Below are 57050 nucleotides of genomic sequence, written 5' to 3' on the forward strand. Positions count from 1 at the left end.
TGTAGATCACCAGCGTCGCGACGATCCCGATCAGCCCGCCGATCGCCATCCACCAGATGTGCCACACCAGCGCGAAACCGAGTACCAGGCTGAAGATCGCGATCACCAGGCCCGCGCAGGTATTCGACGGCATGTGGATGTCGCGGATCGCTGCCGGGTTCGGCCGGGCGTCGCCGCGCGCCTTCATGTCGGCATACGCGTCGAGCGTGCGCACCTGCGGAAGCACCGCGAAGTTGTAGTCGGCCGGCGGCGACGAGGTCGCCCATTCCAGCGTACGGCCGCCCCACGGGTCGCCCGTCGTGTCGCGATAGGCCGGCAGGTTGCGGTTGCGGATACTGACGACGAGCTGCAGCAGCTGGCACGCGATGCCGATCGCGATCAGCACGGCGCCGAACGCGGCGACCAGCAGCCACGGATGCCATGCCGGGTTGTCGTAGTGGTTCAGACGACGCGTCATGCCCATGAAGCCGAGCACGTACAGCGGCACGAACGCGACGTAGAAGCCGATCTGCCAGAACCAGAACGCCGCCTTGCCGAGCTTCTCGTTCAGCTTGAAGCCGAACGCCTTCGGGAACCAGTAGTTGAAGCCAGCGAGATAGCCGAACACCACGCCGCCGATGATCACGTTATGGAAGTGCGCGATCAGGAACAGGCTGTTGTGCAGCACGAAGTCGGCGCCCGGGATCGCCATCATCACACCGGTCATCCCGCCGAGCGTGAACGTCACCATGAAGCCGATCGTCCACAGCACCGGCGTCGTGAATTCGATCCGGCCGCGATACATCGTGAACAGCCAGTTGAACACCTTCACGCCGGTCGGGATCGCGATGATCATCGTCATGATCCCGAAGAACGCGTTCACGTTCGCACCGGAACCCATCGTGAAGAAGTGATGCAGCCACACGAGGAACGACAGCACCATGATCGCGCACGACGCGTAGACCATCGTCTTGTAGCCGAACAGCGGCTTCTTCGAGAACGTCGCGATGACTTCCGAGAAGATGCCGAACGCGGGCAGGATCAGGATGTACACCTCCGGATGGCCCCACGCCCAGATCAGGTTCAGGTACAGCATCGCGTTGCCGCCGGCTTCGTTCGTGAAGAAGTGCATGCCGAGGTAACGGTCGAGGCCGAGCAGCGCGAGCGTCGCGGTCAGGATCGGGAACGACGCCATGATCAGCACGTTGGTGCAGAGCGCCGTCCACGTGAACACCGGCATCTTCATCAGCGACATGCCCGGTGCGCGCATCTTCAGGATCGTCACGAAGAAGTTCACGCCGGTCAGCAGCGTGCCGACGCCCGAGATCTGCAGCGCCCACAGGTAGTAGTCGACCCCTACCCCCGGACTGAACTGCAGCTCCGACAACGGCGGATACGCGAGCCAGCCCGTCTGCGCGAATTCGCCGATCACGAGCGACACGTTGATCAGGATCGCGCTGACCGCCGTCATCCAGAACGACAGCGAGTTGATGAACGGGAACGCGACGTCGCGCGCGCCGATCTGCAGCGGCACGATCAGGTTCATCAGACCGACCATGAACACCATCGCCATGAAGAAGATCATGATCACGCCGTGGGCGGTGAAGACCTGGTCATAGTGATGCGGCGGCAGGTAGCCGGGCGAGTTGTACGCGAGCGCGAGCTGCAGGCGCATCATGATCGCGTCGGCGAAGCCGCGCAGCAGCATGATCAGCGCGACGATGATGTACATCACGCCGAGTCGCTTGTGGTCGACCGTCGTCAACCATTCCGTCCACAGCCACTTCCAGCGGCCGGTGATCGTGAGGCCGGCGAGAATGCCCAGCACGACGAGCCCCATGAAGCCGCCGGCTCCCATGATGATGGGCTGATCGAACGGGATCGCCGATAGTGTGAGTTTGCCGAACATGCGTTACCCCTTCGTGCCGCAGGCGGCGTCCTTCAGGTCGAGGACGTGGCCATCGTTGTATTTCGCGATGATGTTGTGGAACAGCTTCGGATCGACCGACGAGAAGTAGCGCACCGGCGCCTTCTCGCTCGGCTGCGCGACCGTGCCGTACACGGTGGCGTCGAGCCGGTCGGGCGAAGCCTTCACCTTCTGCACCCACGCGTCGAACTGCTCGCGCGGCTCGGCGAGCGTGCGGAACTTCATGTCGGAGAAGCCGCGGCCGCTGAAGTTGGCCGACGTGCCCGCGTAGTCGCCGGCTTCGTCGGCGATCAGATGCAGGCGCGTCTGCATGCCGGCCATCGCGTACACCTGGCCGCCGAGCTGCGGGATGAAGAACGAATTCATCACCGAGTCCGACGTGATGCGGAAGTTCACCGGCGTGCCGACCGGAATCGCCAGCTGGTTCACCGACGCGATGCCGAGCTCCGGATAGATGAACAGCCACTTCCAGTCGAGCGCGACGACTTCGACGTCGATCGGCTTGACCGCCGATTCGAGCGGCTTGTACGGATCGAGCTCGTGCGTGGTCTTCCACGTGAGCACGCCGAGGAACAGGATGATCAGCGTCGGGACCGTCCAGATCACGACTTCGATCGCGGTCGAGTGCGACCAGTGCGGCGCATAGGTCGCGTTGCGGTTCGACGCGCGATAACGCCACGCGAAGTACAGCGTGAGCAGGATCACCGGCACGACGACGATCAGCATCGCCCATGTCGACGTCGCGATCAGCGCCTTTTCGGCAGCGCCGACGCTTCCTTTCGGATTAAGTACGTCAAAATTACAGCCTGACAGGCTCAGTGCCGCGCCGATTGACATCAGCGCCGCCCAGCCTCTTGAAGCTCTTCTTTTCATCACACAGCCCGAGAGTCATTGAAACCGTTTGCGTATGCCCGATGCGCATTCGATCCACGAAAGTGGCCGCATCATACGTCGCCCGGACGCAAGCAAAAACCTTGATGTACGACAAATCATCATTGCAAAATCCGATGTGAGACACATTGTCGCGGGGCAATTTCACGCAGCCGGCCGCGTGCCGGAAGCCGGCGCGACAAGCGCCGCGCCACTGGATGTGCGCGCAACCATCGCATTCGTCTGACGAGGCGGCCGCTGCGCGCGGCGTCCACCGGTCAGCCGTGCGCGGCGGCCATGTAGGCGGGTCGTGCCGGCGCGGCGTCGTCGCCGGCAGGCAGCTTCGAATGGCTCGCGTCTTCGATCAGCCGCCCGACCGTCGGGTCGATCGCGTCGGTAAACGGCTTCGGATCGACGCCGACCATCAGCACGATCAGCGCGAGCGACGCGAACAGCACGACCTCGCGCCGGCCGAGGTCGGCGAGCTTCGCGATGCGCGGGCTCGCGACCTTGCCGAAGATCACGCGCTTGACCATCCACAGCGTGTACGACGCGCTGAGGATCAGCGTCAGCGCCGCGATCGCGCCGATCCAGAAGTTCATGCGGATCGCGCCCATGATGACCATGAACTCGCCGACGAAGCCCGAGGTGCCCGGCAGGCCGATGTTCGCCATCGCGAACAGCATCGAGAAGGTCGCGAAGCGCGGCATCACGCCGGCCACGCCGCCGTACGCGGCGATCTCGCGCTGCTTCGTGCGATCGACCAGCACGCTCACGCACAGCAGCATCGCGCCCGCGACGAAGCCGTACGACACCAGCTGCACGATCGCGCCTTCGACGCCGATGCGGTTGAACAGGAACAGCCCGAGCGTGACGATGCCCATGTGCGCGACCGTCGAATACGCGAGCAGCTTGCCGAGATCGGTCTGCGCCAGCGCGATCAGGCTTGCGTAGACGATCGCGAACAGCGACAGCGCGATCACGGCCGGCGCGAAGAAGTGGCTCGCGTCCGGCGTGATCGGCAGCGCGAAGCGCAGGAAGCCGTAGCCGCCGAGCTTGAGCATCGCGAGCATCAGCGCGGCGCCGGTCGGGCCGTCCTTGTAGACGTCGCTCAGCCACGTGTGAACCGGCCACATCGGCACCTTGACCGCGAACGCGGCGAAGAAGCCGAGGAACACGAGCAGCTGCGGCGTGAAGCCGAGCTGCAGCGTGCGCCATGCGTTCATGTCGAACGTATGCGACTTCGCCGACAGGTACAGCATCGCCATCAGCAGCAACAGCGAACCGGCGAACGACATGAAGAAGAACTTCACCGCGGCGTAGACGCGACGCTCGCTGCCCCACGTGCCGATCAGCAGATACAGCGGGATCAGCGTCGCTTCGAAGAAGATGAAGAACAGCAGCCCGTCCTGCGCGACGAACACGCCGACCATCAGCCCGGAGAGGATCAGGAACGACGCGTAATACTGCGCGACGCGCACCGTGACGGACTCCCACGAGGCGATCACGACGACGGGCGTCGTGAACGCCGTCAACACGACGAGCCACAGCGACGCACCGTCGATGCCCACGCGCCAGCCGGCGTGGAAAGCGGCCAGCCAGTCGCGCGATTCGGTGAACTGCATCGCGGCCGAATGCGCGTCGAAACCGGCGACGAGCGGCACGACCGCGGCCAGGCCGGCAAGCGCGCCGACGAGCGCGATCACTCTGATGCGATGTACGCGATCGTCGGAACCGGCGCGCAGCAAACACGCGCCGAACAGGATCGGAGCCCAGATCGCCAGGCTCAGAAAGGGGAACTCATGCATGTCAACAGGCCCTGGGTGGGTCGCGCGCTGCATCGGGAACAGACGCGACGAAGGAACGAAATCAAATCGACAGATAGATTTCGTGGATCGACAATGTTGGCAAAATGTAAAGCGGAATCAGAACAAAGATTGATGCCGCTCAAGCGCTATCGGGTTAACCAGCATAAGGCGATTAATTATTTTTTGCAGCGCAACAGAACATGAAATTCCGTTCGCCCGATAGGCCGCTGATTTTTATGCGTAATTTTTCGTATTGAACGGGCACCTGGCGTGCCGGATGGCGCGCGTCGTCGCATTTTTTTCCGGAAGCATGCTGCTGTGCATGCAACGACGAGCCGCAGCGTGCGAGGTCTGCGCGTCGCTCGATCCTTACAGGCACCCTTTCGTTTTGGCTTCAACGCGCGGCATCGGCGGCCGCGCGTCGTGTCAGCGCTCGCGGCTCAGCCGGTCCCACACTTGCATCGACACCGCGCGATAGTGATTGTGCTGCGCGGGGAAATGGACGAAGCAGCTGTCGCGCGTCGCATAGACCGGCGACGATGCGAGCGACGTCGCATCGACGATGTAGCACGCATCGATCATGCCGGCCGCCAGCAGTTCGACGTAGATCGCCTGCTGGTCGCCGCCGCTCGCGTATACCGACGAGCGGTCGTCGAAGCTCTCGATGCGGGCGCATATGCGGCCGACCAGTTCATGCATCGGCGCGACGTTGCGCACGCCGATCATGCAGGAGTTGATCGCCCAGGCCGTGTGATCGGTGCCGATCACGAAATCGCGGCCGTCGATCACGCCGTCGACCGGCTGACGCTGGTCGATCGCGAGGATGTCGGCATCGACCCAGAACACGAAGTCGTGCTGCGGCAGGTGTTCGCGAATCAGATGCAGCTTGGCCCAGTTCGCGTCGACGCCGGGCGGCAGGAACGACGGCGGCTCGCGATAGGCGTGGTACGCGTAGCCGTGTCGCGTGCAATAGCGAACGAAGTTCTCTTCGTGCAGATCGCCGTAGCCGGCGATGTGCGACGTATGCAGGCTCACGAATGCAATGCGCGCCTGCGGATTCAGATGCCGCACCGGCTCGCGCGTGCGCTGTTGCGCGGCGCGCCAGTCGGCCATCGCGTGCGGCTGTTCGCCATGCAGCACGCGCGCCGCATCGTCGACGAGCGCGAGCACGTAGCGGAAGTCGTAGTCGGGCGTCGGCGCCCATACGCCGTCGATCTGCCGCCATTCGGGCGCCTGATGCGCGACGAGCGGACGCGCGCTCACGACCACGTCGATTGCATGGCCGTCGCGCCACACGGTCTGGGCCGATGCGTAATGGCGGTTCGACAGCGGCTGATCGAACGGCAACGGCGGGAAGTGTTCGGCGAGCAGCGTCGCTTCGCATTCGTTCTGCCGCTCGGGCAGATGCATCGCCCACTTGCCGAGTTCGACCGTAAGACGCCGCAAGCGCTCGCGAACGTCGGGGACGTTGCGGAAGATCATGCCGCTGGGCGCGGGTAATGGCGACGTCGGCGTCTGGGTGGTGACGATCGCGTCGTAGCCGTCGGCGATCTCCGGCAGTGCGTGCCGGGCCAGTACGACGGAGAATGGGTCGAGCACGAGAAGCAATGCCTGCGGCTCCATCGCCGCGAGCTGCGCGATGATCGCGTGGTACTTGTGAAGCACTTGTTGACGCTCGCCGTAGATGTGCGCGCTGTCGACGATCGCGTGGCGGTAGCCGTGGCTGTGCGCGTAATCGGCGTGGTTGGCGACGAGCCCGTCGACGGGGCGATGCGAAAGAAGCGTGAGGACGGAATGCATGCGGGGCGGGACTCCGGCTGAGGGGCGCGAGGCTATATCGCTATTTAGCGCGGGAGCTTGGGGGAAGTCGAGGGGGATTGGGGGGCGACGTGACAACCAAAAGAAAAAGCCCCGTAAGTCCTTGAACTTACGGGGCTTTGTCACCGCTTTTGGCGGAGACGGAGGGATTCGAACCCTCGATCCAGGTTTTGGCCCAGATGCTCCCTTAGCAGGGGAGTGCCTTCGACCTCTCGGCCACGTCTCCCAAACTTTCGCTCGCACCAGGGAGGCAGTGCGACGAGAACGAAATAATATAGGGTTTCGAACCGCCCGTCAATTTCCGCGATGCATTTTCTTCAATGCATCACGAAAAATTCACGGTGCCTGGTCGAGTTCGAATGCCTTGTGCAGCGCGCGGACCGCCAGTTCCATGTACTTCTCGTCGATCAGCACCGAAATCTTGATTTCGGACGTCGAGATCATCTGGATGTTGATGCCCTCTTCCGACAACGTACGGAACATCTTGCTCGCGACACCGACGTGCGAACGCATGCCGACGCCGACCACCGACACCTTCGACACCTTCGGGTCGCCCTGCACGCGCTCCGCGTTCACATGGCCCTTCACCTGATTGGTCAGGATGTCCATCGCCTTCTGGTAGTCGCCGCGACCGACCGTGAACGTGAAGTCGGTCTTGCCCTCGACGCTCTGGTTCTGGATGATCATGTCGACGTCGACGTTCGCATCGGCGACCGGGCCGAGGATCTGATACGCGATGCCCGGCTTGTCGGGCACGCCCATCACCGCAATGCGTGCTTCGTCGCGCTGGAACGCGATGCCGGAAATGACTGCCTTTTCCATGGTCTCGTCTTCTTCAAAAGTAATCAGGGTGCCCGAGCGCATTTCTTCGTCGAGCGCAATCAGCGGGTCGGTCAGGCTCGACAACACACGCGTCTTCACCTGGTATTTGCCGGCGAATTCGACCGAGCGGATCTGCAGAACCTTCGAGCCGAGGCTCGCCATTTCCAGCATTTCCTCGAACGTCACGCGGTCGAGGCGGCGCGCCTCTTCGACCACACGCGGGTCGGTCGTGTAGACGCCGTCGACGTCCGTATAGATCAGGCACTCTTCGGCACCGAGCGCAGCCGCAACCGCCACCGCCGACGTGTCCGAGCCGCCACGGCCGAGCGTCGTGATGTGGCCGTCCGGATCGACACCCTGGAAGCCCGTGATGATCACGACCTTGCCGGCGTTCAGATCCGCCTTCACGCGTTCGTCGTCGATCGAGTGGATACGCGCCTTCGTGAACGCGCTGTCCGTCTTGATCGGCACTTGCCAGCCGGCATAGCTCACGGCTTCGACGCCGATTTCCTGCAGCGCGATCGACAGCAGACCGACGCTGACCTGCTCGCCGGTCGACGCAATCATGTCGAGCTCACGCGGGCTCGGCTGGCTCGAAATCTCTTTCGCGAGACCGAGCAGGCGGTTGGTTTCGCCGGACATCGCGGACGGCACGACCACCATCTGGTGCCCGGCCTGATGCCATTTTGCGACGCGTTTCGCGACGTTCTTGATGCGCTCGACCGAGCCCATCGAAGTGCCGCCGTATTTGTGTACGATGAGTGCCATTGTCGTTCTGAACTGAAGGAGAAGCCGCACGGGCGCGCTGGGCAGGCCGCGTTGCCGTTCGGTCACGCGGCTTGTGGCTGTGGACGGACGACGAGGGGGACGGCTGGGACGCAACACGCAAGCGTGACGGAGTTTGCCCGGAAGGCCGATCAGGCCGCGCAAACCGGGTACGTCACGCGGAAAACCTGCACAAAACGCTCAAAAATCGAGCCGAGCAAACGTCCGAGCGTACCCGATAGAGGCCCGCTTGACAAGCCGCCCCGCCCGTTTGGCAAGCGTTCCGGCGCTGTTTACCAAATGGTGAAAACCGGCGCGCGATCACCGCCGCCAGCGAGCCGCCGCTAAGCGATCAGCAGGTCGGGCCGCCATTCGATGCGGCGCCAGCGGCCGTCGGCCGCCAACCCGTCGCCATGATTGATGCCGAGCCGCGGCACGTACACGAGCCGCTCGCCGGCATACAGCAGCGGCACGTCGCGCTGCCACGCCGGCACGCCGCGCTCCTGGAACAGGTTCTTCAGCGTCCGACCGGGGCCGCCCGGCGACGTACGCAGCCGCTCGCCGCCGCTGCGTGCGCGCGCGACGAGCGCCCCGCTGCGCAGCAGCGCCTCCGGCACCGCCCCGTCGCTGCCCGCCTCCGCCGCGGCGAACACGAACGTGCCGCGCCATGCCGGCAGATGCCACACCTCGTCGCCGTTCCACACGAGCGACGAGTCGGGATGCGGCGTGCCGGTGCCGTCGTCCGGTGGCTCCGCGCTGTCGGCCAGCTCCCAATACACCGCATCGCGGTAGAGCCGCAGGCACTGGCCCGCGTGATCGACCCGCAGCGCATGCGCGTCGTGCGCATCGCGAAGCTGCCGCATCATGTTTGCCAGCCTGCCCGCCGACGCGCCGGGCAACCCGAGCTTGCGCATCCAGTAACGCAGCAGGTTCGCGCCGCGCGTGTCGTCGAACGCGATCAGCGCGTCGCGCGACAAGGCGCGGCCGTCGTCGCGCGCCGCGCCCGCGAAATCGAGCTCGGCGAGGTCGTCGAGCAGGCGCTGCGCGGCGGCCGCATGCTGGGCCGCGCGGCCGAGCGCGTCGCGAAAACCGGGGAAATGCACGGCGAGCGCCGGCAGCACGTCGAGCCGCAACGCATTGCGCGCATAGCGCGTGTCGGCATTCGATTCGTCGTCGATCCACGCGAGCTCGCGCTGCGCCGCATAGCGCTCCAGTTGCGCGCGCAACAGTCGCAGCAGCGGCCGCACGCGCTCGACGCTCGCGCCGTCAGGACGGTAGCGCGGCGCCATCGCGGCCAGGCCGGCGATTCCCGCACCGCGCAACAATTGCAGCAACACCGTCTCGGCCTGATCGTCGGCGTGCTGCGCAATCCAGAGCGCGGCGACGCCGTGACGCTCGCACATCGCGTCGAGCGCCGCATAGCGGCGCTCGCGCGCCGTCGCCTCGATGCCGAGGCCGCTGTCGCGCGGGACGTCGACCCGCTCCGATTCGAACGTGACCCCGAGCCGCTCCGCGGTCGCCTGCGCGTATGCGACCCAGGCGTCGGCGTTCGCGCTCAGCCCGTGATGCACGTGCAGCGCGACGCAGCGAGCGGCACCGGCGACGCGCACAGCCGCGTCGAGCAGCACCGTCGAGTCGAGGCCGCCGCTGTATGCGATGGCGATGCGCGCATCGGCCGGCAGCCCGGAAAGCGCCGCGCCGACCGCATCGAGGACGACGCGGTCGGCGCGGAATTCGGTTGGAGGAATCACGTGAGGGACGCGCGCCGGACGGCGCGCGATGTGAACACGCCGGTCATGCGCCGGGTGTGGTTTCCTTGAACTTGCCGTAGGCCATCAGGCGCTCGAAGCGGCGCTCGCGCAGCGCGTCGATGCTCATGCCCTGGAACTGGCGCAGCGAATCGGCGAGCGCACGGCGCAGCAACGCGGCCATGCCCTTAGGATCGCGGTGCGCGCCGCCGAGCGGCTCGTTGATGATCTTGTCGATCAGGCCGAGCGCCTTCAGTCGATGTGCGGTCAAGCCCAGCGCTTCCGCCGCCTCGGGCGCCTTCGCCGCGCTCTTCCACAGGATCGACGCGCAGCCTTCCGGCGAGATCACCGAATAGGTCGAGAACTGCAACATCATCACGGTATCGCCCACGGCGATCGCGAGCGCGCCGCCCGAACCGCCCTCGCCGATCACCGTCGTGATGATCGGCGTCTTCAGCTCGGCCATCACGTACAGGTTGCGGCCGATCGCCTCGGACTGGCCGCGCTCTTCCGCGCCGATGCCCGGGTACGCGCCCGGCGTGTCGACGAACGTGAAGATCGGCAAGCCGAACTTCTCTGCGAGCCGCATCAGCCGTTCGGCCTTGCGATAGCCTTCCGGACGCGGCATCCCGAAGTTGCGCGCCGCACGTTCCTTCGTGTCGCGCCCCTTCTGGTGGCCGATCACCATGCACGGATGACCGCCGAAGCGGGCGAGACCGCCGACGATCGAAACGTCGTCCGCGTATGCGCGGTCGCCGTGCAATTCGTGGAAATCGGTGAACAGTTCGGCAACGTAGTCGAGCGTGTACGGACGCTGCGGATGTCGCGCGATCTGCGAGACCTGCCACGGCGACAGGTTCGCGTACAGATCCTTCGTCAGTTGCTGGCTCTTCTTCGACAACCGCTCGATTTCTTCCGAAATATCGACAGCCGAGTCGTCCTGCACGAACCGCAGTTCTTCGATCTTGGCCTCGAGTTCGGCGATCGGCTGTTCGAAATCCAGAAACGTGGTCTTCATGTGTTCGAATCCTTGGGTCTTGCGGCAGCGCGTATTCTACCCGCGCGGGCGATGCGCAAAACCGGTTCTCAACTATTGATGTTTAAAACCTGATAGACGTCAATCGACGTCGCCATCGGGCACGTCGAGGCTGCGCCACATGTACCAGGTCGCGACGGTACGCCACGGCTCCCAGTTGGCGGCCACTTCGCGCGCTTCGCTGCGCGTGACGGGCTCTCCGCTGAAGTAGTTGACGCTAATCGCACGGATCAGGCCAGGATCGTCGAGCGGCAGGACATCCGGACGCGACAGGTTGAAGATCAGGAACATCTCGGCCGTCCAGCGGCTGATGCCGCGGATCTGCGTGAGTTCCGCGATCACGTCCTCGTCGTCCATCGACGTCCATTTGTCGACGTGCAGCGCGCCCGACACGAAGTGCTGCGCGAGATCGAGAATGTATTCGGTCTTGCGCTTCGACAGGCCGCACGCGATCAGCTTGTCCGCGCCGAGCCGGATCACCGGTTGCGGCGCGAGCTTCGGACACGCATCCTCGATGCGCGCCCACAGCGCCTGCGCCGACGGCACCGAAATCTGCTGGCCGACGACCGAGCGCGCGAGCGTGACGAACGGCTCGCCGCGCTTCACGAGATGCGCCGGGCCGAACTTCGGGATCAGCTTCTTCAGAATGCGGTCGCGCTTGACGAGATCGGCGCATGCCTTGTCCCAGTATGCGGGACGCACGACGTCGGCGCTGCCCGCATCGTCGGATGCGCGCACCTTGCGAGCCGTGTCGGTAGCCGCCGACGTGGTTTCCGGCTGAGCCGGGTCGACGCCTTTCGCGCGCACCGGCTTCGCATGACCGTTGAGCGCGCCGTTCAGCACGGCGCGCGTCGCGTCCGACTTCGCCGCCGAGCCGCGCTTGGCTGCCGGACGCGCGGCGAGCGGAGTCGCACGCCTGACCGGCGCTTTTCTGGCCGTTGCCATCTTGCCTCCTACCCGACGGATCGATCAGTGGAACGCGCCGCGCTCATACGCGACGCCATTCGGTCGATCCGCCCGGTTTGTCTTCAAGTGCGATGCCGGCCTCGAGCAATTCCGCCCGAATCCGGTCCGCTTCGGCATAGTCCTTCGCTTGTTTCGCCGCGACGCGCGCGGCGATCCTCGCTTCGATTTCGTCGGCTGCGAGCGCGCCCGCCTGCGCGGAGCCGGCGCCCTGCTGCAGGAACGCGCGCGGCTCGCGGCCGAGCAGGCCCAGCAGGCCCGCCAGTTGTTTCAGTTGCCGCGCGAGCGATGCATCGCGCGTGCGGTTGACCTCGCCCGCGAGCTCGAACAACGTCGCCACCGCCACCGGCGTATTAATGTCGTCGTTCATCGCGGCCGCGAACCGCTGCGCGTAAGGCTCGTTCCAGTCGAGCGCGAGCGCATCGGGCTCGACGTCCTTCAGCGCCGTATACAGACGCGTGAGCGACGCGCGCGCATCGTCGAGGTGCACGTCGCTGTAGTTCAGCGGCGACCGGTAGTGCGTGCGCACGATGAAGAAGCGCATGACCTCGGCGTCGTACCGCTCGAGCACTTCGCGGATCGTGAAGAAGTTGCCGAGCGATTTCGACATCTTCTCGTTGTCGACCTGCACGAAGCCGTTGTGCATCCAGTAATTGACGAACGTCTGACCGGTCGCGCCTTCGCTCTGCGCAATCTCGTTCTCGTGGTGCGGGAATTGCAGATCCTGCCCGCCGCCGTGGATGTCGAAATGCTCGCCGAGCAACGTGCAGCCCATCGCGGAGCACTCGATGTGCCAGCCCGGCCGGCCCATCCCGTATTTCGATGCCCACGATGCGCCTTCGGGGTCCTCAGCTTTCGCGCGCTTCCACAACACGAAATCGAGCGGATCTTCCTTCGCGTCGTTGGCCGCCACGCGTTCGCCCGCGCGCAGATCGTCGAGCGACTTGCCGGACAGCTTCCCGTAGTTCGCGAACTTGCGGACCGAATAATTGACGTCGCCGTCGCTCGCCTGATACGCGTAGCCGTTCGCCTCGAGCTGCTCGATCATCCCGAGCATCTGCGGAATGAACTGCGTCGCGCGCGGCTCGATGTCGGGCCGCTGGATGCCGAGCGCCGCTTCATCGTCGTGCATCGCGCCGATGAAGCGGTCGGTCAGCGACTTGATCGACTCGCCGTTCTCGACCGCGCGGCGGATGATCTTGTCGTCGACGTCGGTGATGTTGCGCACGTACGTGACCCGGTAGCCGATCGCACGCAGCCAGCGCTGGACGAGGTCGAACACGACCAGCATGCGCGCGTGGCCCACGTGACAATAGTCGTAGACGGTGATCCCGCATACGTACATTCGCACTTCGCCGGGCTGGCGCGGCACGAAAACTTGCTTGTCACGCGCGAGCGTGTTGTAGATGCGCAGTGATTCCATAGAGATGAACCGTGAGCCGAAGGAAACCGCCCTGGCGAAGCTCGCCCTGCATGCGAAACGGACGGACCACCTGCCGCGGCATGACGCCGGACGTCCTCGATATCACATGGGGCGGTCAGGCTGCAAGCACAGCGGTGACGGCCACGAGAGGCAAAGAAAGACTGTCTGCCGCTCGCCGGAACGCGCAGACGTTTTGTTAGAATGGCTCGGAGTATAACATTCCGATTTACGCCTATGAAACCTCATCGCGGCCGCGCGCCGAGCGCTGCGACCCTCGTTGCAACCGCCATCATGGGCGTCGCGCTGACGCTTTTCGCAGCCCCGGCAGCCCATGCGCAAAGAGCGCCCGCCATCGCCGACGGCACGCCCGAAATCGACGCGTCGATCTCCGGCAAGCAGTGGCAACAGGCGCTCGCGCAGCTCGATGCGCGCATTGCGGCGAATCCGCACGACGTGCAGGCGCAGTTCAAGCGCGGCACGGTGCTCGCACGCCTGAACCGCGACGACGACGCGATCCAGCAGTTCGTCGCGATCACGCAGGCGTACCCCGAACTGCCCGAACCGTACAACAACCTCGCGGCGCTGTACGCGAAGCACGGCCGCTACGACGAAGCGCGCAGCGCGCTCGTCACCGCGACGCAATCGAACCCGAGCTACTCGCTCGCGTACGAGAACCTCGGCGACCTGTACCTGCGTCTCGCCGCCGAATCGTACAAGCGCGCGCAATCACTCGGCCGCACGAGCGGCGCAACCGCGCAGCGCCTTGCCGATCTGCAGAAGATCGTCACGCCGCCGAAAACGGCGGGCAACGCACGCGCGGTCACGCCGTCCACGCGCGCGTACACCGAGCGCGCCGCCGCGAACGTGAGCACCACCACGCTGCCGCTGTCGCCGACGTTCCAGTTCAACGGTCCGTCCGGCGCGCTGGCCGCGCCGTACGTCGCGCCGTCGCAGTAAGCGGCGCGGCCTCCCTTCCCTCCCCATCTGAGGATCGCAATGAAACGTCTGTTGCTGGCGCTTGGCGGCGCCGCCCTTGTCGCGACCGCGCCTGCTTTTGCGCAATCGGCTACCGCGCACCCCGTCGTGCAGCTGAAGACCTCGCAGGGCGACATTCGCGTCGAGCTCTACCCGGAGAAGGCGCCGAAAACGGTCGCCAACTTCCTCGATTACGTGAAGGCCGGCCAATACAACGGCACGATCTTCCATCGCGTGATCAAGGGCTTCATGATCCAGGGCGGCGGCTACAAGACCAACTTCGAGGAAAAGCCGACGCGTGCGCCGATCCCGCTGGAAAGCCGCAATGGTCTGAAGAACCTGACGGGCACGATCGCGATGGCGCGCACCAGCGATCCGAATTCGGCCACCGCGCAGTTCTTCATCAATACCGTCGACAACAGCGGCCTCGACTACCCGAACCCGGACGGCAACGGCTATGCCGTGTTCGGCAAGGTCGTGTCCGGCCTCGACGTCGTGAAGAAGATCGAAGGCGTGGCCACGACCTCGCGCGGCCCGATGCAGGACGTGCCGGCCCAGCCGGTCGTGATCGAATCGGCCAGCGTCGTCTCGAAATAAGCACCTGCCGGCACGTCCGGCGCCACACGCGGCCGCGTCGCACGACCGGCCGCGTGCCATTTAAACCGCCATACCGAAGGAATTCATCATGGTTGAACTGCATACGAACCACGGCGTGATCAAGCTCGAGCTGGACGCCGCGAAGGCACCGAAGACGGTCGAGAACTTCCTGAACTACGTGAAGAAGGGCCACTATGACGGCACGGTGTTCCACCGCGTGATCAACGGCTTCATGATCCAGGGCGGCGGCTTCGAGCCGGGCCTGAAGCAAAAGCCGACCGACGCGCCGATCGACAACGAAGCGAACAACGGCCTGAAGAACGACACGTACACGATCGCGATGGCGCGCACCAACGATCCGCATTCGGCCACCGCGCAGTTCTTCATCAACGTGAACGACAACGACTTCCTGAACCACTCGTCGCCGACGCCGCAGGGCTGGGGCTACGCGGTGTTCGGCAAGGTCGTCGAAGGCCAGGACGTGGTCGACAAGATCAAGGCCGTAAAGACGGGCAACGCTGGCTTCCACCAGGACGTGCCGGCCGACGACGTCGTGATCGAAAAGGCCGTGGTGGTCTGACGCACGGTTGCTACGGAGGCACTTCGATGCTGCAGGAGAGTCCGCCGCGAAGCGTCTCCGCGGGCGTGCCGGGTGAGCGCGAATACGCGCACGCCGCACGCCCGTTCCTGTTCCTGTCCGATCTGCACCTGAGCGACGCGATCCCGAAGACGGTCGCCGCGTTCGAGCATTTCGTGAAATACACCGCCGACAGCGCCGACTCGGTGTTCATCCTCGGCGACCTGTTCGAATACTGGATCGGCGACGACGTGCTCGACGACGATCCGTTCGCGGCGCGCATGGCCGCACTGATGCACACGTTCTCCGAGCGCGGCATCGCGCTCTACGTGATGCACGGCAACCGCGATTTCCTGCTCGGCCGGCGCTTCATGAAGGCGGCCGGCGCGATGCTGCTGCCCGACCCGGCGCTGATCACGGCGTTCGGTCAACGCATCGTGCTGGCCCACGGCGACGCGCAATGCACGGCCGACCGTCGTTATCAGATCTTCAGGCGCTTCGCGCGCAATCGCGTCGCGCAGGCGCTGTTCCTCGCGTGGCCGTTTCGCTGGCGCCGCGCGCTCGCGCAACGCATGCGCTCGAACAGCGAAGCGGGCCGGATGCGCCCGGTTTCAGCGGCCTACGACGTCACGCGTGACGGCGTGGCCACGCTGTTCCGCAAAGGCAGCGCGAGCGTGATCATTCACGGCCACACGCATCGCCCCGCGCGTCACACCGAGCCCGGCGGCATTCGCTGGGTGCTGCCCGACTGGGATCTCGATCACGGCATGCCGCGCGGCGGCTATCTGCGCGTCGATGCCGAAGGCATCCACGCGATGCCGCTCGACTGACCTCCGCTGACCTCGACCGACCGATCGACCGGCCAAGCGATACGGCTATCGCGGGCTCGCCGCCCGCGCGGGTCGCGTCACGTTTGACGCTCGACCGACTTCCCCTCCAGCACGGCCGACAGGCGGCGCAGATCGAGACGCGCTGCGTCCGCGCCCTGTAGCGTTTCCAGATGGGTGCCGAGCTGCTCGAGCGCGGCGACGATCTCGTCGACGCGCCGGCTTTCCTTCGCCGCATGATCGATCAGGCCGTGTATCGCGAGCGACATCGGGTCGTCCGCGTTCGGCGTGATCCCGTACGCGCAGAACGCCGCGCGTTCGGGCTGCGGCTTCGGTTGCGCCGGCATCACGATGCGCGCCGGGTTGCCGACCGCGGTGCCGCCCGCCGGCACCGGCTTCACGACGACCGCGTTCGAACCGATCTTCGCGCCCGCACCGACCGTGAACCCGCCGAGCACCTTCGCCCCCGCGCCGACGATCACGCCGGCCTCGAGCGTCGGATGGCGCTTCGCGCCGCGCGTGAGCGACGTGCCGCCGAGCGTCACGCCCTGGTAGATCGTGCAGTCGTCGCCGACGATCGCGGTCTCGCCGATCACGACGCCCATCCCGTGATCGATGAAGACGCGCCGGCCGAGCGTCGCGCCCGGATGGATTTCGATCCCCGTCAAGAAGCGACCGAGCTGCGACGCGAACCGCGCGAGCCAGTAGCGTTTCGCGCGCCAGCAGGCATGCGCGAACCGATGCAGCACGAGCGCGTGCAGCCCCGGATAACAGGTGAGCACTTCCCAGGCACTGCGAGCGGCGGGGTCCCGCTCGCGAATCGTCGCAACGTCTTCGCGCAGTCTAGTGAACATGATCTGGTGTGGGCTGGAAAGGCCGGCGCGCCCGCCGGCCATGCCCGGCCGTTATCGCGCCGGGTTCTTTGCTTATGACGTTCGGCGATTGTAGGGCCACTCGCATACGGTCGCACGCGGGCGCGCGTTCACCCCGCCGCCGGCACGGGTATTCGTGCGCGGCGCGTGCGACGGCGGCTCACGCATCGCCGTCCGGGGCGCCCGTCTTCAGCAGGATATGCTTCGCGACGCCGCGCAGAATGTTGACCTCCTCGCGCTCGAGACCGGTGCGCGCGAACAGGCGCCGCAGCCGCGGCATCAGCTTCTTCGGATTGCGCGGATCGAGAAAATCGAGCGCGATCAGCGCGCGCTCGAGGTGGCCATACATTCGTTCGATCTCGTCGCTCTGCGCGAGCGTGCCGACCTCGGCCTGCACCGGCTGCGACTGCGCGCCGCCGTGCTCCAGGAACGCGACGCGCAGTTCATAGGCGAGCACCTGGATCGCCTGCGCGAGATTCAGCGAGCTGTAGGCCGGATTCGCCGGGATGTGCGCGAGCGCGCTGCACTGCTCGACGTGCTCGTTGGCGAGGCCGGTGCGCTCGTTGCCGAATACGAGCGCGATGTCGCCGGCGCCGACCTGCGCGCGCGCTTGCGCGGCCGCCGCGCGCGGCGCGAGCCGCGGCGGGCCGTACTCGCGCGTGCGGGCGGTCAGCGCGATCGACCAGTGCACGCCCGACAACGCGTCGCCGAGCGTAGGCACCACGTGCGCGCCGGCGAGGACGTCGTCCGCGCCGCTCGCCATCGCGATCGCTTCGGGGTCGCTCTGGACGTGCGGCACGCGCGGCGCGACCAGCACGAGCCGCGAGAAACCCATCGTCTTCAGCGCGCGGGCGGCCGCCCCGACGTTGCCGGGATGGCTCGGCTCGACGAGCACGAAGCGGGTGGAGGTGAAACCGCCGGACGGCGGCAGGGACGAGGCTGCGTCCGGTTCGGACGGCATGGCGGGGTTCTGCGGAGTTTCCACTCGATACGACTCGGTTCATCGGAATGGCCGTATGGTATCGCCATCGCCCCGGCAAACCCACTCGTCCGGATGGCTAGTGGGGGTTTCCCCGCATCGCGGCGCACCGAAATGCGCGAAAATCGGCTAAAATCATGTGCTTACGCGTCGCATCCCGTGCGCCGCGGTCGTACCCCGCTCTTTGTCAATTCGCGTCTCATGTCGCCCGGCACGTTTGCGCCGCTCCGGGCGGTGTGTTCCACTTCGTGGCGGCCCGTGCCGCCGGCTACAGGATCCAGGCTCATGCATCCCATGCTCAACATTGCTGTCAAGGCTGCGCGCCGCGCCGGACAGATCATCAATCGTGCGTCCCTCGATCTCGACCTCATCGAGATCCGCAAGAAGCAGCAGAACGACTTCGTCACCGAAGTGGACAAGGCCGCCGAAGAGGCGATCATCGAGACGCTGAAGACCGCCTACCCCGACCACGCGATCCTCGCGGAAGAATCGGGCGAATCGGAGAACGAATCCGAGTTCAAGTGGATCATCGATCCGCTCGACGGCACCACCAACTTCATCCACGGCTTCCCGTACTACTGCGTGTCGATCGCGCTCGAGCACAAGGGCGTCGTCACGCAGGCCGTCGTCTACGATCCGAACCGCAACGACCTGTTCACGGCCACCCGCGGCCGCGGCGCGTACCTGAACGACCGCCGCATTCGCGTCGGCCGGCGCGACCGCCTCGCCGACGCGCTGGTCGGCACGGGCTTCCCGTTCCGCGAGAAGGACGGCCTCGACGCGTATGCGCGCCTGTTCACCGAGATGACGCAAGCGTGCACGGGCCTGCGCCGCCCGGGCGCAGCCGCACTCGACCTCGCGAACGTCGCGGCCGGCCGTCTCGACGCGTTCTTCGAGCAGGGCATCAACGTGTGGGACATGGCGGCGGGCAGCCTGCTGATCACCGAGGCCGGCGGTCTCGTGGGCAACTACACGGGCGACGCGGACTTCCTGCATCGCCACGAGATCGTCGCCGCGAACCCGAAGATCTACGCGCAGATGATCCCGATCCTGAACCGCTACAGCCGCATGCACCCGGCAGCGGAGTAAGCTCGGGCCGCGCCCGCACGGCGCGGCTTTTCGCGCCACCGCCTCGCCTGCGCGCCGGCTCTCGCCTGTTTCAACACCGCCACGGCTTCGTGGCGACCGTATCCGAATACTCATGTTACGGCTAAGCGAAATCAAACTCCCGCTCGACCACCCCGAGAGCGCTCTCGAGGCCGCCATCCGCGCGCGCCTCGACGAGCTCGGCGTGCCGGCAGACGGGCTTCTGCGCTACACGGTGTTCCGCCGTGCGCACGATGCGCGCAAGCGCGCCGACATCAAGCTCACCTACATCGTCGATGTCGAGGTCAAGGACGAAGCGGCCGTGCTGCCGCGACTCGCCGGCACGCCGCATTGCGGCGTCACGCCCGACATGACGTACCACTTCGTGACGAAGGCGCCCGAGCACGGCAACTTCCTGCGCCCGGTGGTGATCGGGATGGGGCCGTGCGGGCTCTTTGCCGGGCTGATCCTCGCGCAGATGGGCTTTCGCCCGATCATCCTCGAGCGCGGCAAGGCCGTGCGCGAGCGCACCAAGGACACGTTCGGACTGTGGCGCAAGAGCGTCCTCAATCCCGAGTCCAACGTGCAGTTCGGCGAAGGCGGCGCCGGCACGTTCTCCGACGGCAAGCTGTACAGCCAGATCAAGGATCCGCATCACTACGGCCGCAAGGTGCTCGACGAGTTCGTCAAGGCCGGAGCGCCGGAGGACATCCTGTATCTGAGCCGGCCGCACATCGGCACGTTCCGCCTCGTCAGCATGGTGGAAAAGATGCGCGCGACGATCCACGCGCTCGGCGGCGAAGTGCGCTTCGAAACCCGCGTCGAGGACATCGACATCGAGCAGGGCAAGGTTCGCGCGCTGAAGCTGTCGAACGGCGAAACGCTGCGCTGCGATCACGTGGTGCTGGCCGTCGGCCACAGCGCGCGCGACACGTTCCAGGTGCTGCACGATCGCGGCGTGTTCATCGAGGCGAAGCCGTTCTCGCTCGGCTTCCGGATCGAGCATCCGCAGGGCTTGATCGACCGCAGCCGGTTCGGCAAGTTCGCGGGCCACAAGCAGCTCGGCGCGGCGGATTACAAGGTGGTCCACCACTGCAGCAACGGGCGCGCGGTGTACAGCTTCTGCATGTGCCCGGGCGGCACGGTCGTCGCGGCGACGTCCGAGCCCGGCCGCGTGGTCACCAACGGCATGAGCCAGTATTCGCGCGCCGAGCGCAACGCGAACGCGGGGATCGTCGTCGGCATCACGCCGGAAGACTATCCGGGCGGCCCGCTCGCGGGCATCGCGTTCCAGCGCAAATGGGAGGAACGCGCGTTCGAGCTCGGCGGCGGCGATTACAGCGCACCGGGCCAGTTGGTCGGCGATTTCATCGCGGGCCGGCCGTCGACGTCGCTCGGCTCCGTCGTGCCGTCGTACAAGCCGGGCGTGCGGCCGACCGATCTCAGCACTGCGCTGCCCGACTACGTGATCGAAGCGATTCGGGAAGCGCTGCCGCAGATCGACAAAAAGATCGCCGGCTTCGCGATGCACGATGCGGTGCTCACCGGCGTGGAGACGCGCACGTCGTCGCCGATCCGCATTCGGCGCAAGGACGATTACCAGAGCGTGAACGTCGAAGGTCTGTATCCGGCCGGTGAAGGCGCCGGGTATGCGGGCGGCATCTACTCGGCGGCCATCGACGGGATCGAAGTCGCGCAGGCGCTGGCGCTCGATCTGATGTCGAAGCAGGCGTCCTGACGTCGGCGGCAGGCTCGGCGCGCGATGGCTGCGGCGCCGAGCCGATCGTCATGCCGTCGCGGCCCTGCTCCAGAACGTTCGCGTTCCGTGAGAGTGCGTCGTGCGCCGGTTACGCGAACCGCCGCGCTCGCGCTTTCGACGGTCGGCCATCGCCGGTCGATACGCACGACACTCGGTCAAGCGGCAAGCGAACGGTCATGCGGGCGTCGTTACGGCGATCGTCGGCGACCTTACGTAAAGAAGCCACCGCAGCGATCATCCTGCTAATCGTCAAGACCGAGTAGCACGTTTCTGTAATGGGCGCGCGCGACACGGACCACAGCTTGCCCGAAGACGAATCCGCCCACGGCGCCTCCGACAACCGCTCCCACGACCGGATGCCCCGCCCTTGCACTGAGCCCGGCCCCAAGTGCCGCGCATAGAGCGCACGCGAGCAAACCGGCCCATGTCTGCCAATGGCGCCAGCTACGAAAATACGCGCGTCGCCAGTTGACGCGCCTGTCGCGCGCAGGCAGATTCGCCAGTTCGGGGATGCTCTTCAACGTCCAAAAGACTTCCATCGCCGATCTCCTCCCCGGTTGTTCACGCCGTGGAATCGTATGCGATCGGGCGCGATGTCGACAGACCGGAAGCGTCCCGCTCTGAACGCGCGCAACTGGCCGAACGGCGAACTTCGCGCTTGTCGGTCGGGGCCGCTGGTAAACTCGGGCAACCCAAGCAACAACTTTACGCCGGATCTATGACCACGCTGTCGCCCGAGGCCTTTGCTGGCCACACCCCGATGATGCAGCAGTACTTGCGCATCAAGGCCGACCACCCGGACACGCTCGTCTTCTACCGGATGGGCGACTTCTACGAGCTGTTCTTCGAAGACGCCGAGAAAGCCGCGCGTCTGCTCGACCTGACGCTTACCCAGCGCGGCGCATCGGCGGGCAACCCGATCAAGATGGCCGGCGTCCCGCACCACGCGGTCGAACAGTATCTGGCGAAGCTCGTGAAGATGGGCGAATCGGTCGCGATCTGCGAGCAGATCGGCGATCCGGCCACCTCGAAGGGCCCGGTCGAGCGCAAGGTCGTGCGCGTCGTCACGCCCGGCACGCTGACCGACGCGGCGTTGCTGTCGGACAAGAACGACGTCTATTTGCTGGCGATGTACACCGGCCACAACAAGCGCGGCGTCGCGGTCAATATCGGCCTCGCGTGGCTGAATCTCGCCAGCGGCGCGCTGCGGCTCGCCGAAATCGAACCCGACCAGCTCGGCGCGGCACTCGAGCGCATCCGCCCGGCCGAAATTCTCACCGCAGACGGCGCGACCGACGCCGTGCCGGCCGGCGCAGGCGCGGTCAAGCGCGTGCCGGCGTGGCACTTCGACATCGCGTCGGGCACGCAGCGCCTGTGCGACCAGCTCGACGTTGCCGGCCTCGACGGCTTCGGCGCCCATTCGCTGACGAGCGCATGCGGCGCAGCCGGCGCGCTGCTGCTGTATGCGGCAGCTACGCAGGGCCAGCAGCTACGGCACGTGCGCAGCCTGAAGGTCGAAAGCGAAACCGAATACATCGGCCTCGATCCGGCGACGCGCCGCAACCTCGAGCTGACCGAAACGCTGCGCGGCACCGAATCGCCAACGCTGTATTCGCTGCTCGACACCTGCTGCACGACGATGGGCAGCCGCCTGCTGCGTCACTGGCTGCACCACCCGCCGCGCGCATCGGTCGCCGCGCAGTCACGCCAGCAAGCGATCGGCGCGCTGCTCGATGCGCCCGCCGACGCAAACCTCGACGCACTGCGCAGCGCGCTGCGCCAGATCGCCGACGTCGAACGGATCACCGGGCGTCTCGCGCTGTTGTCCGCACGGCCGCGTGATCTGTCTAGCCTGCGCGACACGTTCGCCGCCCTGCCGGCACTGCGCGAGCGCATCAGCGCGATCGTCGCGAACGCCGATGCGCTCGCCCGTGTCGACGCGGCGCTCGCGCCGCCCGCCGAATGCCTCGACCTGCTGACGAGCGCGATCGCGCCCGAGCCGGCCGCGATGGTGCGCGACGGCGGCGTGATCGCGCGCGGCTACGATGCGGAGCTCGACGAACTGCGCGACATCTCCGAGAACTGCGGTCAGTTCCTGATCGACCTCGAAGCGCGCGAGCGCGCACGCACGGGCATCGCGAACCTGCGCGTCGAATACAACAAGGTGCACGGCTTCTACATCGAGGTCACGCGCGGCCAGACCGACAAGGTGCCCGACGACTATCGCCGCCGCCAGACGCTGAAGAACGCCGAGCGCTACATCACGCCCGAGCTGAAGACCTTCGAAGACAAGGCGCTGTCCGCGCAGGAGCGCGCGCTGGCTCGCGAGCGCGCGCTGTACGACGGCGTGCTGCAGGCGCTGCTGCCGTTCATCCCCGAATGCCAGCGCGTCGCGTCGGCGCTCGCGGAGCTCGACGTGCTCGCGGCCTTCGCCGAACGTGCGCGCACGCTCGACTGGGTTGCGCCCACCTTCACCGACGACATCGGCATCGAGATCGAGCAGGGCCGCCATCCGGTCGTCGAAGCGCAGGTCGAGCAATTCATCGCGAACGACTGCCGGTTCGGCGCCGATCGCAAGCTGCTGCTGATCACCGGCCCGAACATGGGCGGTAAGTCGACGTTCATGCGGCAGACGGCGCTGATCGCGCTGATGGCGTACGTCGGCAGCTACGTGCCGGCGAAGTCGGCGTGCTTCGGGCCGATCGACCGCATCTTCACGCGGATCGGCGCGGCCGACGACCTCGCGGGCGGCCGCTCGACGTTCATGGTCGAGATGACCGAAGCCGCGGCGATCCTCAACGACGCGACGCCGCAAAGTCTCGTGCTGATGGATGAAATCGGGCGCGGCACGTCGACGTTCGACGGCCTCGCACTCGCATGGGCGATCGCGCGTCATCTGCTGGCGCAGAACGGCTGCTACACGCTGTTCGCGACGCACTACTTCGAGCTGACGCAACTGCCGAGCGAATTCCCGCAGGCGGCGAACGTCCACCTGTCGGCCGTCGAGCACGGCCACGGCATCGTGTTCCTGCATGCGGTCAACGAGGGGCCGGCGAACCAGAGCTACGGGCTGCAGGTCGCCCAGCTCGCGGGCGTGCCGGCGCCGGTGATCCGCGCGGCCCGCAAGCATCTCGCGTATCTCGAGCAGCAGTCGGCCGCCCAGCATACGCCGCAGCTCGACCTGTTCAGCGCCCCGCCCGCGGCGGCCGACGATGTCGAATGCGCCGACGCGCCGGCGCCGTCCGACGCCACGCACCCGGCGCTCGACCGGCTGCGCGACATCGATCCCGACGACCTGAAGCCGCGCGAAGCGCTCGACTTGCTGTATGAACTGCGGACGCTCGTCCGCTCGCACGATGCCGACGGGCACGCATAAACGCGTTGCACGGGGCCGGCGCGCCGGCCTTGCCGCCGCGCTGACTGTGGCGGCGCTCACGCTCGCCACGGCCGGCGCGTTGGCGGCCACGCCCAAACGCGGTGCGGCGCCCTACTCGTTCGCGGTCGTGTCGAGCGTGATCGACGTGCCGGCCGACGAACCGGCCGCGCAACGGCTGTTCGAAGCGATCGCACGCGAACGCAGCGTCGCGTTCGTAGTCTATGCGGGCGACATCAAGGGCGCGAAGGAAGCGTGCCGCGATTCGCTGTATGCGCAGCGCGGTGCAATCCTGAGCGCGACGCGCGTGCCTCTGGTGTTCATTCCCGGCAACCACGACTGGGTCACGTGCGGCACCGCGGCCGGCGGCGGTTACGATCCCGTCGAACGGCTGGATTTCCTGCGGCAGACCTTGCTTGCCGACACCGCGCTGCCCGATCCCGGCGCGCTGCCGATCACGCGCGAAAGCGAAGTCGCACGGTTCCGGCCGTATCGCGAAAATGCACGCTGGATCCGCGATGACGTCGTCTATATCGCGCTGAACGCACCTGGGCCAAACAACCATTTCCTGACGGCCGGCGGCCGCAACGGCGAATTCGAGGATCGTGTGATCGCGAACGGTTTCTGGCTCGACCATGCAGCCGAATTCGCGAAGCGGCGCGAAGCGCGCGCGATGGTGGTGATCTTCGAAGGCGACCCGCAGTTCGATCGCTACGAACGCGCCGAACGCTTTGCGTGGCTGCGCTTCAACCGGCCGCGCGCACGCGACGGCTTTCGGGAACTGAAACGGGCGCTGGTGAAGGCGGCCGCGACATTCCGCGGCCCGATCCTCGTGATGCACGCGAGCGGCGAGCCGCTCGCGAACGGTTTTCTGATCGATCGCCCGCTGCATGCGGACGATGGCGCGCTGGTCGGCAACGTGACGCGCGTCGCGTTCGGCCCGCGCCATCCGGCGCATCAGTGGGTGAAGGTCAATGTGTCGCCGGCCCGGCAGACCGTCTTCAGCGTGAGCCTGCAGGACGTGCCGAAAGACGTGCCGGTGCCGCCTGCCCTGCCGGCGGCACCCCGCAACGACGTGCCGCTGCCGCAGATGCCCGAGATCCCCGCGTTGCCGGCGCTGCCCGATGCGTCATCGGTCGCGCCGCCGCTGCAGGGCGACGGCACGACGCCGGCCGGCGCGTCGTGGCCGGCGCCGCCCCCTGCTTCAGGGCCGGCGTCCGGCCAGCCTGCCAGCTCAGTGCAGGGTGCGCCCTGACGGCGTGTCGCCGTCTTCCTCTTCGTCCTCGTCTTCGTCGACGATCTCGAGGCCTTCCGCGCCATGCGCGTGCTCATGCTCGATCTCGTCCTCGGTCGCTTCGCGAACGTCCTTGACGGTGAGTGCGAAGCGCAGCGCCATGCCGGCGAGCGGATGATTGCCGTCGAGCACGACCTTGTCTTCGGCGATGTCGGTGACCGTGTAGATTAGCGAATCCACTTCCTCGTCGGCGTCCTCCGGCGTGCCTTCAAACTGCATGCCGATTTCGAGCGGTTCGGGAAAACGATCGCGCGGCTCGACCTTCACGAGTTCGGGATCGTAGTCGCCGAACGCGTCCTGCGGCTCGAGCTGAACCTGCGCCTGGTAGCCGGGCTCCTGGCCGTCGAGCTGTTCCTCGATCTTGGGGAACGTGCCATCATAGCCGCCGTGCAGATAGACCATCGGCTCGTCGCTTTCCTCGATCAGATTGCCTTGCGCATCCGACAGCTTGTAAGCGACCGACACGACGGTGTTTTTTGCGATTTTCATCCAATTCTCCCAATTACAACTGTCATTATACGATGCGCAACCGGTCTCCAGCCGAACCGCGGGAAGCCGCTGCCGCCCCATTCGGCGCGCCGCCTTCCGATCTTCCCACACCGCTGCTCGGCGGTCTCACGCCGGCGCAATTCATGCGCCGCTACTGGCAGAAAAAACCGCTGCTGATCCGCCAGGCGATTCCCGGCGTGAAGCCGCCGCTCACGCGCGATGCGCTGTTCGACCTCGCTGCAGACTATGACGCCGAATCGCGTCTGATCACGCATTTTCGTAACAAGTGGCAACTCGCGCACGGGCCGTTCGAACCGGGCGCGCTGCCGGCCGTGTCGCGCAAGGCGTGGTCGCTGCTCGTGCAGGGGCTCGACCTGCACGTCGACGCAGCGCGCGCCCTGCTCGACCGCTTCCGTTTCATTCCGGACGCGCGGCTCGACGACCTGATGATTTCGTACGCGACGGACGGCGGCGGTGTCGGCCCGCACTTCGACTCGTACGACGTGTTCCTGCTGCAGGTCGAAGGCCGACGCCGCTGGCGCATCGGCGCGCAGAAGGACCTGTCGCTGCTGCCGGACGTGCCGCTGAAGATCCTCGAGCATTTCGAGCCGAGCGACGAATGGGTGTTGGAGCCGGGCGACATGCTGTACCTGCCGCCGCACATCGCACACGACGGCGTGGCCGAAGGCGAATGCATGACCTGCTCGATCGGATTCCGGGCACCGTCGGCCGGCGAACTCGGCGCACAATTCCTGTACTACCTCGCCGAACGCGGCGGCCTGCGCGACGCGCGCGGCGACGAACTGTACCGCGACCCGAAGCAACCGGCCGTGGACACGCCGGCCGAGCTGCCGCCCGCGATGGTCGAACGCGTCGCCGAGATCGTCAACGCGATTCGCTGGCGCAAGCGCGACGTCGCCGAATTCCTCGGCTGCTATCTGAGCGAGCCCAAATCCAACGTGGTATTCGAGCCGCCGGCACGCGCGCTGTCGGAGGCCGCATTCGTCAAGCAGGCTGCCCGTCGCGGCGTATCTCTCGACAGAAGGGCCACATTGATGTATAACGCGCGCTCGTACTTCATTAATGGCGAAGAGGAACCGCTCGAGCAAGCCGGCGAATGGCTGCCCGAACTGGCCAATCTGCGCCACATGGAGGCGAAACGGTTTGTAACACTATCCCGGGTTCCCTCAATGACAGCCTTACTGCACGAGTGGTATTGTGCGGGCTGGATACGGGTCGGAAGCCGGATTTAGTGGACTACCCCGTATGCCCATGCAGATCAAATTTTGTATGGGAAAGACAACGTATTGACCCCGCATTTGTCGACGGTCGATAGGAAAGTGCATATAATTTCCGCCCAAGCCGTAGGGAAGATTCACGCTCTAGAAGTGCGTCTCCACCAGCGGCCCAGGTCGGTGTTGGAGCACATTACCGGTATTGTTTCGCGCTGTTGCTTACCTTTAACCATAAAAGGACGTGATCATGAAGAAATCCCTCCTCGTAGCTTCCCTGTTGGCTGCTGTTGCACTGGCTGCTTGCAACAAGAGCGCTGATCAAGCTGCTTCGTCGGCTGCTAGCGACGCCGCTGCTGCTGCTTCGTCGGCTGCTTCGGCAGTTGCTGGTGCTGCGAGCGACGCTTCGGCTGCAGCTTCGTCGGCTTCGGCTGCTGCAAGCGACGCAGCTGCTGCTGCGCCGGCATCGGCTGCTTCGGCAGCTCCGGCTTCGGGCGCAAGCCAGTAAGCCTCAGCGTCAGCTGAAAAAAAACCGGCCCGATGGGCCGGTTTTTTTATGCCTGCGGTTTGCGCGCATCGCGCACCGCATCGAAGGCCATTCGGCCCGGGCGCTGACGCGCGCCGCTTCTGCTCTCCCGCTCCGCCGCCTTGCGCTATCCCCCGCTCGCTCAGTCGAGCGCCAGCCAGTCGAAACCCGCGTCCTGCGTCGCCACGACCACCTCGTCGCCATCGGTGCCCAGCACGCCCGCAAACGCCTGGCGGGCCAGTTCGGGACGGTTGTTCTGCTGGCTCAGATGCGCGGCCACCAGATGCCGCAGCCGGCTACGTTCGAGCGAGGCGAGAATGCCGGCCGCCGCATCGTTGCTCAGATGGCCGTGACTGCCGCCGATCCGCGCCTTCAGCGACTGCGGATAGCGGCTTCCGGCGAGCATCGCCGTATCGTGGTTCGATTCGAGCACCAGCGCGTCGCAGCCGCTCAGCACGGTCGTGATGTGCGGCGTGGCCATCCCGACGTCGGTCAGCACGCCGAGCCGGCGGCTACCGTCCATAAAGACGAACTGGAGCGGCTCGCGCGCGTCGTGCGGCACCGTATAAGGGATCACGGCCAGATCGCGGATGGCGGCCGTCTCGTCGCCCCACAGCACGTGCAGATCGACATCGGCCTCGTCCGCGCCCACCGCGCGCGCCGTGCCCCAGCTCATGTAGAGCGGCAGCGAAGCGCGCCGCGCCAGCGTCAACGCGCTGCCGACGTGGTCGCTGTGCTCGTGGGTGATCAGAATCGCATCGAGATCGTCGACGCCGAGATTCAGGCGGCCGAGGCGGCGCTCGACCTCCTTCGCAGAAAAACCGCAGTCGAGCAGCACGCGCGTGGTCGTCGTGCCGCTCGCGACTTCGACGACCAGCGCGTTGCCTTCGCTGCCGCTACCAAGGCTCGCGAAGCGCACGCGCTTAGTTCAGTTGCGCGTGCAACAGCGAAATGATCCGCTGCGCGTCCGACGAATTGTCGATCTGGCCGTTCGCGTCGACCACCGCGACCTGCGTGCCGCCGTTGCCCTGCGCACGCACGTTGACCAGATATTCCTTGCCGGGCTTGGCTGCCGACGGGCCGCCGTAGAACAGCTTGCCGAACAGGCCGTCGCGCTTCAGCTCTTCCATCGTGTTCGCGTAACGAACCGTGTACAGGCCCTTCTCGCGGTCGCGGTTGTCGACGGCGAAGTTGGTCCGGTCGAGTGCCAGACCCACGCGCAGCCATGCGCGATCGAACGATTCGGCGAGTTGCAGCGTCGCGGCGCCGCCGCTCGTGTCGCGGACCTGAGCCGGCGCGGTGGCCGGATGCGCGTCGGCGAGCAGCTGCTTCGCCTGCGCGTCGGTGAGGCCGAACTTCTGCATCAGCTTCGACAGGAACACGGCCTCGAGCACCGGATTGCGCGGCCGCTCTTCCCAGCGCGACGACGTGCCGCCCTGCGGGCCGACCATCATTTCTTCCATCGCGCTGTGCGTGATCGAGATGTCGGTGTTGCCGTCCGGCGTGCGGTTCACGAGCGTGCGGAAGCGATCGCGCGTGCCCGACGAATATGCGAAGTCGATGACCTTGCCGATCGTGCGGCGGAACCAGTCGTCCGGGATGTTGGCGCGATTCTCGGCCCAATCGGTGGCCATGATGCCCGTCGACGGCGCATCGGTCTTCAGCGAGAACCCGTTCTCCTGCCAGAACTCCTTCAGGATCGGCCACAGCTGCTCGGGCGTGCGGCCGTCGACGACGAGCCAGCGGCGATCGCCGTCGCGCTCGATGTGCATGCCGAGCGGGTCCTGCGCGCTCGGGACGCCATCGGTCGCATTGCCGGCAGCCGTCTGCGCCCGCGGCGGCAGCGTGCCGAGGCCCGCATTGCTCGGCGGCGCGACGAACTGCTGCGTGGTCGGCACCGGCTTCAGGTCGCTCGGTACCGCGAGCGGCGGCGCCGAGCCCGTGTTCTTGTAGTTGACCCGGTCGGGAGCCAGATAATCGTTCAGCGTATCGCAGCCGGCGAGCGCACCCAGCGCCAGCGTCATCACCGAGACCTGGATGGCGCGTGAGGAAAAGGCGAAACGTTTCATGAAATCCTTCGTCTTGCTAGAACGCTCGTCAGGAGCGGCGCCGGACGGAGCCGGCCGGTGCGGGTTGATGAGGGGTCGAGCCGGCGGCCGCAGGACGCGGCCGCCCGCGCATCAGGCGAGGACGCCGGCCTCGACGAGGGCCGAACGCACGGCGTCGTGGCAGCGCTCGTCGAGCGGCGTGAGCGGCAGGCGGATGCCGCCCTGCATCTTGCCCATCGCCTGCAGCGCCCATTTCACCGGAATCGGGTTCGCTTCGATGAACAGGTTCTTGTGCAGCGACAGCAGCTTCATGTGCAGCGTGCGCGCCGTCGCCACGTCGCCGGCCAGCGCCGCGCGGCACAGGTCGCTCATCGCACGCGGCGCGACGTTCGCCGTCACCGAGATGTTGCCGTGGCCGCCGAGCAGCATCAGCGCGATCGCGGTCGGGTCGTCGCCGCTGTAGATCGCGAAATCCTTCGGCGCGGCCTTGATCAGGTGGGCGGCACGGTCGATGTTGCCCGTCGCTTCCTTGATGCCGATGATGCCGGGCACCTGCGCGAGGCGCAGCGTCGTCTCGTGCGCCATATCCGCGACCGTGCGGCCCGGCACGTTGTACAGGATCACCGGCAGGTCGACCGCTTCGGCGATCGCCTTGAAGTGCCGGTACATCCCTTCCTGCGTCGGCTTGTTGTAGTACGGCACGACCTGCAGCGTCGCGTCGGCGCCGACCGCCTTCGCCTGCTTGGTCAGCTCGATCGCCTCCGCGGTCGAATTGCCGCCCGCGCCCGCGATGATCGGGATGCGTTTGGCCGCATGCTCGACCGCCGTGCGGATCATCAGCACGTGTTCTTCGACGTTGAGCGTTGCCGACTCGCCGCTCGTGCCGACCACGACCAGCGCATCGGTGCCTTCCTCGATGTGCCAGTCGATCAGTTTGCGGAACGCCGGCAGATCGAGACTGCCGTCTTCGAGCATCGGGGTGACGATCGCGGGGATGCTGCCGCGGATTTGAATGCCGTCTTGGGTGCCGTTAGCCATGAAACGCGATTGATTGATGTACCGGTAAACGTTGAGATTGTAGCGGATTAGCCGCGCAGTTCGTAACGTGGAATTCCCGCCCCTGCCGTCGCGGGTGCGCACTCGCGCACCGCGCAGATGCGCTGAACGAACGCGGCGCGCGGCCCGGCGACGAATCCGTCCTCGTACGCGACCACCCGCAGATGCCCGCGCACGGCGTCCAGCAACTCGCCCGGCGCGAGCAGGAATGCCGGATTGGACGGCTTGCCGACCGTTTCGTTTCCTTGCGCGAAGGTTTCGTAGATCAGCACGCCGCCCGGCGCCACCGCATCGACCAGATGGGGCCAGAGCGGCCGATGCAGGTAATGGGTGACGACCACCGCGGCAAACGACGCGCCGGCCGGCAACGGCCACGGCGCGCCTTCGAGATCGGCTTCGCGCACGTCCACGCCGGGAATCGTGCGCAGCGCCGCGAGCGCGGCAGCATCGCGATCGAGCGCGACGACGGCGTGCCCGCGCGACGCGAACCAGCGCGCGTGGCGGCCGCCGCCCGCGGCGACGTCGAGCACCGCGCCGCCCGCCGGCGCCAGATGCGACCAGCGCGCGACCCAGCCTGACGGCTCGGTCGCGGCGACGTGGCAGCCGGCGGCCGCGATGATGGGTTCGCGCATGCGCTCGACTCAGGTGTACGACAGGCCCATTGCCTCGCGCACGTCGCGCATCGTCTCGACCGCGTGCTTGCGCGCCTTGTCGCAACCGTCCGCGACGATTGCGCGCAGCAGCGACGGATCGTCCATGTACTTCTGCGCACGCTCGAGCATCGGCTGCTGTTCGCGCAGGATGCCTTCGACGACCGGCTGCTTGCAGTCGAGACAGCCGATGCCGGCCGAACGGCAGCCGTTCTGCACCCACTCGTGCGTGGTGGCGTCGGTATAGACCTGATGCAATTGCCACACCGGGCACTTGTCGGGATCGCCCGGATCGGTGCGGCGCACGCGCGCCGGATCGGTCGGCATCGTGCGGACCTTCTTGGTGATGGTCTCCGCATCCTCGCGCAGGCCGATCGTGTTGCCGTACGACTTCGACATCTTCTGGCCGTCGAGGCCCGGCATCCGCGACGCTTCGGTCAGCAGCGCCTGCGGCTCGACGAGGATGATCTTGCGCGCGCCTTCGAGATAGCCGAACAGCCGCTCGCGGTCGCTCATCGACAGGCTCTGCGATTCCTGCAACATCGCGCGCGCCTGCTCGAGCGCCTCGTCGTCGCCTTCCTGCTGGTATGCGTTGCGCAGCTCGTGATAGAGCTTCGCACGCTTGCCGCCCAGCTTCTTCGCCGCCTCGAGCGCCTTCTCCTCGAAGCCCGGCTCGCGGCCGTACAGGTAGTTGAAGCGGCGTGCGATCTCGCGCGTCATCTCGACGTGCGGCACCTGGTCTTCGCCGACCGGCACCAGCGAGCCGCGATACAGCAGGATGTCGGCCGCCATCAGCACCGGGTAACCGAGGAAGCCGTAGGTCGACAGATCCTTGTCCTTCAGCTTCTCCATCTGCTCCTTGTAGGTCGGCACGCGTTCGAGCCAGCCGAGCGGCGTGCTCATGCCGAGCAGCAGCGCGAGCTCGGCATGCTCGGGGACCTTGCTCTGGATGAACAGCGTCGCCTGGGTCGGATCGATGCCGGACGCGAGCCAGTCGATCAGCACGTCCCACACGTTCTTCTCGATGACCTCGGGCGTTTCGTAGTGCGTCGTCAGCGCATGCCAGTCGACCACGCAGAAGAAGCACGGGTACTCGGACTGCAGCTTCACCCAGTTTTTCAGCACGCCGTGGTAGTGGCCGAGGTGCAGCGACCCGGTGGGTCGCATGCCGGAGAAAATACGATCTGGGAACATGGTTGTCGTTAGAAAAGCGAGGCGAAGGGGGACAGGATGGCGCTCAGCACGCCGGCTGCGGCATTCACGAGCGGACGCAGCCAGAAGTTCGTCAGCACGCCGGTCATGACCAGCAGCAGCACGATGATGAAACCGTACGGCTCGATGCGCGACAGCGCGATCGACTGCTTCGGCGGCAGCAGCGCCGCCAGGATGCGGCCGCCGTCGAGCGGCGGCAGCGGAAAGAGGTTCAGCACGCCGAGCACCAGGTTCGCGCTGACGCCCGCATAGGTCATCCGCGTGAAGAACGGCTCGTCGATGCCGGCGGCGGCCAGCACGACGGTCAGCATGCCCCACAGCAGCGCCTGCACGAAATTGCAGGCCGGCCCCGCGAGCGACACCCACAGGCTGCCCCAGCGCGGATTGCGCAGATTGCCGAACGATACCGGCACCGGCTTCGCATAGCCGAACAGGAACGCGCCGCCGGTCAGCACGTACATCGCGAGCGGGATCGCGATCGTGCCGAGCGGATCGATGTGCCGCATCGGATTGAACGACACGCGCCCCATCACGTACGCGGTGTTGTCGCCGAGCAGCCGCGCGGCATAGCCGTGCGCGGCCTCGTGCAGCGTGATCGCGAAGATCACGGGCAGCGCGTAGACGGCGATGGTCTGTATCAGGGAAGCATCCATATCGCGTTATTGTAACAAGCGCGCTCGCGCAAAAATGAATGGCGCTTACGCGGCCGACAACCCGAACGGTTCGAGCGCGCCGCGCCCGGCGCGCACGAGCTGCGGCGCGTCGCCCGTCAGGTCGATCACGGTCGACGGTTCGCGCGGGCACGCGCCGCCGTCGATCACCAGATCGACCTGCTTCTCGAGCCGCGCGCGGATGTCCTCCGGATCGTTGAGCGGCTCGTCGTCGGGCGGCAGGATCAGCGTCGTGCCGAGCAGCGGCTGGCCGAGCGATTCGAGCAGCGCGAGCGTGATCGCGTGATCCGGCACGCGCAGCCCGATCGTCTTGCGCGACGGGTGCGACAGCCGGCGCGGCACCTCCTTCGTCGCCTGCAGGATGAACACGTAAGGGCCCGGCGTCACCGACTTGATCAGCCGGTACTGGCGGTTGTCGACCATCGCGAAATTGGCCAGCTCCGACAGGTCGCGCACGAGCAGCGACAGATGCTGCTTCTCGTCGAGGCCGCGAATCCGGCGCACGCGCTCGACCGCGTCCTTGTCGTCGAGGTGGCACGCGAGCGCGTAGCTCGAATCGGTCGGCATCGCGATCACGCCGCCCTTGCTGACGATGTCGGCGGCCTGCTTGACGAGGCGCGGCTGCGGATTATCGGGATGAATCCTGAAGAACTGGGACATGAAGGCACGTAAAGAGGAAGGAGTCGGAGCGCGCCCGGGCGGCCGCGCGAACGGCGCGCGGCGCGCGGCCGCGCCGCGTCAGAGCCAGCGCTCCCAGACCGGTTTCAGGTCGGACGGCAACGGCGGCAGGCTGCCGAGCTCGACGCGACCTTCGCCCGGTGCGTGGAAATCCGACCCGCTCGACGCCTCGAAGCCGAAGCGGCGCGCGACGTCCGCGTATTCGCGATATTGATCGGGCGTGTGGCTGCCCGTAATGACTTCGATCGCGCGGCCGCCGAGATCGATGAATTCCGCGAAGAAGGCGTCGAACTCGACCGGCGTGTAGCGGTAGCGCCCCGGATGCGCGATCACGGCCTCGCCGCCGGCCGCGCGAATCCACGCGACCGCGTCGGACAGCGTGGCCCAGCGATGCGCGACGAAGCCCGGCTTGCCGTCGCCGAGCAGGCGGTCGAACACGTCCGTCAGCGATTCGGCGTGGCCGTTCTCGACCAGGAAGCGCGCGAAATGGGTGCGCGAGATCAGATCGGGGTTCGATACGTACTTCAGCGCGCCTTCGTAGGCGCCCGGGATGCCGAGCGTCTCGAGCTGCGCGCCGATCGCCCGCGCGCGCGCCGCGCGGCCGTGGCGGGTTTGATAGAGGCCGTCGATGAGCGCCTGGTTCGACGGATCGATGTTCAGCCCGACGATGTGCACCGTGCGCGACGCCCACGTGACCGAAATCTCGACGCCGCTCAGGTAACGCATGCCCAGCGCTTCCGCTTCGCGACGCGCCGCCGCCTGACCGCCGAGCTCGTCGTGGTCGGTCAGCGCCCACAGGGTCACGCCGCCCGCATGGGCGCGGCGCGCGACGTCGGCAGGCGACAGCAACCCGTCGGAAACATTCGAATGGCAGTGGAGATCAGCGTTCATTGTCGGTATGGCAGGTGAAACTTCATTCTACTGCAATGCGGCAATTGCGCTGGCCGCCTGCCCTGCCGCCGACGCCGCCGGCTCACGCGCAGAACGCCTCGATCAGCGCCGCGATCTGCGCCGGCTGGTCGTGATGGACCATGTGGCCGGCATCCTCGACGAGCTTCTCGCGCCAGTCGGCGAATGCGGCGAAGCGCGCCTTGAACTCCGGCAGCGGAATGTCGCCGGCGAGATACGCGAGCGTCGGCGAATTGACGGCCTCGACGTGCAGCACCTTCGCGCGCACCTGCTTCCAGATCGCCATTACCTCGTCGAGCCGGTACAGTTGCGGACCGACCATCTTGTGCGCGGGATCGGCCAGCAGGTGGTACTGGCCATCGTCGCCGCGCTTCGACCAGTGCGCGGCAAGAAACGCGGCGCGACGCGGATCGAGGCGCGGATTCGTCTTGATCAGCCGGGCCGCCACGTCGTCGAGCGACGCGTAAGGACGCAGGACCGGCGGCTCGCGCAGCTCGTCGAGCCAGTTGCGCAGGCGGCGCGGCGCCTGTTCGGCGCGCGCCGGCGCGAGCCCGAAGCCTTCGAGGTCGACCACGCGCCGGACGCGCTCGGGCCGCACGCCCGCATACATGCAGACGACGTTCGCGCCCATGCTGTGCCCGACCAGATTCACTTCGCCGGTCGGCGCGTAGTGATCGACGAGCGCATCGAGGTCGCCCAGGTAGTCGTGGTACCAGTAGTGCCCGCCGCCCTGCCGTGCGACCGGCCAGTCGGACAGGCCGAAGCCGCGCGCATCGGGCGCGATCACCTGCCAGTCGCCCGCCAGCGCCTCGACGACGAACTGGAACGACGCCGCGACGTCCATCCAGCCGTGCAGCATGAACAGCGTCGGCGCATCGGGCCGGCCCCAGCGCCGCACATGCAGCTTGACGCCGCGCACCGTGATGAAATCGGAAACAGAACTCGACATACCCATTGCAACCGCCAAAAAAGAATGATCGTTCGATTATAGCGACGGCGCCTGTTTTCCGGCGTGCCGCTGTCCGGGGCGCCGTCGAGGCGGCGCTCTAGCGGTGCGACCGCATGGGCTGAGAGGCGCGCCCGGTATCGCCCGGCGCCGGCCACCGCCGCGCGGGACGGAACGCGCCGCGTGTCGTGACGACGCGTGCTGGCCTCACGGACATCACGGCGATTTTTCGCAGCGTTCGCCGCCCCCATCGACCGCGCGGCCCGGCTAACCCGCTGCGCTGCCGCTTGCCGCGTCGTGTGCGGCCAGTTCGTCGAGTTCCGCCTGCTCGAAGCCCGCCGTGCGGCGCGCCTCGAAATTGAACGGGCCGCGCAGCCGCGGCGCGTGGTACTGCACGGCGAGTTCGCGGTACGCGCTGACCGGATCGCGGCCGGCTTCGTCGCACAGGTGCCGAAACCAGCGATTGCCGATAGCGACGTGGCCGATTTCGTCGCGCAGGATCACGTCGAGGATCGCGGCGGACGCATCGTCGCCTGCCTGCACGAGCCGTGCGCGGATCGGCGGCGACGCGTCGAGCCCGCGCGCCTCGAGCGTGCGCGGCACCAGCGCCATCCGCGCGAGCACGTCGTCGCGGGTCCGCTCGCACATTTCCCACAGGCCGTTGTGTGCAGGGAAATCGCCGTATGCGTGACCGAACTCGGCGAGCCGCCCGCACAGCAGCGTGAAATGATGGGCCTCTTCCGCGGCGACCTTCAGCCAGTCCGCGTAGAACGCCTGCGGCATCGCGGCGAAGCGCCATACGGCGTCGAGCGCGAGGTTGATCGCATTGAACTCGATGTGGGCGAGCGCGTGCAGCAGCACCGCGCGCCCCGCCGGCGAACGCATGCTGCGCCGCTCGAGCTGACGCGGCTCGACCAGCGGCGGGCGCGCCGGCCGGCCCGGCAGCTCGGCCGGTTCGTCGAAGCGGAGCGCCGGCGCGATCACGGCCAGGCCGGCAAGCCAGGCCCGCTGCAGCTCGCCGACTTGCGCGGCTTTCGCGACCGGCTCGCATACGCGCAGCGCGTCGAGCGCGGCACGGCGCACGCAGACCGGCGCCGTGGCGGATTGGGAAGACTCGATGCTCATCGAACGGGAATCGTCCATGCACGGCGCGAGAGCGCCGGCACGCGACGGTTTACAATAGAGGTTTGTGCCGCGCCGCATCCATCGCGTCGCGCCCGGCACGCCAGACGCGTCATTCTACCGGCGCCCATCATCGAAGAGACCAGGAGACTCCGTGACGATCTACAAACTGGGCGATACGGCCCCGACGATCCACGAAAGCGTGTTCGTCGCCGATACGGCGGCCATCATCGGCAAGGTCGTGCTCGAGCAGAACGCGAGCGTGTGGTTCGGCGCGACGATTCGCGGCGACAACGAGACGATCACCGTCGGCGCCGGCAGCAATGTCCAGGAAGGTGCGGTCCTGCATACGGACCCCGGTTTCCCGCTGACGATCGCCGAGAACGTGACGATCGGACATCAGGCGATGCTGCACGGCTGCACGGTCGGCGAAGGTTCGCTGATCGGGATTCAGGCGGTGGTCTTGAATGGTGCGGTGATCGGCCGCAACTGTCTGGTCGGTGCCGGCGCGGTCGTGACGGAAGGCAAGACGTTCCCGGACAACTCGCTGATTCTCGGCGCACCGGCGAAAGTCGTGCGCGAGCTGTCGGCAGACGACATCGCGCGGTTGCGCGCCAATGCGAAGACGTACGTCGAGCGCCGTGCGCATTTCAAGGAGCAACTCGTGCGGATCGGCTGATCCGCGCGGATTTCAAGGAACCAGAGTGAGCGACCAGTTACAGAAATTCATGTTCAATTCGGCACCCGTGCGCGGCGAGATCGTGTCGCTGCGCAACACCTGGCAGGAGGTGCTGACCCGCCGTGACTACCCCGCCCCGGTGCGCACGGTGCTCGGCGAGATGATGGCCGCGTGTGCGCTGCTGTCCGCGAACCTGAAATTTCACGGCACCCTGATCATGCAGATCTTCGGCGACGGGCCGGTCCAGATGCTGGTCGTCCAGTGCAGCTCGGACCTGTCGATGCGCGCCACGGCCAAGTTCGCCGGCGAAGCCAGTACGATCGGCGACGACCTGGCGTTCGCGTCGCTCGTCAACGCGAGCGGCCATGGCCGTTGCGTGATCACGCTCGACCCGGCCGACAAGCTGCCGGGCCAGCAGCCGTACCAGGGCATCGTGCCGCTGAACGGCGTCGACGGCCCGCTCGAATCGGTGTCGCAGGTGCTCGAGCACTACATGCACCATTCGGAGCAGCTCGACACGCGCCTGTGGCTCGCGGCCGATCGCGACCGCGCGGTCGGCATGCTGCTGCAGAAGCTGCCGGGCGACGGCGGCATCGTGCCGCGCAATGCCGAGACCGACGCCGACACGTGGGAGCGCGTCTGTACGCTCGGCGGCACGATGTCGGCGAAGGAGCTGCTCGAAGTCGAGCCGGAGGTCGTGTTCCGGCGCCTCTTCTGGCAGGAGAACGTGCAGCACTTCGAGCCGGCCGGCACGCGCTTCCAGTGCACGTGTTCGCGCGAAAAGGTCGGTGCGATGCTGCGCATGCTGGGCCGCGACGAAGTCGACAGCGTGATCGTCGAGCGCGGCCACGTCGAAATCCACTGCGAGTTCTGCAACCAGCGCTACGAATTCGATCCGGTCGACGTCGCGCAGCTGTTCGCCGCGCCGGAACTCGGGACGGGCATCACGCCCGCGACCGAACAGCGCCACTGAGCCTGCAGCCTCGCGTCCCGACTCGCGAGTGCGACGTCGGCGCGGGCGCATAATGGAGGCACTCGCAACACGGGGCCGGCGCCGACGCATCACCGGCCCGGCCTCAGTCACAAGCCGCTTGCCGCGGGCCTTGCCCGCGTCCGGCGCGCCGCTGGAGAAACCCATGCATCAAACCTTCCGCACGCTCCTTCTGACCGGCATCGCCGCCGGCACGCTGGCACTCGCCGGCTGCGCGGTGCAGCCGCCTTCGTCGACGATCCTGAGCCGTCTGCCCGAACCGGGCGCAGCCGGCGGCCAGCCGCCGACCTTGTCGAGCGCCGAGCGCAAGCGCTACGACGAGATCGATCGGCAGGCGATGCGCGAACAGCACGAAGCGATGGCGGCCGAAGCCGCGGCGCGTGCGTGGGCGAATTACACGCCGCCGCCGGTGAACTTCTACGGCGGCTATTCGAGCGGCGGCTGGGGAAACCGGTGGGGCACCGGCGTGACCTACGGCTATCCGGGCTGGTGGTGGTGACACCCGAGCGCGGCGGCGGCTTCGATTGAAAACTGTCGGGAAATAAAAAAGCGCGGTATTTCCCGCGCTTTTTCAATGATTCGGATGCCCGCAGCGCTCAGTGATGAGCGCCCTTCTTCTCGCCACCGTGATGTCGTGACGGCCGCGCGATCGACTGCGGATTCGGTACGACGCGCACCGGCGCCGAGGACACCGCGCCGCGCGTCGACGTGCTCGACGGCGTGTTGTTGAGCGGCAAGGCCGGCGCGTTCGGCGACACGAACTGCACGAACACCTCGCCGTCCTTCACCATCCCCATCTCGTAGCGCGCACGCTCCTCGATGGCCGCGGTGCCGCTCTGCAGATCCTGCACCTCACCGGCGATCCGCTCGTTGCGCAGCTTCTCGTCCGCGTTCTTCTGCAGCTGGTCGCCGAGCTGCTGGCGCAGTTCGTGCACCCGCAGCCAGCCGCCGTGTCCCCACCATAGGGGGTACTGAATGAGCGCCAGCAAGGCAATCAGGACGACAGTGACAAGCCGCATGTAAGAGACGCAGATATAAGAAGCGCCGCTCAGCGCATGTGCACAGAGCGGCGTCGAGATGACGAACCCGATAGTAGCGCGTTAGCGCAGGTTATAGAAAGCCGATTTGCCCGGGTAGCTGGCGATGTCGCCGAGGTCTTCCTCGATACGCAGCAGCTGGTTGTACTTCGAGATGCGATCGCTGCGCGACAGCGAACCCGTCTTGATCTGACCGGCGTTCAGGCCGACCGCGATGTCCGCGATCGTCGAGTCTTCCGTTTCGCCCGAGCGGTGCGAAATCACGGCCGTATAGCCCGCGCGCTTCGCCATTTCGATCGCCGCGAACGTTTCGGTCAGCGTACCGATCTGGTTGATCTTGATGAGGATCGAGTTCGCGATGCCCTTCTCGATGCCTTCCTTCAGGATGCGCGTGTTCGTGACGAACAGGTCGTCGCCGACCAGCTGGACCTTCTTGCCGAGGCGTTCGGTCAGCAGCTTCCAGCCGTCCCAGTCGCCTTCGTGCATGCCGTCCTCGATCGACACGATCGGGAACTTGTCGGCCAGCGTCGCGAGGTAGTCGGTGAATTCGGCCGACGACAGTTGCAGGCCTTCGCCCGCGAGCTGGTACTTGCCGTCGTGATAGAACTCCGATGCCGCGCAGTCGAGCGCGAGCAGCACGTCTTCGCCCGCACGGTAGCCGGCCTTTTCGATCGCCTGCAGGATCGTCGACAGGCACTCGTCGTTGCTGCCGAAGTTCGGCGCGAAGCCGCCTTCGTCGCCGACTGCCGTGCTCATGCCGCGGTCGCTCAGGATCTTCTTCAGCGCGTGGAACACTTCCGCGCCGCAACGCAGCGCTTCGCGGAACGTCGGCTGGCTGACCGGCACGATCATGAATTCCTGGATGTCCAGGCTGTTGTTCGCGTGCGCGCCGCCGTTCACGATGTTCATCATCGGCACCGGCAGCTGCATCGCGCCCGAGCCGCCGAAGTAGCGGTACAGCGGCAGGCCGGCTTCTTCGGCCGCTGCCTTCGCGACGGCCATCGACACGGCCAGCATCGCGTTCGCGCCGAGGCGCGACTTGTTGTCGGTGCCGTCCAGCTCGAGCAGCGTCTTGTCGAGGAACGCCTGTTCCGACGCGTCGAGGCCCATGATGGCTTCGGAGATTTCGGTGTTGATGTGCTCGACTGCCTTCAGCACGCCCTTGCCGTTGTAGCGGCCGGCTTCGCCGTCACGCAGTTCGATCGCTTCGCGCGAGCCGGTGGACGCGCCCGACGGCACCGCCGCGCGGCCCATCGTGCCCGATTCGAGCAGCACGTCGCATTCGACGGTGGGGTTGCCGCGCGAATCCAGAATCTCGCGGCCGATGATATCTACGATTGCACTCATGGGTTTCCTCTGAGAATGACGATGGATTCTTCAAGCTGCGACGGCACGCGTGCCGAACCTGCTGTCGCTACAGACGCGCAAAGCCGCCGCAAGGTTCATTCGGTCTTAGTTGAAATCGTTTTCCAGCAGCGGATTGCGCTTCACCGCCTGGTCGAGCGTGACGAGCGTCTCGAGCAGCGCGCCCATCCGGTGCAGCGGCACCGCGTTCGGGCCGTCGGACTTCGCTTCGGCCGGATTCGGATGCGTTTCCATGAACAGGCCGGCGACGCCCGTGGCGACCGCGGCGCGCGCGAGCACCGGCACGAATTCGCGCTGACCGCCCGAGCTCGTGCCCTGCCCGCCCGGCAGCTGCACCGAGTGCGTCGCGTCGAACACGACCGGCGCATTCGTTTCGCGCATGATCGCGAGCGAGCGCATGTCGGACACGAGGTTGTTGTAGCCGAACGAGACGCCGCGCTCGCACGCCATGAAGCGGTCTTCCGACAGACCGGCTTCGCGTGCGGCGTCGCGCGCCTTGTCGATCACGTTCTTCATGTCGTGCGGCGCGAGGAACTGGCCTTTCTTGATGTTGACCGGCTTGCCCGAGCGCGCGCACGCGTGGATGAAGTCGGTCTGGCGGCACAGGAACGCGGGCGTCTGCAGCACGTCGACGACCGACGCGACCTGCTCGATCTCGTCGATCGAATGCACGTCGGTCAGCACCGGCAGGCCGAGCTGGCGCTTCACCTCGCCGAGGATGCGCAGCCCCTCGTCCATTCCGAGGCCGCGAAACGACTTGCCCGAGCTGCGGTTCGCCTTGTCGTAGGACGACTTGTAGATGAACGGAACGTTCAGCTTCGCGCAGATTTCCTTCAGGCGGCCCGCGGTGTCGATCGTCATCTGCTCCGATTCGACGACGCAGGTACCCGCGATCAGGAAGAAGGGCTGGTCGAGGCCGACCTCGAAATCGCACAGCTTCATGCTTCTGCTCCGCGCGCTTGCTTGTTGGCGAGCGCCGCTTCGACGAACGACTTGAACAGCGGATGACCGTCACGCGGCGTCGACGTGAATTCCGGGTGGAACTGGACGCCGACGAACCACGGGTGCATCGAACGCGGCAGTTCCATCATCTCCGGCAGATCCTCGCTCGGGGTACGGGCGCTGATGATAAGGCCGCCGGCTTCGAGCTGGGGCACGAAGCGGTTATTGACTTCATAACGGTGGCGATGGCGCTCGTTCACGTCCTTGCCGTAGATCTCTTCGGCCATCGTGCCGGGCTTGATCGGGCAGCGTTGCGAGCCGAGCCGCATCGTGCCGCCGAGATCGGACGACTCGGTGCGCGTCTCGACCTTGCCTTCGCGGTCGTACCACTCGGTGATCAGCGCGACCACGCGTTCCGGCGTGTCCGGATCGAACTCCGTGCTGTTCGCCTGCTTCAGGCCGACGACGTCGCGTGCGAACTCGATCACCGCGAGCTGCATGCCGAGGCAGATGCCGAGATACGGCACTTTCGCCTCGCGCGCATAGCGGATCGCCGCGATCTTGCCTTCCGTGCCGCGACGGCCGAAGCCGCCCGGCACCAGCACGGCGTCGAGATGCTTCAGGCTGTCGACACCGTTCGACTCGATCTCTTCGGAGTCGATGTACTCGATGTTGACCTTCGTCGACGTGTGCAGCGACGCGTGGCGCAGCGCCTCGATCAGCGACTTGTACGACTCCGTCAGATCGACGTACTTGCCGACCATGCCGATCGTCACTTCGTGCTTCGGATGCTCGAGCTTCTCGACGAGCTCCGACCACATGCTGAGGTCGGCTTCCTTCGGCGACAGCTTCAGTTCGTCGCAGATGATCCGGTCGAGGCCCTGGTCGTGCAGCATCTGCGGAATCTTGTAGATGCTGTCGGCATCCCACACCGAAATCACCGCGTCTTCCGGCACGTTCGAGAACATCGAGATCTTCTTCGACTCGTCGTCGGGAATGCGGCGGTCCGCACGGCACAGCAGCACGTGCGGCAGGATGCCGATCTCGCGCAGCTTCTGCACGCTGTGCTGGGTCGGCTTCGTCTTCAGCTCGCCGGCCGTCGCGACGTACGGCACGAGCGTCAGGTGCACGAAACATGCGCTGTTGCGGCCGAGGCGCAGGCTCATCTGGCGCGCAGCCTCGAGGAACGGCAGCGATTCGATGTCGCCGACCGTGCCGCCGATCTCGACGATCGCGACGTCCGGCTCGCCGCAGGTGGCCGATGCCGCGCCGCGCTCGATGAATGCCTGGATTTCGTTCGTGATGTGCGGGATCACCTGCACGGTCTTGCCGAGATAATCGCCACGGCGCTCCTTGCGGATCACCGATTCGTAGATCTGGCCCGTCGTGAAGTTGTTGGCCTTGCGCATCTTCGTGCTGATGAAGCGCTCATAGTGGCCGAGGTCGAGGTCCGTCTCCGCACCGTCTTCCGTCACGAACACTTCGCCGTGCTGAAACGGGCTCATCGTGCCGGGGTCGACGTTGATGTAGGGATCGAGTTTGAGGAGGGTGACTTTCAGACCGCGCGATTCGAGGATCGCGGCGAGGGAGGCGGCGGCAATACCCTTGCCGAGGGAAGAAACTACGCCGCCGGTGACGAAAACATATTTGGTCATCGCTGAATGCTCGCGGGAAAAACGGATTATACCGTAAAGCCCGCCCTTCTCTCAGCAATTGACGTGATGATCGCGCCCTTTCGCGCAGTGCCGCGCCAGCCGTGCGCGGCCGGGCGAAACGACCGGCCGGCCGGTGCGGCGGCGCCTTGCGCGGCGCGGCGGACGCCGCGTCAGCCCCGCTGCACGAGCGCCGCGCGATCGCGCGGCCCGTCGCCCTCCGCCGCTTTCAGCGAATTCAGCATCCGCTGCAATGCGCGGGCCGTCTCGATCGGCCGCTCCATCGGGAACAGATGGCTGCCCTCGAGCCACTCGATGCGCCCGTGCGCGGCCCGGTGCGTCGCATCGAGGCCGACCTGGCGCACTTCGCGCGAGCGCGTGCCGGCGAGAAAGCCGACCGGCACCGGCGCGCCGTGCGCGAGCCGCGGACCGAGCGTGTGCGGCAGCGTGCGGTAGATCAGGTATTCGACCTGGCGGTCGAACGCGAGCGTGCGCGCGCCGTCGGCGCCGGCCTGCGGAATGCCGTAGTCGATGTAGTCGGACAGCATGCGCTCGTCCCAGCGCGCGAACGCGGGCTTCTCGCGAAAGTGCCGCCACGCTTCGTCGCGGCTCGCCCAGTGCGTGCGCCGCTTGCGCGTCGCGGCCGCCGGCGACAGCCGCTCGTCGAGCCCGGCCCATTGGCTCGCGCGCAGCGCACCGGCGCGCCATCCCGCGATGATCGGCGAATCGATCATCACGACGCCGCGCACCCAGTGCGGTTTCTTCAGCGCGGCCATCAGCGACAGGTAGCCGCCGAGCGAATGGCCGACGAGCCACACCGGGCGCTCGTAGCGGCGGCCGATGTCGTCGAGCAACTGATCGACCAGATGCGGCCAGTCGCGCGTCACCGGATAGCGGCGGTCATGACCGATGCGCTCGATGTAACGCAGCTCGTAATCGTCTGCCAGCTCGGCGAAGATGGTCCGGTACGTCGATGCCGGAAAGCCGTTCGCATGCGAGAAGTGGAGGATGTCCTTCAAATGCCGATGTCTCCTGTGTCGGCACGCGCCACGCGTCGCACCGTTATCGCGCCCCGTGCCAGCGCCGTCGGCGCTGGCGCACCCGATGCGGCCTGTTTTTGCTCGACGCTTCGGTGCGGCGCTCACCGATCCATCCAGTAACGTCGCCGCGCCTCGCGATACCGTTCGAACGTGAAACCCCCGTTCGACGGCGCGACGTCGAACCGCACGGCGCCGTCGCGATCGGTGCGCGGCAGCGGGATTGCGCGCGCCTCGTAGCGGGCAAGGACCGAGCGGTGCGGATGCCCGAAGCGATTGCGATAGCCTACAGGAAATACCGCGACGCGCGGCTCGACCGAATCGAGGAAAGGCTCGACCGACGATGTGCGGCTGCCGTGGTGCGGAACGACGAGGATTTGCGCGGCGAGCGCGTCGCGCGAGCCGGCGACGAGCCGGCGTTCGGCGCGTGCGTCGAGGTCGCCGGTCAAGAGCGCCGACGTGCCGGCCGCGTCGATGCGCAGCACGCATGACTGCTCGTTCGACCGGCCCGATGCGATGCTGGACGGCCACAACATCGTGAACACGACGCCGTCCCAGGTCCACCGCTGGCCGGCCGCGCAGGGCACGCGATCGGTGACGCCGGCCGCCTGCGCATCGCGCCACAGCCGGTGTTGCGGCACGATGCCGGCGAGCAGTTGGCGAACCTCCGTGCCGGCATAGACGGCCGCCGCGCCGCCCGCATGATCGGCGTCCCCATGACTGAGGACGAGCGTATCGACGACGCGGATGCCGCGTGCGCGCAATGCCGGCACGACGATCCGCGTGCCGGCATGGGTCGACTCGGGCCCGGGCCCCGCATCGAACAGCAGCGTTCGCCGGGCGGTCTCGACCAGCACCGACTCGCCCTGCCCGACGTCGAGCACGGTCAGTCGGAAGCCGCCGGGCGGCGGCGCATCGGGGGCCGACGCGACGAGCGGCAGCCATGTGATCGGCGCGGCCCAGCGCAGTGGCCAGCCGCGCGGCATCAGCGCCCACGCTGCGCCCATGCACGCGAGCGCGAGCACCGGCCAGTCGGGTATGCGCAGCCAGAACACGCCGGCCGGCCAGTCGGCGAGATGGCGGAGCAGCGTCATCATCGGTCCGAGCGCCGCATGCGCGAGCCGGAATGCGTACGCGTCGAGCGGCGCCGGCAGCGCGACGCCGGCCAGCACGAGCGGCGTCACGACGGAGCTCACCCACGGAATCGCGAATGCGTTGCTGAACGGCCCCGATACCGACATCTGCGCGAACCACGCGGCGGTCAACGGCGCGAGGCCGATCGTCACCGCGTACTGCACGCGGGTCGCGTCCGCGAGCCGCTGCGCTGCACGCTTGCACCATGCGTGAAGCACGCGCCGACGATCCTGCGCAACGCGCTGCTGCGTCGCGTCGCTGCTGCCGTCGCCAGCGCCGTCGTCAGCGCGTTCGATTTCCGGCGTCGCTCGCCAGCCCGCGACGGTCAGCAGGATCGCGGCGACCGCTCCGAACGACAGCCAGAAGCCAGCCGACAGCACGGCCCATGGATCGACCAGCAGCACGCCGCCGAGGGCCGCGCACAACACCGCGGATGTCGGCGCGCTGCGCCCGGCGAGATAGGCTACCGCTGCGGTTGCGATCATCCACCAGGCGCGCTGCGCGGGCACGTTGAAGCCGGCCAGCGCCGCATAGCCGCCGGCGGCCGCGAGCGATGCCAGCGAGGCCGCGTAAGGCGCCGGCACCGCCAGCGTAACGGCGCGCCGGCGCCAGCGCAGACGCCGCCACACGAGCGACGCGATCCCGCCCGCGAGCGCGCCGACGAAGCCGACGTGCAGCCCCGAGATCGCGACCAGATGACTCGTGCCGGTATTGCGCAGCACGCGCCAGTCGTCGTCGCCGATCGCGGCTTGATCGCCGACCGCGAGCGCGGTAATGATGCCGCGATGGCGCGCTTCGTCGCCGAGCGCATCTCCGATGCGCATGCGCAGCGTGTCGCGCATCCGGTCAATCGAAGCAAGCCATCCCGATGCTCGCTCGTCGAGCAAGATTGCGCGCTCGGGCGCGACGACGTAGCCGATCGCGCGAATGCCGGCGGCAAGCCACGCGGCCTCGCTGTCGCGCACACCGGGATTGGCCTCCGCATGCGGCCGCTTCATGCGCGCGACGAGCCGCCAGCGCTGCCCGCCGTGCAACGCGGGCAGCGTGCCGCGCGCTGCGGGCTCACCGTAGCTGCGCCACGACAAGCGGATCAGCGGCGCGAAGCGGGCCAGCGCCGCATCGTTCGACTCGACCGCGAGCAGCAGCCGCGCACCGGTTTCGTCGATGGCCGGCAAGCCGCGGATCACGCCCGTGACGACGATGTCCCGCCCTTCCCACTCAACGGGCAAACCGTCCCGCAGCCGCCATTCGGCGCGGGCGGCCGCATAGCCGAAGCCGACTGCAGACGCGATGCACGCACAAAGCACCCAACGGAGCGCGACGAGCGGGCGGCTCCGAGCGCACCGCGCCGACCCGACGTACGCCGCCCCGCATACGGCCACCATGATCGCCGCGCCGGCCCAGCCGCCCGCCCCCGGCAACGCCGCCTGCCGCTGCAGCACGACGACGCCGAGCGCGAACGCGATCCACCACACGCGCATCGCGCCTCCTTCGTCCATCCGGCGCCGCCGTCATCGGCGCGCGCACCACGTGACGACGATTATGCGGACGAAAGTGCGAGGCGCGGCAGCGCGGCGAGCGCGTTGGCCGTTGTGGATAGGGACAGCGCGTGGGGGTCGAGGCCGCGCAGTTCGGCGAGCACGGCGCCGATGCGCGGCACCTGGTCGGGCGTATTGCGCGACTTGTACGCCCATTCGGGCGCGATGTCGGGCGCGTCGGTCTCGACGACGATCGCATCGAGCGGCAGCTGCGCCGCGAGCCGGCGGATCTGCAACGCGCGCCCGAACGTCACGTTGCCGCCGAAACCGAGATGCAGCCCCTGGGCGAGATACGCATCGGCCTGCTGGAAGCTGCCGTTGAATGCATGCGCGATGCCGCGCCGCACGCCGAAACGGCGCAGCCCGGCCAGCACGCGATCCTGCGACTTGCGCACGTGGCACAGCACCGGCAGATCGAATTCGCGCGCGAGCCTGAGCTGCCCCTGATAGAAGAATTGCTGCCGTTCTTCGTCGAGCCCCGGCACGAAGTAGTCGAGGCCGATCTCGCCGATCGCGACGAAGCGCGGATCGTCGACGCTCGCCTCGATCTCCATGCGCAGCCGGTCGAGATCCGCGTCGCGCGCGTGCGGCGTGAACAGCGGGTGGATGCCGAGCGCATAGACGGCGCCCGGCGTGCGCTGCGCAAGCTCGCGCACGGTCGTGAAATTGTCGCGCCCGACGCTCGGGATCACGATGCGCGACACGCCGGCCGCGCACGCCGCCTGCGCGACGGCGTCGCGATCGGCATCGAATTCGCCGGCATCGAGATGGCAATGCGTATCGATCCACATGGCTAGCTTCCCTCCTCCGTCGCGACGCGTCGCCCGGCCGCGCATGCGGCGCGAGCGTGCGCTCACGCCGGCTGCGCCGGCTCCTCGTGCAGCACGCCGTCGCGCAAGCGCATGATGCGGTCGCAACGCGCGGCGAGCTCCGGATCGTGCGTGACGATCACGAAGCTGGTTTCGAGCGTCTCGGACAATTCGAGCATCAGGTTGAACACCGTGTCGGCCGTCGCGCCGTCGAGGTTGCCGGTCGGTTCGTCGGCGAGTACGCAGGCCGGCTTCGTCACCAGCGCGCGCGCGATCGCGACACGCTGCCGCTCGCCGCCGGACAGCTCGCCCGGCCGATGCTTCGCACGCGGGCCGAGCCCGACGCGCTCGAGCATCGCCTGTGCCTGCGCGCGCGCGTCCTCGGTGGTCATCCGGCGAATGCGCAGCGGCATCGCGACGTTGTCCAGCGCCGTGAACTCCGGCAGCAGATGGTGGAACTGGTAGACGAACCCCAGCGCGCGATTGCGCAGGTCGTTGCGCTCGCGCTCGGCGAGCTGCGTAAACGGCTTGCCGAGCAGCGACACTTCGCCGGCGCTCGGCTCGTCGAGGCCGCCCAGCACGTGCAGCAGCGTGCTCTTGCCGGAGCCCGACGCGCCGACGACCGCGAGCTTCTCGCCGCGCCGCACCGTCAGCTCGGTGTTGTTGAGCACCTGCACGTTGAAGCCGCCCTGCACGAACGCCTTCGTGATCCCGCGCGCCTGAAGCACGTATTCCTGCATACCAGCCGAATCCTGTCTGATGGGTTGTCGTGAATCCGCGAATGCGGTCGCGCGGTCATTCATAGCGCAGCGCCTCCGCCGGCTTCACCTTCGCGCCGCGCCAGCTCGGGTACAGCGTCGCGACGGCCGACAGCACGAACGCGATCAGCCCGATCTTGATCACGTCGCCGGCGACGAGTTCGGACGGCAGCTCGCTGATGAAGTACACCGACGGCGGCAGGAACTGCACGCCGAACAGATGCTCGATCATCGGGATCAGCCACGGAATGCTCCATGCGATCAGGCAGCCGAGCGCGACGCCCGACGCGGTGCCGACGAAGCCGATCGTCACGCCCTGCACGACAAAGATCTTCATGATCGAGCTTGGCTGCGCGCCGAGCGTGCGCAGGATCGCGATGTCGGCCTGCTTGTTGGTCACCGTCATCACGAGCGACGACACGAGGTTGAACGCGGCCACCGCGATGATCAGCGTGAGGATGATGAACATCATCCGCTTCTCGATCTGCACGGCCGAGAACCAGGTCTTGTTCTGCTGCGTCCAGTCGCGGATGTAGAGGCTGCCCGACAACGTGTGCGACAGCTCGACCGCGACCTGCGGCGCCTTCTGCATGTCGCTGAGCCGCAGCCGCACGCCGGTCGGCGCGCTCATCCGGAACAGCGCCTCGGCGTCGCGGATGTCGATCATCGCGAGCGTGCTGTCGTATTCGTAATGGCCCGATTCGAACACGCCGACGACCGTGAACTGCTTGAGCCGCGGCATCATCCCGGCCGGCGTGATCGTGCCCTCCGGCGCGACCAGCGTGACCTTGTCACCGACCGTCACGCCGAGATTGCCGGCGAGCGCATCGCCGAGCACGATGCCGAACTGGCCGGGCACCAGCGCGTCGAGGCGGCCGGCCTTCATGTCCTTGCCGATGTCGGACACCTGCGGCTCGAGCGACGGCTCGACGCCGCGTAGCATCACGCCGCTCACCGCGTCCTGGCGCGTGAGCAGCGCCTGCGCGTCGACGTACGGCGCCGCGCCGATCACCGACGGATTGCGCCGCGCCTCCTGCGCCGTGAGTTGCCAGTCCGGCATCGAGCCGGTCGGCGAAAACACCTCGACGTGCGCGAGCACCGACAGCATGCGGTCGCGCACCTCCTTCTGGAAGCCGTTCATCACGGACAGCACGACGATCAGCGCCGCGACGCCAAGCGCGATCCCGAGCATCGATACGAGCGCGATGAAGGAAATGAAGCCGTTGCCGGTCGTGCGTTTGCCGGCGCGCGTATAGCGCCAGCCGATCTGCCATTCGTACGGAAGTTTCAAGCGAATCCTTTCTGCTGGTTACGGCGGGTTCTGCGGGTGACGGCGGGGACGGGCAACGATCCGGCGCGGTGCGCTGCGGCGACGGCCAGCCGGCCGCCGCAAGCGCGACCGCGGCGGCAGCCGCCGCGCGATCGGGCCCGATCGCGCCGGCCCGAACCTCGGTTCGAACCCTGAGCCGGCCCGATCACGCGCGCAGTTTGCCATACAATGCGCAGCATCATGCACGACCGACGCCTCCATTTTCTCGTTCCGTTCGCGCTGCCGTCAGCGGCCGATGCGGCCTCGTCCCTGCACACGCTGGACAGTCCCGCGCTCGAAAAGTTGCTCGCCCGCGCGAGCGTCGTCGAGCGCGTGGCCGGCGAGGACTTCCAGCGCACGCTGCCGCACGAGCGCTGGCTCGCCCGCCGCTTCGGCGCGACCCACGGCAACGCGGCCGACGAGGCGCCGCTCGCCCCGTACATGCTGCTGGCCGACGGCGGCGACCCAGGCGCGCTCGCGTGGGCGTGCGTCGAACCCGTGCACGTCGAAATCGCGCACGATCACCTGGTGCTCGTCGATCCGGCGAGCCTCGCGCTCGACGAAGGCGACGCGGCCGCCCTGCTCGCGGTCGCGCGGCCGCTGATCGAGGAACTCGGCGTGCGGCTCGAAGCGCCGCAGCCGGCGCGCTGGTATCTGTCGAGCGAGCAGCTCGCACGCCTTGCCGGCGCCGCGCCGCTGCGCGCGAGCGGCCGCAACATCGAGATCTGGCTGCCGCACGAGGCGCACACCGGCGAGCGGTCGCGGATGTGGATGAAGCTGCAGAACGAAGTCCAGATGGCGTGGTTCCAGCATCCCGTCAACGAAGCGCGCGAAGCGCGCGGCTTGCCGGCCGTCAATTCGATCTGGTTCCATGCGCAGGGCACGCTCAAGCCGGTCGGCAAGCCGTTCGGGCGCGTGCTGTCGGCATCGCCCGCGGCACTTGGCCTTGCGCGCGCCGCGCAGGCCGAGACCGGCGCCGTGCCGAGCGCCTTCGGCGCGCTGCCCGCCGCGGCCGGTGCGACGCTCGTCGAGCTGCCGTCGCTGTCCGCGCCGTACATCGAACAGGACTGGGCACGCTGGCACGACGCGCTCGCCGTGCTCGAGCGCGACTGGTTCGCACCGTCGCTCGCCGCGCTGCAGAACGGCGAGCTGGCCGGCGTCGAATTCACGCTGTGCGGCGACACGAGCTCCGTCACGCTGCACGCGACGCGCGGCGACCTGCGCAAGTTCTGGCGCCGCCGCGCGCTGGCGTCCCTGTTCGAATGACCGCATCCGTATGACCCGCATCGTTACCCGCCCCGTCGCCCCCGCCGACGCCGCCGCGCTCGCGCGCCACGGCCTGCACCCCGTACTCGCGCGCCTGTACGCGTCGCGCGGCGTGCAGTCGCCGACCGACATCGAGACCGCGCTCGCACGCCTCGTCCCGCCCACCGACCTCAAAGGCTGCGCCGACGCCGCCGCGCTGCTCGCCGACGCGATCGCCGAGCGGCGACGCCTGCTGGTCGTCGCCGACTACGACTGCGACGGCGCGACCGCCTGCGCGGTCGCGGTGCGCGGCCTGCGCATGTTCGGCGCGCAGATCGACTACCTCGTGCCGAACCGCTTCGAATACGGCTACGGGCTCACGCCGGAGATCGTCGAGCTGGCGGCGGCGCGCAAGCCGGACCTGCTGATCACCGTCGACAACGGCATCGCGAGCGTCGCCGGCGTCGAAGCCGCGAACGCGCGCGGCATCGACGTGCTGGTGACCGACCACCATCTGCCCGGCGACGCGCTGCCCGCCGCGCGCGCGATCGTCAACCCGAACCAGCCGGGCTGTGCGTTCCCGAGCAAGCACATCGCCGGCGTCGGCGTGATGTTCTACGTGCTGCTCGCGCTGCGCGCGGAGCTGCGCCGGCGCGGCGCGTTCGCCAGCAAGGACGCGGAGCCGCGCCTCGACGGGCTGCTCGATCTGGTCGCGCTCGGCACCGTCGCCGACGTGGTGCGGCTCGACGGCAACAACCGCGTGCTGGTCGCGCAGGGGCTGCACCGGATCCGCAACGGCCGCATGCAGCCGGGCATCGCCGCGCTGTTCCGCGCCGCGGGCCGCGACGCGCGCACCGCCTCGGGCTTCGATCTCGGCTTCGGCGTCGGGCCGCGCCTGAACGCGGCCGGACGGCTCTCCGACATGTCGCTCGGGATCGAATGCCTGATCACCGACGACATCGGCCGCGCATGGGAGCTCGCGCAGCAGCTCGACGCGATGAACCGCGAGCGCCGCGAAATCGAGGCCGGCATGCAGCAGCAGGCGCTCGCCGATCTCGCCGACGTCGATCCCGCCGACGCGTGCACCATCACGCTGTTCAACCCCGCATGGCACCAGGGCGTGATCGGCATCGTCGCCGGGCGGCTCAAGGAGAAATTCCACCGCCCGTCGTTCACGTTCGCGCATGCGGACGAAAGCGGCACGCGCGTGAAGGGCTCGGGACGGTCGATTGCCGGTTTCCATCTGCGCGACGCGCTCGACCTCGTCTCGAAGCGCGAGCCGGACCTGATCGTCGCATTCGGCGGTCATGCGATGGCCGCGGGCCTCACGCTCGACACCGCCAACGTGCCGCGCTTCGCGGCCGCGTTCGAGGCCGTCGCACGCGAGTGGCTGTCCGACGACGCGCTGGCGCGCGTGATCGAGACCGACGGCGAGCTCGAGGACGCCTATTTCACGCCGCAGTTCGTCGGGCTGCTCGACGAGGCCGTCTGGGGCCAGGGCTTTCCGGCCCCGCTTTTCTCCGGCGAGTTCGACGTCGTGTCGCAATCGCTCGTGAAGGAAAAGCACCTGAAGCTGCAGCTGGCGCGCGGCCGGCAGCGTTTCAACGCGATCTGGTTCAACCACACCGAGCCGCTGCCGGCGAGCGCGCTGATCGCGTACCGGCTGGTCGCCGACACGTGGAACGGCGTGACGCGCGTGCAGCTCGTCGTCGAGCACGCGGCCGGCTGAACGGCGGCCGCGCGCCATCCCGCCGGCCGCGCGTGCGGCGCGCGGCAACGGGCCGCCGCACGCATGCAAGCACACTCCGCGTCACCGGGACACCCCGCCGATCGGCTATAATTCCGCTTTTTTACGAAGCAAGAACAGCGAACGATCATGGAAGCGGAACGTCTCAACGCGATCGAAAGCTCCCTGCTCGACCTGCGCAACCGCGCGGGCGAGCTTCGGGGGTATCTTTGACTACGACGCCAAGGCTGCGCGTCTGACCGAAGTCAACAAGGAACTGGAAGACCCGAACGTCTGGAACGATTCGAAGAACGCCCAGGCGCTCGGCCGCGAGAAGAAGCTGCTCGAAGGCGTCGTCACGACGCTGACCGCGCTCGATAGCGACCTGCGCGACGCGCTCGACCTGTTCGAGCTCGCCCGCGAAGAAGGCGACGAAGACACGCTGCTCGCGTCCGAAGACGACGCGAACAAGCTCGCCGCGCGCGTCGGCGACATCGAATTCCGCCGGATGTTCTCGAACCCGGCCGACCCGAACAACTGCTTCATCGACATCCAGGCCGGCGCCGGCGGCACCGAGGCGTGCGACTGGGCGTCGATGCTGCTGCGCCAGTACCTGCGCTACTGCGAGCGCAAGGGCTTCAAGGCCGAAGTGCTCGAAGAATCCGACGGCGACGTCGCCGGCATCAAGAACGCGACGATCAAGGTGTCGGGCGAATACGCGTACGGCTTCCTGCGCACCGAAACCGGCATTCACCGGCTCGTGCGCAAGTCGCCGTTCGACTCGTCGGGCGGCCGCCACACGTCGTTCTCGTCGGTGTTCGTGTATCCCGAAATCGACGACTCGATCGAAGTCGAGGTGAACCCGGCCGACCTGCGCATCGACACCTACCGCGCCTCGGGCGCGGGCGGCCAGCACATCAACAAGACCGACTCCGCGGTGCGGATCACGCACATGCCGACCGGCATCGTCGTGCAGTGCCAGAACGACCGTTCGCAGCACCGCAACCGCGCCGAAGCGATGGCCATGCTGAAGTCGCGCCTGTACGAAGCCGAGATGCGCAAGCGCCAGGCCGAGCAGGACAAGCTCGAATCGAGCAAGACCGACGTGGGCTGGGGCCACCAGATCCGTTCGTACGTGCTCGACCAAAGCCGCGTGAAGGATCTCCGCACGAACGTCGAAATGAGCAACACGAAAGCCGTGCTCGATGGCGATCTCGACGACTTCATCAGCGCGAGCCTCAAACAGGGCGTGTAAGCGCCGCGGCGCGGCCCCTCGGTCGCGCCGCCCTTCCCGTTTGCGTTGCCGCACCCATTCCGAATTCCGACCATCATGACCGAACCGACCCAAACGCAGCCCGCCGTCGCGGCGGACGAAAACCAGATCATTGCCGAGCGCCGCGACAAGCTGCGCGCGTTGCGCGAGCAAGGCGTCGCGTATCCGAACGATTTCCGGCCGACGCATCACGCCGCCGAGCTCCAGTCGACCTACGCCGACTCGGACAAGGCTGCGCTCGAAGCGAACCCGGTCGAGGTGTCGGTCGCCGGCCGCATGATGCTCAAGCGCGTGATGGGCAAGGCGAGCTTCGCGACGGTGCAGGACGGTTCGGGCCAGATCCAGTTCTTCGTGACGCCGAACGACGTCGGCGCGGAAACCTACGACGCGTTCAAGAAGTGGGACCTCGGCGACATCGTCGCCGCGCGCGGCGTGCTGTTCCGCACCAACAAGGGCGAGCTGTCGGTGCAGTGCAAGGAGCTGCGTTTGCTGGCGAAGGCGCTGCGCCCGCTGCCGGACAAGTTCCACGGCCTCGCCGACCAGGAAATGCGCTATCGCCAGCGCTACGTCGACCTGATCGTCACGCCGGAGACGCGCGACACGTTCCGCGCGCGCACCAAGACGATCTCGTCGATCCGCCGCTTCATGGAGAACGCCGACTTCATGGAAGTCGAAACGCCGATGCTGCACCCGATCCCGGGCGGCGCGGCGGCCAAGCCGTTCATCACGCATCACAACGCGCTCGACATGCAGATGTTCCTGCGCATCGCGCCGGAGCTGTATCTGAAGCGGCTGATCGTCGGCGGCTTCGAGCGCGTGTTCGAGATCAACCGTAACTTCCGGAACGAAGGTGTGTCGCCGCGCCACAACCCGGAATTCACGATGATGGAGTTCTACGCCGCGTACACCGACTACCGCTGGCTGATGGACTTCACCGAGCAGCTGATCCGCCAGGCGGCGATCGATGCGCTCGGCACTGCGACGATCCAGTATCAAGGCCGCGAGCTCGATCTCGCGAAGCCGTTCCATCGTCTGACGATCACGCAGGCGATCCAGAAGTACGCGCCGCAGTACACCGACGGCCAGCTGTCGGACGACGCATTCCTGCGCACCGAACTGAAGCGCCTCGGCGTCGACGTGTCGCAGCCGGCCTTCCTGAACGCCGGCATCGGCGCGCTGCAGCTCGCGCTGTTCGAGGAAACCGCCGAGTCGCAACTGTGGGAGCCGACCTACATCATCGACTACCCGGTCGAAGTGTCGCCGCTCGCGCGCGCGTCCGATACGGTGCCGGGCATCACCGAGCGCTTCGAGCTGTTCATGACGGGCCGCGAGATCGCAAACGGCTTCTCGGAGCTGAACGATCCGGAAGATCAGGCTGCACGCTTCAAGAAGCAGGTCGAGCAAAAGGACGCGGGCGACGAGGAAGCAATGTTCTTCGACGCCGACTACATCCGCGCGCTCGAACACGGGATGCCGCCGACCGGCGGTTGCGGGATCGGCATCGACCGTCTCGTGATGCTGCTGACCGACAGCCCGACGATCCGCGACGTGCTGCTGTTCCCCCATCTGCGCCGCGAAGACTGACCGGCCGCGCCGCGTGTGCGCCCGCACGCCGCGCGGTGCCCACGCGGCGGCTTTGTAACCGCGCGTAAATCCCGCCTGCCGGCGCTCGCCGGCATTCGCTCCCTCCCCGTTTTATTTCCTCGCCGCGACGGCTTGCCTCGGGTTTTCCCGAGATCGGCCGCCAATGCGCTGCTTCAATTGGTTACACCTTGATACGGTGCGCGCAGCGCGCGTCGACGACACTCCTGTTGCGTCACCACGCATGACCACGGGACCGGAACGCGGCATCGCACGCCACGTCCGATCGCTCCCGAGCGTGGGATCCGGCCGCCGCGCTATTGCCGGCCGAATCGACACCGGAGAAGAAAATGGACAACCAGAATCAGACCACGCCGCAAAAGCAACGCCTGCACCCGCTGATCGCGACCGCCGCAGGCGCCGTCATCGTCGCCAGCCTGGCGGCCACCGCCGCCATCACGGGCATCTTCCCGAAGGCCAGCAGCAACAACGAGCAGAACGGCCAGACCCAGGCCGCGCTGATCGCGTCGCAGCCGGCCGTCGACACGGCCGCTGCGGCCAGCGCCGCGCGTGCCGCGCAAGCCGAGCAGGAAGCGGCGCAGCAGAAGGCCGAGCAGCAAAAGGCCATCGCGCAGGCCGAGCCGAAGCCGGCTCCGCGCCCGGCGGCCACGCACCACCGCCGTGCCCCGGCGCCGCAGCCGCCGCAATATGCGCAGCAGTCGGGCGCGCCCGCGCAGCCGGCCTATTGCCAGAGCTGCGGCACGATCGTCGCGATCACGCAAACGCGTACGCCGGGCCAGAGCTCGGGGATCGGCGCGGTCGGCGGCGCAGCGGCCGGCGGCCTGCTCGGCAACCAGTTCGGCCGCGGCAACGGCCGCACCGCGATGACCATCATCGGCGCGCTCGGCGGCGGCCTGGCCGGCAACCAGGTCGAGAA

General features: G+C 67.2%; 51 protein-coding genes, 1 tRNA gene and 1 pseudogene (2 of these 53 running past the window's edge). 20 read left to right on the plus strand and 33 right to left on the minus strand.

Annotated features, from left to right (window positions below; all coding sequences use genetic code 11):
- Together cyoB and cyoA are read right to left on the minus strand one after the other, a co-directional pair.
- Window positions 1-1888, minus strand: the 5' portion of a protein-coding gene (gene cyoB, locus MYA_RS09010; RefSeq protein ID WP_011885190.1) for a cytochrome o ubiquinol oxidase subunit I. Its footprint begins 116 nt before the window's first position; the window shows 1888 of its 2004 coding nt (coding positions 1-1888); the start codon lies at window positions 1886-1888; its stop codon lies beyond the left edge, outside the window.
- 3 nt (window positions 1889-1891) lie between these two features.
- Complete coding sequence (cyoA, locus tag MYA_RS09015; RefSeq protein ID WP_011885191.1) at window positions 1892-2779, minus strand: ubiquinol oxidase subunit II; 888 nt, start codon at window positions 2777-2779, stop codon at window positions 1892-1894.
- A 34-nt stretch (window positions 2780-2813) separates the two neighbouring features.
- Here cyoA and MYA_RS29495 point away from each other — a divergent pair, with 34 nt between their 5' ends.
- Window positions 2814-3023: a hypothetical protein gene (locus MYA_RS29495; protein WP_080484203.1), complete on the plus strand. Its 210-nt coding sequence runs from the start codon at window positions 2814-2816 to the stop codon at window positions 3021-3023.
- A 31-nt stretch (window positions 3024-3054) separates the two neighbouring features.
- On the opposite strand, the gene MYA_RS09020 is transcribed toward MYA_RS29495, so the two are convergent.
- From MYA_RS09020 to MYA_RS09035, 4 genes are all read right to left on the minus strand, one after another.
- Window positions 3055-4584: a complex I subunit 4 family protein gene (locus tag MYA_RS09020; RefSeq protein ID WP_014723252.1), complete on the minus strand. Its 1530-nt coding sequence runs from the start codon at window positions 4582-4584 to the stop codon at window positions 3055-3057.
- A 426-nt stretch (window positions 4585-5010) separates the two neighbouring features.
- Complete coding sequence (locus MYA_RS09025) at window positions 5011-6384, minus strand: hypothetical protein (RefSeq protein WP_014723254.1); 1374 nt, start codon at window positions 6382-6384, stop codon at window positions 5011-5013.
- A 150-nt stretch (window positions 6385-6534) separates the two neighbouring features.
- Window positions 6535-6628 (minus strand) — tRNA-Ser (locus MYA_RS09030).
- Between the two features lie 110 nt (window positions 6629-6738).
- On the minus strand, window positions 6739-7992 hold the full coding sequence (locus tag MYA_RS09035; RefSeq protein ID WP_011885194.1) for an aspartate kinase: 1254 nt from the start codon (window positions 7990-7992) through the stop codon (window positions 6739-6741).
- On the opposite strand from MYA_RS09035, the pseudogene MYA_RS32565 reads away from it, so the two are divergent.
- Window positions 7975-8212 (plus strand): annotated as a pseudogene (locus tag MYA_RS32565) (hypothetical protein); the annotation flags it as partial. The gene MYA_RS09035 and the pseudogene MYA_RS32565 overlap by 18 nt on opposite strands.
- Before the next feature lie 121 nt (window positions 8213-8333).
- Here the strand turns inward: MYA_RS32565 and tilS are convergent.
- The 4 genes from tilS to cysS all read right to left on the minus strand — a co-directional run bounded on the left by tilS (window position 8334) and on the right by cysS (window position 13159).
- Entirely contained in the window at window positions 8334-9740 is a 1407-nt protein-coding gene (gene tilS, locus MYA_RS09040) for a tRNA lysidine(34) synthetase TilS (protein ID WP_011885195.1), read from the minus strand.
- Window positions 9741-9783: 43 nt separating this feature from the next.
- The gene (locus tag MYA_RS09045) at window positions 9784-10755 is read right to left on the minus strand and encodes an acetyl-CoA carboxylase carboxyltransferase subunit alpha (protein WP_011885196.1); all 972 of its coding nucleotides are present in this window, start codon (window positions 10753-10755) and stop codon (window positions 9784-9786) included.
- Window positions 10756-10854: 99 nt separating this feature from the next.
- Entirely contained in the window at window positions 10855-11718 is an 864-nt protein-coding gene (locus MYA_RS09050; protein WP_011885197.1) for a DNA-3-methyladenine glycosylase family protein, read from the minus strand.
- A gap of 43 nt (window positions 11719-11761) precedes the next feature.
- On the minus strand, window positions 11762-13159 hold the full coding sequence (cysS, locus tag MYA_RS09055; RefSeq protein ID WP_014723256.1) for a cysteine--tRNA ligase: 1398 nt from the start codon (window positions 13157-13159) through the stop codon (window positions 11762-11764).
- Between the two features lie 234 nt (window positions 13160-13393).
- On the opposite strand from cysS, the gene MYA_RS09060 reads away from it, so the two are divergent.
- The 4 genes from MYA_RS09060 (at window position 13394) to MYA_RS09075 (ending at window position 16138) form a co-directional block, all read left to right on the plus strand.
- The gene (locus tag MYA_RS09060) at window positions 13394-14116 is read left to right on the plus strand and encodes a tetratricopeptide repeat protein (RefSeq protein ID WP_060044880.1); all 723 of its coding nucleotides are present in this window, start codon (window positions 13394-13396) and stop codon (window positions 14114-14116) included.
- Between the two features lie 39 nt (window positions 14117-14155).
- Window positions 14156-14731 (plus strand): peptidylprolyl isomerase, encoded by a 576-nt coding sequence (locus tag MYA_RS09065; RefSeq protein ID WP_014723258.1) that lies wholly within the window; start codon window positions 14156-14158, stop codon window positions 14729-14731.
- Window positions 14732-14819: 88 nt separating this feature from the next.
- A complete protein-coding gene (locus MYA_RS09070; RefSeq protein WP_011885201.1) occupies window positions 14820-15311 on the plus strand; it encodes a peptidylprolyl isomerase in 492 nt (163 codons plus the stop codon).
- Window positions 15312-15337: 26 nt separating this feature from the next.
- Window positions 15338-16138, plus strand: coding sequence for a UDP-2,3-diacylglucosamine diphosphatase (locus MYA_RS09075; protein WP_014723259.1), 801 nt, complete (start codon window positions 15338-15340; stop codon window positions 16136-16138).
- A 77-nt stretch (window positions 16139-16215) separates the two neighbouring features.
- On the opposite strand, the gene cysE is transcribed toward MYA_RS09075, so the two are convergent.
- Complete coding sequence (cysE, locus tag MYA_RS09080; RefSeq protein ID WP_011885203.1) at window positions 16216-16989, minus strand: serine O-acetyltransferase; 774 nt, start codon at window positions 16987-16989, stop codon at window positions 16216-16218.
- 178 nt (window positions 16990-17167) lie between these two features.
- The gene (locus tag MYA_RS09085; protein WP_014723261.1) at window positions 17168-17992 is read right to left on the minus strand and encodes an RNA methyltransferase; all 825 of its coding nucleotides are present in this window, start codon (window positions 17990-17992) and stop codon (window positions 17168-17170) included.
- 279 nt (window positions 17993-18271) lie between these two features.
- On the opposite strand from MYA_RS09085, the gene MYA_RS09090 reads away from it, so the two are divergent.
- The 4 genes from MYA_RS09090 to MYA_RS09105 all read left to right on the plus strand — a co-directional run bounded on the left by MYA_RS09090 (window position 18272) and on the right by MYA_RS09105 (window position 25459).
- Complete coding sequence (locus MYA_RS09090; RefSeq protein ID WP_011885205.1) at window positions 18272-19075, plus strand: inositol monophosphatase family protein; 804 nt, start codon at window positions 18272-18274, stop codon at window positions 19073-19075.
- A 112-nt stretch (window positions 19076-19187) separates the two neighbouring features.
- Window positions 19188-20810, plus strand: coding sequence for an NAD(P)/FAD-dependent oxidoreductase (locus MYA_RS09095; protein ID WP_014723262.1), 1623 nt, complete (start codon window positions 19188-19190; stop codon window positions 20808-20810).
- Between the two features lie 739 nt (window positions 20811-21549).
- Window positions 21550-24207, plus strand: coding sequence for a DNA mismatch repair protein MutS (mutS, locus tag MYA_RS09100; RefSeq protein WP_014723263.1), 2658 nt, complete (start codon window positions 21550-21552; stop codon window positions 24205-24207).
- Window positions 24188-25459, plus strand: a complete 1272-nt coding sequence (locus MYA_RS09105) for a metallophosphoesterase family protein (RefSeq protein WP_011885379.1) — start codon at window positions 24188-24190, stop codon at window positions 25457-25459. The genes mutS and MYA_RS09105 overlap by 20 nt, the downstream gene beginning before the upstream one ends.
- Here the strand turns inward: MYA_RS09105 and MYA_RS09110 are convergent.
- The gene (locus MYA_RS09110; RefSeq protein WP_011885380.1) at window positions 25439-25987 is read right to left on the minus strand and encodes an FKBP-type peptidyl-prolyl cis-trans isomerase; all 549 of its coding nucleotides are present in this window, start codon (window positions 25985-25987) and stop codon (window positions 25439-25441) included. The two genes, MYA_RS09105 and MYA_RS09110, sit on opposite strands and share 21 nt — an antisense overlap.
- A gap of 32 nt (window positions 25988-26019) precedes the next feature.
- Between MYA_RS09110 and MYA_RS09115 the strand changes: the two genes are divergently transcribed.
- Entirely contained in the window at window positions 26020-27240 is a 1221-nt protein-coding gene (locus MYA_RS09115) for a cupin domain-containing protein (protein WP_041493848.1), read from the plus strand.
- A 54-nt stretch (window positions 27241-27294) separates the two neighbouring features.
- Window positions 27295-27540, plus strand: a complete 246-nt coding sequence (locus tag MYA_RS32570; RefSeq protein ID WP_011657350.1) for a hypothetical protein — start codon at window positions 27295-27297, stop codon at window positions 27538-27540.
- A 20-nt stretch (window positions 27541-27560) separates the two neighbouring features.
- Here the strand turns inward: MYA_RS32570 and MYA_RS31920 are convergent, their stop codons facing one another.
- The 11 genes from MYA_RS31920 to MYA_RS09165 all read right to left on the minus strand — a co-directional run bounded on the left by MYA_RS31920 (window position 27561) and on the right by MYA_RS09165 (window position 37040).
- Complete coding sequence (locus MYA_RS31920) at window positions 27561-27719, minus strand: hypothetical protein (RefSeq protein ID WP_014723266.1); 159 nt, start codon at window positions 27717-27719, stop codon at window positions 27561-27563.
- Between the two features lie 168 nt (window positions 27720-27887).
- The gene (locus tag MYA_RS09120; RefSeq protein ID WP_011885382.1) at window positions 27888-28664 is read right to left on the minus strand and encodes an MBL fold metallo-hydrolase; all 777 of its coding nucleotides are present in this window, start codon (window positions 28662-28664) and stop codon (window positions 27888-27890) included.
- A 4-nt stretch (window positions 28665-28668) separates the two neighbouring features.
- Entirely contained in the window at window positions 28669-29814 is a 1146-nt protein-coding gene (bamC, locus tag MYA_RS09125; protein WP_011885383.1) for an outer membrane protein assembly factor BamC, read from the minus strand.
- A gap of 111 nt (window positions 29815-29925) precedes the next feature.
- Window positions 29926-30831 (minus strand): 4-hydroxy-tetrahydrodipicolinate synthase, encoded by a 906-nt coding sequence (dapA, locus tag MYA_RS09130; RefSeq protein ID WP_041493849.1) that lies wholly within the window; start codon window positions 30829-30831, stop codon window positions 29926-29928.
- A gap of 47 nt (window positions 30832-30878) precedes the next feature.
- Window positions 30879-31481, minus strand: a complete 603-nt coding sequence (locus MYA_RS09135; RefSeq protein ID WP_014723268.1) for a class I SAM-dependent methyltransferase — start codon at window positions 31479-31481, stop codon at window positions 30879-30881.
- 9 nt (window positions 31482-31490) lie between these two features.
- Window positions 31491-32693 carry a tryptophan--tRNA ligase gene (locus MYA_RS09140; RefSeq protein WP_011885386.1) on the minus strand — a complete coding sequence of 401 codons (1203 nt, stop codon included), beginning with the start codon at window positions 32691-32693 and terminating at the stop codon, window positions 31491-31493.
- Between the two features lie 8 nt (window positions 32694-32701).
- Window positions 32702-33364, minus strand: coding sequence for a site-2 protease family protein (locus MYA_RS09145; RefSeq protein WP_011885387.1), 663 nt, complete (start codon window positions 33362-33364; stop codon window positions 32702-32704).
- Between the two features lie 45 nt (window positions 33365-33409).
- Complete coding sequence (locus MYA_RS09150; RefSeq protein ID WP_011885388.1) at window positions 33410-34042, minus strand: L-threonylcarbamoyladenylate synthase; 633 nt, start codon at window positions 34040-34042, stop codon at window positions 33410-33412.
- A 78-nt stretch (window positions 34043-34120) separates the two neighbouring features.
- Window positions 34121-34951, minus strand: coding sequence for a 3',5'-nucleoside bisphosphate phosphatase (locus tag MYA_RS09155; RefSeq protein ID WP_014723269.1), 831 nt, complete (start codon window positions 34949-34951; stop codon window positions 34121-34123).
- A gap of 82 nt (window positions 34952-35033) precedes the next feature.
- Window positions 35034-35924 carry an alpha/beta fold hydrolase gene (locus tag MYA_RS09160; protein ID WP_011885390.1) on the minus strand — a complete coding sequence of 297 codons (891 nt, stop codon included), beginning with the start codon at window positions 35922-35924 and terminating at the stop codon, window positions 35034-35036.
- A 258-nt stretch (window positions 35925-36182) separates the two neighbouring features.
- Window positions 36183-37040: a ferritin-like domain-containing protein gene (locus tag MYA_RS09165; protein ID WP_041493967.1), complete on the minus strand. Its 858-nt coding sequence runs from the start codon at window positions 37038-37040 to the stop codon at window positions 36183-36185.
- 151 nt (window positions 37041-37191) lie between these two features.
- Between MYA_RS09165 and MYA_RS09170 the strand changes: the two genes are divergently transcribed.
- From MYA_RS09170 to MYA_RS09180, 3 genes are all read left to right on the plus strand, one after another.
- On the plus strand, window positions 37192-37716 hold the full coding sequence (locus tag MYA_RS09170; protein WP_011885392.1) for a gamma carbonic anhydrase family protein: 525 nt from the start codon (window positions 37192-37194) through the stop codon (window positions 37714-37716).
- A 25-nt stretch (window positions 37717-37741) separates the two neighbouring features.
- Window positions 37742-38689, plus strand: coding sequence for an Hsp33 family molecular chaperone HslO (gene hslO, locus MYA_RS09175; protein WP_014723272.1), 948 nt, complete (start codon window positions 37742-37744; stop codon window positions 38687-38689).
- Window positions 38690-38852: 163 nt separating this feature from the next.
- Complete coding sequence (locus MYA_RS09180; RefSeq protein ID WP_011885394.1) at window positions 38853-39206, plus strand: hypothetical protein; 354 nt, start codon at window positions 38853-38855, stop codon at window positions 39204-39206.
- Window positions 39207-39303: 97 nt separating this feature from the next.
- Here MYA_RS09180 and ftsB read toward each other — a convergent pair whose 3' ends face one another.
- From ftsB to MYA_RS09225, 9 genes are all read right to left on the minus strand, one after another.
- Complete coding sequence (ftsB, locus tag MYA_RS09185) at window positions 39304-39726, minus strand: cell division protein FtsB (RefSeq protein WP_011885395.1); 423 nt, start codon at window positions 39724-39726, stop codon at window positions 39304-39306.
- Window positions 39727-39807: 81 nt separating this feature from the next.
- Window positions 39808-41091 carry a phosphopyruvate hydratase gene (eno, locus tag MYA_RS09190; RefSeq protein ID WP_011885396.1) on the minus strand — a complete coding sequence of 428 codons (1284 nt, stop codon included), beginning with the start codon at window positions 41089-41091 and terminating at the stop codon, window positions 39808-39810.
- Between the two features lie 105 nt (window positions 41092-41196).
- Complete coding sequence (gene kdsA / locus MYA_RS09195) at window positions 41197-42051, minus strand: 3-deoxy-8-phosphooctulonate synthase (RefSeq protein ID WP_011885397.1); 855 nt, start codon at window positions 42049-42051, stop codon at window positions 41197-41199.
- A complete protein-coding gene (locus MYA_RS09200; RefSeq protein ID WP_011885398.1) occupies window positions 42048-43706 on the minus strand; it encodes a CTP synthase in 1659 nt (552 codons plus the stop codon). Before MYA_RS09200 ends, kdsA begins: the two co-directional genes overlap by 4 nt.
- Window positions 43707-43876: 170 nt before the next feature.
- The gene (locus tag MYA_RS09205) at window positions 43877-44722 is read right to left on the minus strand and encodes an alpha/beta fold hydrolase (RefSeq protein ID WP_011885399.1); all 846 of its coding nucleotides are present in this window, start codon (window positions 44720-44722) and stop codon (window positions 43877-43879) included.
- Window positions 44723-44844: 122 nt separating this feature from the next.
- Complete coding sequence (locus MYA_RS09210; RefSeq protein WP_014723274.1) at window positions 44845-47355, minus strand: DNA internalization-related competence protein ComEC/Rec2; 2511 nt, start codon at window positions 47353-47355, stop codon at window positions 44845-44847.
- Window positions 47356-47414: 59 nt separating this feature from the next.
- Window positions 47415-48203 (minus strand): TatD family hydrolase, encoded by a 789-nt coding sequence (locus MYA_RS09215; RefSeq protein WP_014723275.1) that lies wholly within the window; start codon window positions 48201-48203, stop codon window positions 47415-47417.
- Between the two features lie 62 nt (window positions 48204-48265).
- Window positions 48266-49024, minus strand: coding sequence for a lipoprotein-releasing ABC transporter ATP-binding protein LolD (gene lolD, locus MYA_RS09220; RefSeq protein ID WP_011885402.1), 759 nt, complete (start codon window positions 49022-49024; stop codon window positions 48266-48268).
- Window positions 49017-50270: a lipoprotein-releasing ABC transporter permease subunit gene (locus tag MYA_RS09225; RefSeq protein WP_014723277.1), complete on the minus strand. Its 1254-nt coding sequence runs from the start codon at window positions 50268-50270 to the stop codon at window positions 49017-49019. Before MYA_RS09225 ends, lolD begins: the two co-directional genes overlap by 8 nt.
- 207 nt (window positions 50271-50477) lie before the next feature.
- On the opposite strand from MYA_RS09225, the gene MYA_RS09230 reads away from it, so the two are divergent.
- The 5 genes from MYA_RS09230 to MYA_RS09260 form a co-directional block, all read left to right on the plus strand.
- Window positions 50478-51554 carry a hypothetical protein gene (locus MYA_RS09230; protein ID WP_011885404.1) on the plus strand — a complete coding sequence of 359 codons (1077 nt, stop codon included), beginning with the start codon at window positions 50478-50480 and terminating at the stop codon, window positions 51552-51554.
- A gap of 10 nt (window positions 51555-51564) precedes the next feature.
- Window positions 51565-53262 (plus strand): single-stranded-DNA-specific exonuclease RecJ, encoded by a 1698-nt coding sequence (gene recJ, locus MYA_RS09235; protein WP_011885405.1) that lies wholly within the window; start codon window positions 51565-51567, stop codon window positions 53260-53262.
- Between the two features lie 147 nt (window positions 53263-53409).
- A protein-coding gene (gene prfB / locus MYA_RS09250; RefSeq protein ID WP_106919330.1) for a peptide chain release factor 2 occupies window positions 53410-54514 on the plus strand; the annotation gives its coding sequence in 2 pieces (ribosomal slippage) (window positions 53410-53490 and window positions 53492-54514; 1104 coding nt in all).
- 75 nt (window positions 54515-54589) lie between these two features.
- The gene (gene lysS, locus MYA_RS09255; protein WP_011885407.1) at window positions 54590-56116 is read left to right on the plus strand and encodes a lysine--tRNA ligase; all 1527 of its coding nucleotides are present in this window, start codon (window positions 54590-54592) and stop codon (window positions 56114-56116) included.
- 347 nt (window positions 56117-56463) lie between these two features.
- Window positions 56464-57050 carry the 5' portion of a glycine zipper 2TM domain-containing protein gene (locus MYA_RS09260; protein WP_014723279.1) on the plus strand. Its footprint extends 142 nt past the window's final position, so 587 of the gene's 729 nt are visible here — the first part of the coding sequence; the start codon lies at window positions 56464-56466; the stop codon falls past the right edge of the window.

This window comes from Burkholderia sp. KJ006, assembly GCF_000262695.1.
In the GTDB taxonomy this organism is placed as follows: Bacteria; Pseudomonadota; Gammaproteobacteria; order Burkholderiales; family Burkholderiaceae; genus Burkholderia; species Burkholderia vietnamiensis.

Excerpts from the sequence above, each read along its gene's own strand:
- cyoA (WP_011885191.1), bottom strand. The coding sequence starts at position 2,779 with ATGAAAAGAAGAGCTTCAAGAGGCTGGGCGGCGCTGATGTCAATCGGC.
- MYA_RS29495 (WP_080484203.1), top strand. The coding sequence starts at position 2,814 with ATGCCCGATGCGCATTCGATCCACGAAAGTGGCCGCATCATACGTCGC.
- MYA_RS09020 (WP_014723252.1), bottom strand. The coding sequence starts at position 4,584 with ATGCATGAGTTCCCCTTTCTGAGCCTGGCGATCTGGGCTCCGATCCTG.
- MYA_RS09025 (WP_014723254.1), bottom strand. The coding sequence starts at position 6,384 with ATGCATTCCGTCCTCACGCTTCTTTCGCATCGCCCCGTCGACGGGCTC.
- MYA_RS09035 (WP_011885194.1), bottom strand. The coding sequence starts at position 7,992 with ATGGCACTCATCGTACACAAATACGGCGGCACTTCGATGGGCTCGGTC.
- MYA_RS09045 (WP_011885196.1), bottom strand. The coding sequence starts at position 10,755 with ATGAAGACCACGTTTCTGGATTTCGAACAGCCGATCGCCGAACTCGAG.
- MYA_RS09050 (WP_011885197.1), bottom strand. The coding sequence starts at position 11,718 with ATGGCAACGGCCAGAAAAGCGCCGGTCAGGCGTGCGACTCCGCTCGCC.
- cysS (WP_014723256.1), bottom strand. The coding sequence starts at position 13,159 with ATGGAATCACTGCGCATCTACAACACGCTCGCGCGTGACAAGCAAGTT.
- MYA_RS09060 (WP_060044880.1), top strand. The coding sequence starts at position 13,394 with ATGAAACCTCATCGCGGCCGCGCGCCGAGCGCTGCGACCCTCGTTGCA.
- MYA_RS09065 (WP_014723258.1), top strand. The coding sequence starts at position 14,156 with ATGAAACGTCTGTTGCTGGCGCTTGGCGGCGCCGCCCTTGTCGCGACC.
- MYA_RS09070 (WP_011885201.1), top strand. The coding sequence starts at position 14,820 with ATGGTTGAACTGCATACGAACCACGGCGTGATCAAGCTCGAGCTGGAC.
- MYA_RS09075 (WP_014723259.1), top strand. The coding sequence starts at position 15,338 with ATGCTGCAGGAGAGTCCGCCGCGAAGCGTCTCCGCGGGCGTGCCGGGT.
- cysE (WP_011885203.1), bottom strand. The coding sequence starts at position 16,989 with ATGTTCACTAGACTGCGCGAAGACGTTGCGACGATTCGCGAGCGGGAC.
- MYA_RS09090 (WP_011885205.1), top strand. The coding sequence starts at position 18,272 with ATGCATCCCATGCTCAACATTGCTGTCAAGGCTGCGCGCCGCGCCGGA.
- MYA_RS09095 (WP_014723262.1), top strand. The coding sequence starts at position 19,188 with ATGTTACGGCTAAGCGAAATCAAACTCCCGCTCGACCACCCCGAGAGC.
- mutS (WP_014723263.1), top strand. The coding sequence starts at position 21,550 with ATGACCACGCTGTCGCCCGAGGCCTTTGCTGGCCACACCCCGATGATG.
- MYA_RS09105 (WP_011885379.1), top strand. The coding sequence starts at position 24,188 with ATGCCGACGGGCACGCATAAACGCGTTGCACGGGGCCGGCGCGCCGGC.
- MYA_RS09110 (WP_011885380.1), bottom strand. The coding sequence starts at position 25,987 with ATGAAAATCGCAAAAAACACCGTCGTGTCGGTCGCTTACAAGCTGTCG.
- MYA_RS09115 (WP_041493848.1), top strand. The coding sequence starts at position 26,020 with ATGCGCAACCGGTCTCCAGCCGAACCGCGGGAAGCCGCTGCCGCCCCA.
- bamC (WP_011885383.1), bottom strand. The coding sequence starts at position 29,814 with ATGAAACGTTTCGCCTTTTCCTCACGCGCCATCCAGGTCTCGGTGATG.
- dapA (WP_041493849.1), bottom strand. The coding sequence starts at position 30,831 with ATGGCTAACGGCACCCAAGACGGCATTCAAATCCGCGGCAGCATCCCC.
- MYA_RS09135 (WP_014723268.1), bottom strand. The coding sequence starts at position 31,481 with ATGCGCGAACCCATCATCGCGGCCGCCGGCTGCCACGTCGCCGCGACC.
- MYA_RS09140 (WP_011885386.1), bottom strand. The coding sequence starts at position 32,693 with ATGTTCCCAGATCGTATTTTCTCCGGCATGCGACCCACCGGGTCGCTG.
- MYA_RS09145 (WP_011885387.1), bottom strand. The coding sequence starts at position 33,364 with ATGGATGCTTCCCTGATACAGACCATCGCCGTCTACGCGCTGCCCGTG.
- MYA_RS09150 (WP_011885388.1), bottom strand. The coding sequence starts at position 34,042 with ATGTCCCAGTTCTTCAGGATTCATCCCGATAATCCGCAGCCGCGCCTC.
- MYA_RS09155 (WP_014723269.1), bottom strand. The coding sequence starts at position 34,951 with ATGAACGCTGATCTCCACTGCCATTCGAATGTTTCCGACGGGTTGCTG.
- MYA_RS09160 (WP_011885390.1), bottom strand. The coding sequence starts at position 35,924 with ATGGGTATGTCGAGTTCTGTTTCCGATTTCATCACGGTGCGCGGCGTC.
- MYA_RS09165 (WP_041493967.1), bottom strand. The coding sequence starts at position 37,040 with ATGAGCATCGAGTCTTCCCAATCCGCCACGGCGCCGGTCTGCGTGCGC.
- MYA_RS09180 (WP_011885394.1), top strand. The coding sequence starts at position 38,853 with ATGCATCAAACCTTCCGCACGCTCCTTCTGACCGGCATCGCCGCCGGC.
- ftsB (WP_011885395.1), bottom strand. The coding sequence starts at position 39,726 with ATGCGGCTTGTCACTGTCGTCCTGATTGCCTTGCTGGCGCTCATTCAG.
- eno (WP_011885396.1), bottom strand. The coding sequence starts at position 41,091 with ATGAGTGCAATCGTAGATATCATCGGCCGCGAGATTCTGGATTCGCGC.
- kdsA (WP_011885397.1), bottom strand. The coding sequence starts at position 42,051 with ATGAAGCTGTGCGATTTCGAGGTCGGCCTCGACCAGCCCTTCTTCCTG.
- MYA_RS09200 (WP_011885398.1), bottom strand. The coding sequence starts at position 43,706 with ATGACCAAATATGTTTTCGTCACCGGCGGCGTAGTTTCTTCCCTCGGC.
- MYA_RS09210 (WP_014723274.1), bottom strand. The coding sequence starts at position 47,355 with ATGCGCGTGTGGTGGATCGCGTTCGCGCTCGGCGTCGTCGTGCTGCAG.
- MYA_RS09215 (WP_014723275.1), bottom strand. The coding sequence starts at position 48,203 with ATGTGGATCGATACGCATTGCCATCTCGATGCCGGCGAATTCGATGCC.
- lolD (WP_011885402.1), bottom strand. The coding sequence starts at position 49,024 with ATGAATGACCGCGCGACCGCATTCGCGGATTCACGACAACCCATCAGA.
- MYA_RS09230 (WP_011885404.1), top strand. The coding sequence starts at position 50,478 with ATGCGCAGCATCATGCACGACCGACGCCTCCATTTTCTCGTTCCGTTC.
- recJ (WP_011885405.1), top strand. The coding sequence starts at position 51,565 with ATGACCCGCATCGTTACCCGCCCCGTCGCCCCCGCCGACGCCGCCGCG.
- lysS (WP_011885407.1), top strand. The coding sequence starts at position 54,590 with ATGACCGAACCGACCCAAACGCAGCCCGCCGTCGCGGCGGACGAAAAC.